Origin of the sequence: Saccharopolyspora rhizosphaerae, from assembly GCF_003931915.1 — a bacterium.
Classification (GTDB): Bacteria; Actinomycetota; Actinomycetes; order Mycobacteriales; family Pseudonocardiaceae; genus Saccharopolyspora; species Saccharopolyspora rhizosphaerae.
The window spans coordinates 115,344-170,732 of record NZ_RSAA01000002.1; the positions used below are offsets into that span (position 1 = coordinate 115,344).

Annotated in this window: 58 protein-coding genes (2 of these 58 running past the window's edge); 26 read left to right on the forward strand and 32 right to left on the reverse strand. The window is 70.7% G+C overall.

Translation table 11 applies throughout. From position 1 onward, the window contains the following. The 6 genes in view from EIL87_RS02870 to EIL87_RS02895 are tightly spaced (at most 30 nt apart) and all read right to left on the reverse strand, a layout consistent with a single transcriptional unit that may run on beyond the window. Positions 1 to 237, reverse strand: partial view of a VOC family protein gene (locus tag EIL87_RS02870; RefSeq protein WP_125088565.1) — the 5' portion only. Its footprint begins 699 nt before the window's first position; 237 of the gene's 936 nt are visible here — the first part of the coding sequence; it begins with the start codon at positions 235 to 237; its stop codon lies beyond the left edge, outside the window. 14 nt (positions 238 to 251) lie between these two features. Next, on the reverse strand, positions 252 to 1,298 hold the full coding sequence (locus EIL87_RS02875; RefSeq protein WP_125088566.1) for an aromatic ring-hydroxylating oxygenase subunit alpha: 1,047 nt from the start codon (positions 1,296 to 1,298) through the stop codon (positions 252 to 254). A gap of 2 nt (positions 1,299 to 1,300) precedes the next feature. After that, positions 1,301 to 1,525, reverse strand: a complete 225-nt coding sequence (locus EIL87_RS02880; RefSeq protein WP_125088567.1) for a recombinase-like helix-turn-helix domain-containing protein — start codon at positions 1,523 to 1,525, stop codon at positions 1,301 to 1,303. Position 1,526: 1 nt separating this feature from the next. Next, the gene (locus tag EIL87_RS02885; RefSeq protein ID WP_125088568.1) at positions 1,527 to 1,820 is read right to left on the reverse strand and encodes a hypothetical protein; all 294 of its coding nucleotides are present in this window, start codon (positions 1,818 to 1,820) and stop codon (positions 1,527 to 1,529) included. Then, entirely contained in the window at positions 1,817 to 2,755 is a 939-nt protein-coding gene (locus EIL87_RS02890; RefSeq protein WP_125088569.1) for a PDR/VanB family oxidoreductase, read from the reverse strand. Before EIL87_RS02890 ends, EIL87_RS02885 begins: the two co-directional genes overlap by 4 nt. 30 nt (positions 2,756 to 2,785) lie before the next feature. Continuing rightward, positions 2,786 to 3,307 (reverse strand): cupin domain-containing protein, encoded by a 522-nt coding sequence (locus EIL87_RS02895; protein WP_125088570.1) that lies wholly within the window; start codon positions 3,305 to 3,307, stop codon positions 2,786 to 2,788. 218 nt (positions 3,308 to 3,525) lie between these two features. Here EIL87_RS02895 and EIL87_RS02900 point away from each other — a divergent pair, with 218 nt between their 5' ends. Then, positions 3,526 to 5,004, forward strand: a complete 1,479-nt coding sequence (locus tag EIL87_RS02900; protein ID WP_125088571.1) for an aldehyde dehydrogenase — start codon at positions 3,526 to 3,528, stop codon at positions 5,002 to 5,004. Here the strand turns inward: EIL87_RS02900 and EIL87_RS02905 are convergent. From EIL87_RS02905 to EIL87_RS02915, 3 genes are all read right to left on the reverse strand, one after another. Continuing rightward, a complete protein-coding gene (locus EIL87_RS02905) occupies positions 4,962 to 5,555 on the reverse strand; it encodes a MarR family winged helix-turn-helix transcriptional regulator (protein WP_233575977.1) in 594 nt (197 codons plus the stop codon). The two genes, EIL87_RS02900 and EIL87_RS02905, sit on opposite strands and share 43 nt — an antisense overlap. A gap of 269 nt (positions 5,556 to 5,824) precedes the next feature. Next, entirely contained in the window at positions 5,825 to 6,322 is a 498-nt protein-coding gene (locus tag EIL87_RS02910; RefSeq protein ID WP_125088572.1) for an XdhC family protein, read from the reverse strand. A 481-nt stretch (positions 6,323 to 6,803) separates the two neighbouring features. Beyond that, positions 6,804 to 7,430: a class I SAM-dependent methyltransferase gene (locus tag EIL87_RS02915; protein WP_125088573.1), complete on the reverse strand. Its 627-nt coding sequence runs from the start codon at positions 7,428 to 7,430 to the stop codon at positions 6,804 to 6,806. 210 nt (positions 7,431 to 7,640) lie between these two features. Here EIL87_RS02915 and EIL87_RS02920 point away from each other — a divergent pair, with 210 nt between their 5' ends. The 4 genes from EIL87_RS02920 (at position 7,641) to EIL87_RS02935 (ending at position 12,015) form a co-directional block, all read left to right on the forward strand. Next, entirely contained in the window at positions 7,641 to 10,130 is a 2,490-nt protein-coding gene (locus EIL87_RS02920; RefSeq protein WP_125088574.1) for an ATP-dependent Clp protease ATP-binding subunit, read from the forward strand. Positions 10,131 to 10,207: 77 nt separating this feature from the next. Beyond that, complete coding sequence (locus tag EIL87_RS02925; protein ID WP_158628571.1) at positions 10,208 to 10,555, forward strand: gamma-glutamylcyclotransferase family protein; 348 nt, start codon at positions 10,208 to 10,210, stop codon at positions 10,553 to 10,555. A 164-nt stretch (positions 10,556 to 10,719) separates the two neighbouring features. Next, the gene (locus EIL87_RS02930) at positions 10,720 to 10,986 is read left to right on the forward strand and encodes a DUF3040 domain-containing protein (RefSeq protein ID WP_125088576.1); all 267 of its coding nucleotides are present in this window, start codon (positions 10,720 to 10,722) and stop codon (positions 10,984 to 10,986) included. A gap of 165 nt (positions 10,987 to 11,151) precedes the next feature. After that, entirely contained in the window at positions 11,152 to 12,015 is an 864-nt protein-coding gene (locus EIL87_RS02935; RefSeq protein WP_125088577.1) for an NAD(P)-dependent oxidoreductase, read from the forward strand. A 1-nt stretch (position 12,016) separates the two neighbouring features. On the opposite strand, the gene EIL87_RS02940 is transcribed toward EIL87_RS02935, so the two are convergent. After that, positions 12,017 to 14,179 carry a beta-glucosidase gene (locus EIL87_RS02940; protein ID WP_199740214.1) on the reverse strand — a complete coding sequence of 721 codons (2,163 nt, stop codon included), beginning with the start codon at positions 14,177 to 14,179 and terminating at the stop codon, positions 12,017 to 12,019. A gap of 607 nt (positions 14,180 to 14,786) precedes the next feature. Between EIL87_RS02940 and EIL87_RS02945 the strand changes: the two genes are divergently transcribed. Then, positions 14,787 to 15,077 (forward strand): NINE protein, encoded by a 291-nt coding sequence (locus EIL87_RS02945; protein ID WP_125088579.1) that lies wholly within the window; start codon positions 14,787 to 14,789, stop codon positions 15,075 to 15,077. A gap of 241 nt (positions 15,078 to 15,318) precedes the next feature. On the opposite strand, the gene EIL87_RS02950 is transcribed toward EIL87_RS02945, so the two are convergent. Beyond that, entirely contained in the window at positions 15,319 to 17,151 is a 1,833-nt protein-coding gene (locus EIL87_RS02950) for a bifunctional sugar phosphate isomerase/epimerase/4-hydroxyphenylpyruvate dioxygenase family protein (RefSeq protein ID WP_125088580.1), read from the reverse strand. Further along, on the reverse strand, positions 17,144 to 17,986 hold the full coding sequence (locus EIL87_RS02955) for a shikimate dehydrogenase (protein ID WP_125088581.1): 843 nt from the start codon (positions 17,984 to 17,986) through the stop codon (positions 17,144 to 17,146). Before EIL87_RS02955 ends, EIL87_RS02950 begins: the two co-directional genes overlap by 8 nt. Positions 17,987 to 18,103: 117 nt before the next feature. Between EIL87_RS02955 and EIL87_RS02960 the strand changes: the two genes are divergently transcribed. From EIL87_RS02960 to EIL87_RS02975, 4 genes are all read left to right on the forward strand, one after another. Then, a complete protein-coding gene (locus tag EIL87_RS02960; protein ID WP_125088582.1) occupies positions 18,104 to 18,754 on the forward strand; it encodes a TetR/AcrR family transcriptional regulator in 651 nt (216 codons plus the stop codon). Positions 18,755 to 18,858: 104 nt separating this feature from the next. Then, on the forward strand, positions 18,859 to 20,175 hold the full coding sequence (locus EIL87_RS02965) for an MFS transporter (protein ID WP_125088583.1): 1,317 nt from the start codon (positions 18,859 to 18,861) through the stop codon (positions 20,173 to 20,175). Positions 20,176 to 20,567: 392 nt separating this feature from the next. After that, positions 20,568 to 21,581, forward strand: coding sequence for an ABC transporter substrate-binding protein (locus tag EIL87_RS02970; protein WP_233575978.1), 1,014 nt, complete (start codon positions 20,568 to 20,570; stop codon positions 21,579 to 21,581). 10 nt (positions 21,582 to 21,591) lie between these two features. Then, on the forward strand, positions 21,592 to 22,737 hold the full coding sequence (locus EIL87_RS02975; protein WP_125088584.1) for an LLM class flavin-dependent oxidoreductase: 1,146 nt from the start codon (positions 21,592 to 21,594) through the stop codon (positions 22,735 to 22,737). A gap of 49 nt (positions 22,738 to 22,786) precedes the next feature. Here EIL87_RS02975 and EIL87_RS02980 read toward each other — a convergent pair whose 3' ends face one another. From EIL87_RS02980 to EIL87_RS03010, 7 genes are all read right to left on the reverse strand, one after another. Continuing rightward, a complete protein-coding gene (locus tag EIL87_RS02980; protein WP_125088585.1) occupies positions 22,787 to 23,506 on the reverse strand; it encodes a hypothetical protein in 720 nt (239 codons plus the stop codon). 1,159 nt (positions 23,507 to 24,665) lie between these two features. Continuing rightward, entirely contained in the window at positions 24,666 to 25,199 is a 534-nt protein-coding gene (locus EIL87_RS02985; RefSeq protein WP_267898796.1) for a GTP-binding protein, read from the reverse strand. A 94-nt stretch (positions 25,200 to 25,293) separates the two neighbouring features. Then, positions 25,294 to 25,656, reverse strand: coding sequence for a DUF742 domain-containing protein (locus EIL87_RS02990; protein ID WP_125088586.1), 363 nt, complete (start codon positions 25,654 to 25,656; stop codon positions 25,294 to 25,296). A gap of 2 nt (positions 25,657 to 25,658) precedes the next feature. Then, positions 25,659 to 26,075, reverse strand: coding sequence for a roadblock/LC7 domain-containing protein (locus tag EIL87_RS02995; RefSeq protein WP_125088587.1), 417 nt, complete (start codon positions 26,073 to 26,075; stop codon positions 25,659 to 25,661). A 37-nt stretch (positions 26,076 to 26,112) separates the two neighbouring features. Beyond that, entirely contained in the window at positions 26,113 to 28,440 is a 2,328-nt protein-coding gene (locus EIL87_RS03000) for a sensor histidine kinase (RefSeq protein WP_125088588.1), read from the reverse strand. A gap of 429 nt (positions 28,441 to 28,869) precedes the next feature. Then, positions 28,870 to 29,991 carry a hypothetical protein gene (locus EIL87_RS03005; RefSeq protein ID WP_125088589.1) on the reverse strand — a complete coding sequence of 374 codons (1,122 nt, stop codon included), beginning with the start codon at positions 29,989 to 29,991 and terminating at the stop codon, positions 28,870 to 28,872. Then, positions 29,988 to 31,481: a sodium:solute symporter family protein gene (locus EIL87_RS03010; RefSeq protein ID WP_125088590.1), complete on the reverse strand. Its 1,494-nt coding sequence runs from the start codon at positions 31,479 to 31,481 to the stop codon at positions 29,988 to 29,990. The genes EIL87_RS03005 and EIL87_RS03010 overlap by 4 nt, the downstream gene beginning before the upstream one ends. A 286-nt stretch (positions 31,482 to 31,767) precedes the next feature. Between EIL87_RS03010 and EIL87_RS03015 the strand changes: the two genes are divergently transcribed. Then, the gene (locus EIL87_RS03015) at positions 31,768 to 32,556 is read left to right on the forward strand and encodes an NAD-dependent epimerase/dehydratase family protein (RefSeq protein ID WP_233575979.1); all 789 of its coding nucleotides are present in this window, start codon (positions 31,768 to 31,770) and stop codon (positions 32,554 to 32,556) included. Between the two features lie 169 nt (positions 32,557 to 32,725). On the opposite strand, the gene EIL87_RS27300 is transcribed toward EIL87_RS03015, so the two are convergent. The 6 genes from EIL87_RS27300 to EIL87_RS03045 all read right to left on the reverse strand — a co-directional run bounded on the left by EIL87_RS27300 (position 32,726) and on the right by EIL87_RS03045 (position 37,241). Further along, positions 32,726 to 33,184, reverse strand: coding sequence for a LapA family protein (locus tag EIL87_RS27300; protein ID WP_233575980.1), 459 nt, complete (start codon positions 33,182 to 33,184; stop codon positions 32,726 to 32,728). Positions 33,185 to 33,415: 231 nt separating this feature from the next. Further along, positions 33,416 to 33,796, reverse strand: a complete 381-nt coding sequence (locus EIL87_RS03025) for a hypothetical protein (protein WP_125088591.1) — start codon at positions 33,794 to 33,796, stop codon at positions 33,416 to 33,418. A 140-nt stretch (positions 33,797 to 33,936) separates the two neighbouring features. After that, on the reverse strand, positions 33,937 to 34,218 hold the full coding sequence (locus EIL87_RS03030) for a hypothetical protein (protein WP_125088592.1): 282 nt from the start codon (positions 34,216 to 34,218) through the stop codon (positions 33,937 to 33,939). A gap of 166 nt (positions 34,219 to 34,384) precedes the next feature. Then, the gene (locus EIL87_RS03035) at positions 34,385 to 35,164 is read right to left on the reverse strand and encodes a sugar phosphate isomerase/epimerase family protein (RefSeq protein WP_125088593.1); all 780 of its coding nucleotides are present in this window, start codon (positions 35,162 to 35,164) and stop codon (positions 34,385 to 34,387) included. Between the two features lie 26 nt (positions 35,165 to 35,190). After that, entirely contained in the window at positions 35,191 to 36,114 is a 924-nt protein-coding gene (locus EIL87_RS03040; RefSeq protein ID WP_233575981.1) for a sugar phosphate isomerase/epimerase family protein, read from the reverse strand. After that, positions 36,114 to 37,241 (reverse strand): Gfo/Idh/MocA family protein, encoded by a 1,128-nt coding sequence (locus tag EIL87_RS03045; RefSeq protein WP_233575982.1) that lies wholly within the window; start codon positions 37,239 to 37,241, stop codon positions 36,114 to 36,116. The genes EIL87_RS03040 and EIL87_RS03045 overlap by 1 nt, the downstream gene beginning before the upstream one ends. Positions 37,242 to 37,403: 162 nt before the next feature. Between EIL87_RS03045 and EIL87_RS03050 the strand changes: the two genes are divergently transcribed. The 6 genes from EIL87_RS03050 (at position 37,404) to EIL87_RS03075 (ending at position 43,562) form a co-directional block, all read left to right on the forward strand. After that, entirely contained in the window at positions 37,404 to 38,627 is a 1,224-nt protein-coding gene (locus EIL87_RS03050) for an ROK family transcriptional regulator (protein WP_125088594.1), read from the forward strand. A gap of 109 nt (positions 38,628 to 38,736) precedes the next feature. After that, positions 38,737 to 40,014, forward strand: a complete 1,278-nt coding sequence (locus EIL87_RS03055) for an ABC transporter substrate-binding protein (RefSeq protein ID WP_125088595.1) — start codon at positions 38,737 to 38,739, stop codon at positions 40,012 to 40,014. Continuing rightward, entirely contained in the window at positions 40,014 to 40,913 is a 900-nt protein-coding gene (locus EIL87_RS03060) for a carbohydrate ABC transporter permease (protein WP_125088596.1), read from the forward strand. The genes EIL87_RS03055 and EIL87_RS03060 overlap by 1 nt, the downstream gene beginning before the upstream one ends. Next, complete coding sequence (locus tag EIL87_RS03065; RefSeq protein ID WP_125088597.1) at positions 40,910 to 41,725, forward strand: carbohydrate ABC transporter permease; 816 nt, start codon at positions 40,910 to 40,912, stop codon at positions 41,723 to 41,725. Before EIL87_RS03060 ends, EIL87_RS03065 begins: the two co-directional genes overlap by 4 nt. Before the next feature lie 23 nt (positions 41,726 to 41,748). Beyond that, on the forward strand, positions 41,749 to 42,831 hold the full coding sequence (locus EIL87_RS03070; RefSeq protein ID WP_125088598.1) for a Gfo/Idh/MocA family protein: 1,083 nt from the start codon (positions 41,749 to 41,751) through the stop codon (positions 42,829 to 42,831). Next, entirely contained in the window at positions 42,828 to 43,562 is a 735-nt protein-coding gene (locus EIL87_RS03075; protein ID WP_125088599.1) for a ThuA domain-containing protein, read from the forward strand. The genes EIL87_RS03070 and EIL87_RS03075 overlap by 4 nt, the downstream gene beginning before the upstream one ends. Before the next feature lie 42 nt (positions 43,563 to 43,604). Here the strand turns inward: EIL87_RS03075 and EIL87_RS03080 are convergent, their stop codons facing one another. Beyond that, entirely contained in the window at positions 43,605 to 44,525 is a 921-nt protein-coding gene (locus EIL87_RS03080) for an oxygenase MpaB family protein (RefSeq protein ID WP_125088600.1), read from the reverse strand. A 132-nt stretch (positions 44,526 to 44,657) separates the two neighbouring features. On the opposite strand from EIL87_RS03080, the gene EIL87_RS03085 reads away from it, so the two are divergent. From EIL87_RS03085 to EIL87_RS03105, 5 genes are all read left to right on the forward strand, one after another. Next, a complete protein-coding gene (locus tag EIL87_RS03085; protein WP_125088601.1) occupies positions 44,658 to 44,879 on the forward strand; it encodes a hypothetical protein in 222 nt (73 codons plus the stop codon). Between the two features lie 64 nt (positions 44,880 to 44,943). Further along, positions 44,944 to 45,225: a metal-sensitive transcriptional regulator gene (locus EIL87_RS03090; protein WP_125088602.1), complete on the forward strand. Its 282-nt coding sequence runs from the start codon at positions 44,944 to 44,946 to the stop codon at positions 45,223 to 45,225. 814 nt (positions 45,226 to 46,039) lie between these two features. Continuing rightward, positions 46,040 to 46,273, forward strand: a complete 234-nt coding sequence (locus tag EIL87_RS03095) for a hypothetical protein (RefSeq protein WP_125088603.1) — start codon at positions 46,040 to 46,042, stop codon at positions 46,271 to 46,273. 66 nt (positions 46,274 to 46,339) lie between these two features. Next, positions 46,340 to 46,918 carry a DUF305 domain-containing protein gene (locus EIL87_RS03100; protein ID WP_125088604.1) on the forward strand — a complete coding sequence of 193 codons (579 nt, stop codon included), beginning with the start codon at positions 46,340 to 46,342 and terminating at the stop codon, positions 46,916 to 46,918. A 300-nt stretch (positions 46,919 to 47,218) separates the two neighbouring features. Beyond that, positions 47,219 to 48,016 (forward strand): SAM-dependent methyltransferase, encoded by a 798-nt coding sequence (locus tag EIL87_RS03105; RefSeq protein WP_125088605.1) that lies wholly within the window; start codon positions 47,219 to 47,221, stop codon positions 48,014 to 48,016. Here EIL87_RS03105 and EIL87_RS03110 read toward each other — a convergent pair. Then, complete coding sequence (locus EIL87_RS03110) at positions 48,011 to 48,283, reverse strand: GlsB/YeaQ/YmgE family stress response membrane protein (RefSeq protein ID WP_125088606.1); 273 nt, start codon at positions 48,281 to 48,283, stop codon at positions 48,011 to 48,013. The genes EIL87_RS03105 and EIL87_RS03110 overlap by 6 nt on opposite strands. A 210-nt stretch (positions 48,284 to 48,493) precedes the next feature. Next, complete coding sequence (locus EIL87_RS03120; protein ID WP_233575983.1) at positions 48,494 to 49,378, reverse strand: class I SAM-dependent methyltransferase; 885 nt, start codon at positions 49,376 to 49,378, stop codon at positions 48,494 to 48,496. A 377-nt stretch (positions 49,379 to 49,755) separates the two neighbouring features. On the opposite strand from EIL87_RS03120, the gene EIL87_RS03125 reads away from it, so the two are divergent. From EIL87_RS03125 to EIL87_RS03135, 3 genes are all read left to right on the forward strand, one after another. Beyond that, a complete protein-coding gene (locus tag EIL87_RS03125; RefSeq protein ID WP_125088608.1) occupies positions 49,756 to 50,058 on the forward strand; it encodes a hypothetical protein in 303 nt (100 codons plus the stop codon). Between the two features lie 108 nt (positions 50,059 to 50,166). Then, positions 50,167 to 50,346, forward strand: coding sequence for a hypothetical protein (locus EIL87_RS03130; protein WP_125088609.1), 180 nt, complete (start codon positions 50,167 to 50,169; stop codon positions 50,344 to 50,346). A gap of 87 nt (positions 50,347 to 50,433) precedes the next feature. Continuing rightward, positions 50,434 to 51,597: a DUF4153 domain-containing protein gene (locus EIL87_RS03135; RefSeq protein ID WP_233575984.1), complete on the forward strand. Its 1,164-nt coding sequence runs from the start codon at positions 50,434 to 50,436 to the stop codon at positions 51,595 to 51,597. Between the two features lie 57 nt (positions 51,598 to 51,654). On the opposite strand, the gene EIL87_RS03140 is transcribed toward EIL87_RS03135, so the two are convergent. Next, a complete protein-coding gene (locus EIL87_RS03140; protein ID WP_233575985.1) occupies positions 51,655 to 51,912 on the reverse strand; it encodes an SHOCT domain-containing protein in 258 nt (85 codons plus the stop codon). A gap of 215 nt (positions 51,913 to 52,127) precedes the next feature. On the opposite strand from EIL87_RS03140, the gene EIL87_RS03145 reads away from it, so the two are divergent. Continuing rightward, complete coding sequence (locus EIL87_RS03145; RefSeq protein ID WP_199740218.1) at positions 52,128 to 53,099, forward strand: acyl-CoA desaturase; 972 nt, start codon at positions 52,128 to 52,130, stop codon at positions 53,097 to 53,099. 554 nt (positions 53,100 to 53,653) lie between these two features. Here the strand turns inward: EIL87_RS03145 and EIL87_RS03150 are convergent. The 3 genes from EIL87_RS03150 to EIL87_RS03160 form a co-directional block, all read right to left on the reverse strand. Further along, positions 53,654 to 54,004: a TraR/DksA family transcriptional regulator gene (locus EIL87_RS03150; protein ID WP_125088611.1), complete on the reverse strand. Its 351-nt coding sequence runs from the start codon at positions 54,002 to 54,004 to the stop codon at positions 53,654 to 53,656. A 26-nt stretch (positions 54,005 to 54,030) separates the two neighbouring features. Then, the gene (locus tag EIL87_RS03155; RefSeq protein ID WP_125088612.1) at positions 54,031 to 55,032 is read right to left on the reverse strand and encodes a TerC family protein; all 1,002 of its coding nucleotides are present in this window, start codon (positions 55,030 to 55,032) and stop codon (positions 54,031 to 54,033) included. A gap of 270 nt (positions 55,033 to 55,302) precedes the next feature. Beyond that, positions 55,303 to 55,389, reverse strand: partial view of a methyltransferase domain-containing protein gene (locus tag EIL87_RS03160; RefSeq protein ID WP_233575986.1) — the 3' portion only. It continues 525 nt past the right edge of the window; the window shows 87 of its 612 coding nt (coding positions 526-612); its start codon lies beyond the right edge, outside the window; it ends in the stop codon at positions 55,303 to 55,305.

Here is a 55,389-nt window from a genome sequence, read left to right on the forward strand (position 1 = left end):
GGTGCCGACCGCGAAGGCGATCTTCCCCAGTCCGTTGGTCTCGGCCTGCCGCAACTCGACGATGTGGTGCTCCGGTCCGGTTCCGCGCAACCACGCGGCCTCCCGGTCGGTTTCGACGGGCGTGAGCCCCCAGACCTCGTGGTAGAACTCGGCGGCTTCGGTGAACCGCTCGGTGCGCAGGCTCACCGAGCGCAGCGACCGCAGCTTCACCACCGGTTCCGCGTCGGGGAATCGCATGGGGTGCACTCCAATCAGCGGGCCGCGGCCGCGCGGGTGGGTTGGCGGTCGGCGAGAGCAGCGGCCTGGCGCCGGGCTTCAGCGCGCACCACCCGTCGCAGCCGGACGAGGGCGATGTCGTGCTGGTAGAGGTTCTCCCGGGACCAGGCGTCCGACGGCATGCCCTCGGCCATCGCCCGGTCCTGCTCGAGCACCTGCCAGTGCCGTGCCTCGAGCCGCGTCTTGTAGAGGAACCGCCAGCTGTCCCGCTCCCAGCCGCTGACCTTGCGGCAGCGCCAGAAGAACCCGGCGTGCTGGTGCTCGTTGATCGCGGTGACGCAGGCGACGATCGTGAACGGCCCGCCCGGCCCGGCGGTGGGCGGGTACGGGATGTCGAGGGTCACCGACTGGAGGCCGCCGGTGTCCACCCACTCCGACCAGTCGAAGTTCACCCCGCGCTGGTCGGTCTTCTCGAAGACGAAACCCGTGTCGGTGTCACGGATCTGGAAGGCCGCCTCGCGCTTGCCGGTGTGCATGGTGTGGCTGTTGCGGTGCAGGAACGCGCCGTGCATCGGGTCGAGCAGGTTGTCCAGCGACAGCAGGTAGGAGGCGTCCCACTCGACGTAGCACAGGAAGTTCTCCCACTCGCCGCCCGCGATCGGTGCGGGCACCTGCAGCGGTGCGGGTTCGGCGTCGTCGTCGGCGCCGAACCAGGCGAAGATCGCCCCGGCGTGCTCCTGGGCCGGGAAGGTGCGCAGTGCCTTGCGGCCTTCCAGCGCGCATCCCGGGCTCCCCGGCACCGAGGCGACGACGCCGTCCCCGTCGAGCTGCACGCCGTGGTAGTTGCACGCGATCCGGTCGCCCATGTGCACGCCCATCGACAGGCGCGCCGCCCGGTGCGGGCACCGGTCCTCCTGCACGTGCACGGCACCGGAGACGTCGCGCCACAGCAGCAGTTCCTCACCGGCGCGTTCCAGGCGGGTCAGCTCACCCGGACGCACCTGGTGCGACGGGCACAGCGGGTACCAGCGGTCCCGCAAGCCGAGCAGCAGGAGCTCGTCCTCGTCGTGGAGCACGGGCATGGTCAGACCTCCTTCGCGCCGAGACGGGCGAGTTCGCTGGTGAAGCTCCGCTCGGTCCAGTCGGCACCGTCGGCGGGGCGGACACCGGTCTCGTTGAGCGCGGCGACGATGCCCGGCAGGTCGTGCACGCCCCTGCCATAGATCGCCTCGAGCTCGTCGGCGAAGGCGTCCGCGTAGCTCGTGGTGGACCCGCGCCGGGTCTGCACCGGCTCCAGGTTCAACGGCATGTCAGTTCTCCTCAGTGCTCGAGCGCGCACCAGTTCCCGGTCCCCGGCCCACGACGGCACGACCGAGCTCGGTCAGCGCCGCGGTCGTCCGGTGACCGGGGAACGAGGTCCCGGCTGGGTGCAGCAGGCCGGTGCGCACCAGTTCTCGGACGGCGCCCTGGTCGCAGCAGGGCAGTCCGTCGACGTACAGGTCGGGTTCGCGGCTGCGGGTGATCTCGGCCGTGCCGCGGGCGACCGCCCTCAGCACCGCCAGGTGGCGGTGGTGCAGCGGCGCGACGGGAGGTCGGTCGGTCACAGGTCCAGCACCAGCTCGGCGGAGCGGCAGCGGGAGACGCAGATCATCATCGTGCCGCCGGCTTCCCGCTCGGCCGGGCTGAGGACGAAGTCGCGGTGGTCCGGCTCCCCGCCGAGCACCTTGGTCTCGCAGGTGCCGCACACGCCTTCCTGGCAGGAGCTCGGCACCGGTACCCCGGCGGCGGACAGCGCGTCGAGCACCGAGACGTCGGGCCCGACCGGCACCCGCGCCCCGGAGGCGGCGCACATGACCTCGAACCCCTCGCCCGGAGCGGACTCCGGCGCCTGCGGTGCCCGGAACCGCTCGACGCGCAGGACCGACGGGTCGGGCAGCGCTGCTTCCACGGCGCCGATCAGCGGTTCGGGGCCGCAGCAGTACACGACCGTCCCCGGCGTCACCTCGGCGAGCTCGGCGCGGAGGTCGGGTGGACCGCCGTGCTCGTCGTCGGCGTGGACGCGGACCCGGTCGCCCCCGATCTCGCGCAGGTCCGGGAGGAAGGCCATGCTCTCCCGCGAACGTCCGCAGTAGAGCATCCGCCAGTCGCCGCCTCGCGCGGCGAGTTCAGCGGCCATGGCCCGCACCGGGGTCACCCCGATCCCACCCGCGATGAGGAGGTGGCGCTCGGCCGGCTCGAGCGGGAAGTTGTTGCGCGGCCCCTCGACGTCGAGCAGGGTGCCGGCGGTCAGCCGCTCGTGCACCCAGCTGCTGCCTCCGCGCGAGTTCGGCTCCCGCAGCACCGCCACCGTCCAACTGCGACGGTCGGCCGGGTCACCGCACAGCGAGTACTCCCGCGTCATGCCGTTGGCCAACCGCAACGCCAGGTGCGCCCCGGGTTCCCACGCCGGGAGGTCGGCTCCGGCCGGGTCGCGGAACTCCACCTGCACCACACCCGGTGCCAGCCACGTCGTGCTGTGCACCCGGACCGTGTGCGCCATGCCCCTCACCCCGAGTTCCCTCGACACTTCTCAGTCGCGCGTCACGCCGTGCACCGGCGAGGTCGCCGGGTAGGTGGGCAGCTGCGGCTTCTGAGCACCGATCACCACGCAGAACAGCGCGTCGGTGTCACCGACCGCCTTGAGGCTCCGCGGCACGCCCGCGGGAACCCTGATCAGATCGCGGTAGCCGAGCACGCGGGTCGCCGTCCTGGTGCCGTCCTCGGCGTCGTGCACGCTGACCTCGAGCTGGCCCTCCAGCACGAAGAACACCTCCTCCACGTCGTGGTGGGTGTGCTCCGGGCCGATCGCGCCCAGCGGCAGCCGCATGTTCGAGAAGGTGAAGTGCTCGGATTGCAGCGCGCGGCTGTCGCCGTCGTGGTTGCCGGTGGCGCCGGAACCGATGTAGCGGATCTGCGCGCGGCGGAACTCGTCCCCGGCCTTGGCCTGGAAGGCGAGGGTGTCCCAGTCCTCGTGGCGGCTCTCGCGGGAAGCGATGCAGGAGTCGATCAGCGACTCGAGCTCAGTGTGCGCCTTGGCGTCTGCCGTGGTCATCAACGACCTCCAGAATCTCTTAGAGGTAAGCAAGCGAACGCTGAACAGTATTGCCAGAACGCTGTGACCTCCGCAACCGTCTCGCGCAAATTCCCTGGTAGATCACCATGTTTTCGCAGGTCATCACGCTGCGGCACGCGCGGCGGACGAAGAGTTTGTCGCCGACTTTGCCTTAGCAGTAAGGTAAGAGCTCACGAATCCCGAGCTGGAGGTGCAGCATGGCAAGTTCCGAGGTGCCGGACGAGATCCACGTGGCGGGGCGCTGGCGCACCGGCCGCGGCCGCCCGCTGGGGTGCGTCGACCCGGCCACCGGCGAGGTCATCGCGGAGCTCACCGCGGCCTCGCCCGACGACGTCGACGAGGCCGCACGAGCCGGGGCCGCCGCAACCGCCGAGCCCGAGTGGCGGGACCTGTACCCGCACCAGCGCGCCCGGCTGCTCACGCGCGTCGGTGACCTGGTCGAGCAGCACGCCGAGGAACTCGCCCGCCTGCAAACCCGCAACACCGGCAAGGCGCTCGCCGAGACCCGGGCGCTGGTGGCCAGCGCGGCGGGGACCTTCCGGTTCTACGCCGCTGCGCTGGAGACCACCGAGACGCCGTTGACACCGCAGCGCGGCCCGTACCTGACGATGGGCGTGGCCGAGCCGATCGGCGTGGTCGGCGCGATCACGCCGTGGAACTCCCCGATCGCCAGCGACGCGCAGAAGATCGCTCCGGCACTGGCGGCCGGCAACGCCGTGCTGCTCAAACCCGCGGAAGCCACTCCGCTGGTGTCGCTGGCGCTGGCCCGACTCCTGGTGGACGCCGGTGTGCCGCCCGCGCTGGTCTCCGTGCTGCCGGGCAGGGGTTCGGTCGTCGGCGAGGCGATCGTCCGGCACCCGCTGGTGGGCAAGGTGTCCTTCACGGGCGGCACCGACACCGGACGCCTCGTCGGCCGCCTCGCCGCCGACAAGTTCATGCCGCTCACCAGCGAGCTCGGCGGCAAGTCACCGACGATCGTGCTCCCCGACGCCGACCTCGACCAGGCCGTGGCGGGGATCCTGTACGGGATCTTCTCCTCCAGCGGGCAGAGCTGCATCGCCGGCTCCCGCATCTTCGTGCCGGAGCAGCTGCACGGCGAGGTCGTCGACCGGCTGGTCACCGCTGCGCAGCGGCTCCGCGTCGGCCCGGGCACCAACCCGGCCAGCCAGGTGGGCCCGCTGGTCACGTTCTCCCACCGCGACCGCGTCGCCGCGCTGGTCGACCGCGCTCGCGAGGAAGGCGCTCGCGTGCTCTGCGGCGGTCGAGTTCCTGATGATCCCGACCTGGCCGCCGGCGCCTATTACCTCCCGACCCTGTTGGACGGGCTCACCAACGACTCCCGGACCTGCCAGGAGGAGATCTTCGGACCGGTCGGCGTGGTGCTGCCCTACCGCGACGAGGACGACCTGATCGCGCAGGCGAACGACACGGTCTTCGGGCTGGCCTGCGGGCTCTGGACCCGCGACTACCGACGGGCCTGGCGGATCGCGCGGCGCATCGACGCGGGCACGGTGTGGATCAACACCTACAAGCAGTTCAGCATCTCCACCCCGTTCAGCGGGATGAAGGCCAGCGGCGTGGGCACCGACAAGGGCCGCGACGCGATCCTGCAGCACACGCGGCAGAAGAGCATCTACTGGGGACTCGACGAGGACCCGCTGCCCTGGGCCGGGTGAGCAGCTCGCCGCAGGACATACCCCTGGGCGTGCCGAGCGGCGGCGTGGTCGAGCGAGCTCTCCAGGCGGCTCAACAGGTCCGCGAGGCGGTCGCGCTCGGTCTCGGTCAACCCGGTCAGCATGTCGCGCTCGTTGGCGAAGTGCGCCGCGGTGACCTCGTCGGTGAAGCTCAGGCCTTCCTCGGTGAGCTGCACGTGGACGGTGCGCCGGTCGTGCGGGTCACGATCGCGCCGCACCAGCCCGGCGGCTTCGAGCTTGTCGACGCGCTGGGTGATGCCGCCCGTGGTCACCAACGCGGCATCGGCCAGCTCCCCGGCGGTGCGCCGGTAGGGCGGGCCGGCACGGCGCAGCGACGCCAGGATGCTGAAGCTGGCCATCGTCAGGTCGAACGACTGGAAGATCCGGTTCAGCTGGTCCTGGTAGCGGTGGTAGGCGCGGTGCAGGCGACCGAACACCGCCATACCGGAGGCGTCGACGTCAGGGACCTCGCGCCGCCACTCCTCCAACATGAAGTCGACGGCGTCCGGTCGGGACCGGTTGCGACGTACCACCTTTTCCCCTTCCCGGGGTCCGAGGAAGCTGCGCGGCTAAGAATAGCAGGACTAAGGGATTCGCAGTCGCGAACGCGCGCGGCCGAGTCGCTCCTGGTCGAGACGGGTGGGGAAGTCGTCGCTGGAGCCGATGTCGGGCGCGCGGTCGCTACCGCGCGGAGCTCGGCGTCACCACCGTGCGGGAGGTGGCGCCGTGGACGTCGTCCGTTGGCAGCGCGGGGAGCGGCCACCCGCGCCTGGGGAGACGTGAGAACCGGGTGGCAGGCCTCTCAGAACTCGAAGCCGCCGGGCTTGCCGTTGCGGTCGGCGATGAGCCCCGCGAGCGTCGCGATGGCGATCTCCGGCGGCGTGCGGGAGCCGATGTTGAGCCCGATCGGCCGGTGGACCCGCTTGATCTGGGAGTCGTCGACGCCGAGGTCGCGCAGCGCCTGGACGTGCGGACCCTCGTGGCGGGGGTTGCCCATCACGCCGATCCAGCGAGCCTCGTGCTGCAGGGCGTCGCGCAGCACGGGTCCGAGCTCGTCGCGGTGGTGGTCGGTGACGACCACGTCGGTGCCCGGGCTCAGCTCCGGCACCTCGGCGAGCGCGTCCAAGCCCTCAGCGCGCTGCGGGTCGGGTTCGATGAGCAGCGTGGTGTAGCCGAGGTCCCGGCCGTAGCGCAGCAGGTGCTCGGCGACCGGTGAGGCGAAGACCGCCGCCAGCACTCGCTGTCCGGTTTCGACTGGCACGTCACCGTGCGCGACCGCGCACGCGGCATCCTCGGTCATGAGCCAAGCATGCCAGCCGCCCCAGACCGCGACCAGGTCGGGACGTGGATCACCGGATCACCGAGCGGACAGGGACGAACGGCTCAGCACGCGACGTCGGTCGCCGCCTCCCGCCCCTCGCCCGTTGGAAACCCGTCGTGCTCGCCCAGCGAGCAGTCCTGCCACTCGGCAGGACCGACCCGTGGAGCCCTTCGCATGCGACCCTCCCACCACGGTGGCGACGCTCGACCCTGGACGCTCCGGTGCTCGAGCGACCGACCGCGGTGGTCCGGCTAGCCACGACCGGGCCGCGCCGAAGCCCGCGACGCGGCCCGGTCGCCGAAAGCGCCGCGACCACCTCAGCGGCAACGCGCGGTCGAGAAGGGTGCGATGGCGTTGGTCCGCTCCCCACTGGTCCCGGCGGAAGGAGCCCGACCTCGGCTGCACCGGCCGCTCGGTGCGCTGTGAGCTGACCCCGAACGGCCAACGAGCATGTTCGCTCTTACGAACGCGTCATCGTGGCCAAGTAGGCGGGCACGTCGACCTGGGCCCCGTCCGCGACGCCGAAGACCTCGGCGTGTTCGCCGCGCGCGATGCCCCGGTACGTGCTCGGGCGGATCCGTTCGACACGCCAGCCGTCGGTGAACGCACGTGCGAAGGCCGACTCGGGGACGCGCGGGCCCAGGGCGGGTTCGACGTCGGCCAGCGCGAGCACGTGCACCGTCGCTCCCGACCTGCACACCCCGTGCAGGCTGCGCGCGTAGCGCTGCTGGTCCTCCTCGCCGAAGACGTGGAACAGCGCGCTGTCGACCACCGTGTCGTAGGGCCCGCCGGTGAGCGCGAGCGCGTCGGCGACCGCGAAGCGCCCGGACACGCCGCGGGCGGCGGCGCCGGCCTCGGCGAGTTCGATCGCGTGCGGCGCGGCGTCCACGCCCAGCACGTCGTAGCCGAGCTCGGTCAGCAGGATCGTGTGCTCCCCGGTGCCGCAGCCGGGGTCGAGCACCGCTCCTCCGATCTCACCACCGCGTTCGAGGTCGACCACCGCCGGTTGTGGCGCGCCGATGACCCAGGGTGCGGTCCCCATCACGTAGGCCTCGTCGAATACTGAGCGGTCCACAGACGTTCCCATGACGTGCCCCCTTCGCAAGAGCTGGTCTGACAACCCTCCAACTTCCACTTAGCTGGAGGTCAAGCAGCCGGGGCGCTGAGACCTACGACGTGACACGAACCACTCCACGATCAACTGGGAATGAGAGAGCCCTCGCTTATGTTGGTTGATAGCGACAGGCTCAAGTAGTTGGCGGCGATGCAGAGCAACACCGCCACGAGGAGGTAAGTAATGGCGACGTTCTTCGGACCGGTCGGTGGCCCGTTCGACGAGTACTTCGCGCGCTTCTTCGGGGCCGAGGACGCCACGGCCGGCTCGCGCCGCATCGACATCACGGAGCTGATGACGGAGCAGGCGCAGCAGCTGGTCGGCGAGGCCGCGAAGTTCGCCCGCGACCGCGGGCAGAGCAGCCTCGACGCCCTTCACCTGCTGTGGTCGGCCGCCAAGCAGGAGCCGACCCGGGCGCAGCTGGAGCAGCTCGGCGTGGACACCGAGTCCTTCGCCAAGCAGGTCGAGAGTCACCTGCCGGCGGTCGCCCGCCCGGTCGACGAGGAGTCCGTCTCGCTGACGCTGGCCGCGCGCACCGCGCTGGCCGACGCCCACCGGGTGGCCCGTGCCCTGGGCTCGACCTACATCGGCCCGCAGCACGTGCTGCTGGCGCTGTCGGCGAACCCCGAGACCGAGACCGGTCGGCTGCTGGGCACGGCGGGTGCCGGTCCGGAGGCGCTGCGCGCCGCCGGTCAGCAGCCCGCTTCGCAGCAGCAACCCCAGTCCAGCCCGAGCCGCGGCGAGACGCCGACGCTGGACGAGTACGGCCGTGACCTCACCGAGGCGGCCCGCGAGGGCGGCCTGGACCCGGTGATCGGTCGCGCCGACGAGATCGAGCAGACCATCGAGATCCTGTCCCGCCGCACCAAGAACAACCCGGTCCTGGTCGGTGAGGCCGGTGTCGGCAAGACCGCGATCGTCGAGGGCCTGGCCCAGCGCATCGCCTCCGGTGACGTGCCCGAGGTGCTCACCGGCAAGCGGGTCGTGCAGCTGGACCTCTCGGCGATGCTGTCCGGCACCCGCTACCGCGGTGACTTCGAGGAGCGGATGACCAAGGTCATCGACGAGATCGCCGCGCACAGCTCCGAGCTGGTCGTGTTCATCGACGAGCTGCACACCGTCGTCGGCGCCGGCGGCGCCGAGGGCGCGATGGACGCGGGCAACATGCTCAAGCCGCGGCTGGCTCGCGGTGAGCTGCACGTCGTGGGTGCCACCACGCTCGACGAGTACCGCAAGAACATCGAGAAGGACCCGGCGCTGGAGCGTCGCTTCCAGCCGGTCCAGGTGCCCGAGCCGAGCGTGGACGACACGATCACGATCCTGCGCGGGTTGCAGGAGCAGTACGAGCAGCACCACAAGGTCAGCTACACCGAGGAGGCCGTGGAGGCCGCCGCGAAGCTGTCCCACCAGTACATCAACGACCGCTTCCTGCCGGACAAGGCGATCGACCTGATCGACCAAGCCGGTGCCCGCAAGCGCCTCAGCGCCGGCGGTGTCGTCGACGACGGTGAGCTGCGGGCCAAGGTCGAGCGGCTGGAGCAGCTGAAGAACGAGGCGGTCGGGCAGGAGGACTACGAGCGCGCCTCCGCGCTGCGCGACGAGATCAACGGCGTCCAGGCGAAGCTGGACCAGGGCGTCTCGGGCGTGCTCGAGGTCGGCCCGGCCGACATCGCCGAGGTCGTCTCGCGGGCGACCGGTGTGCCGGTGTCGCGCCTGACGGCCGAGGAGAAGGTCCGCCTGCAGAGCCTCGAGTCGGAACTGCACCAGCGGGTGATCGGCCAGGACGACGCGGTGCGGGCGCTGGCCCGCGCGGTGCGCCGTTCCCGGAGCGGTCTGGGCGACCCGAACCGCCCGGTGGGCAGCTTCCTGTTCCTGGGCCCGACCGGTGTCGGCAAGACCGAGCTGGCCAAGGCGCTGGCGGAGTCGCTGTTCGGCGACGAGCAGCGGATGACCCGGCTGGACATGAGCGAGTTCCAGGAGCGGCACACGGCCAGCCGCCTGGTCGGCGCCCCTCCCGGCTACGTCGGGCACGGTGAGGCCGGTGAGCTGACCGAGGCCGTGCGGCGCAACCCGTACTCGGTCGTGCTGCTCGACGAGATCGAGAAGGCGCACCCGGACGTGTTCAACACCCTGCTGCAGGTCCTCGACGACGGCCGGATGACCGATGGACAGGGCCGCACGGTGGACTTCAGCAACACGGTGCTGATCATGACCAGCAACCTGGCTTCGGAGGTCGTCTCCAGCGCGGGCGGCAAGATCGGCTTCACGGCCGGCAGCCCGACCCAGGACCTGGAGGACCGGGTCATGCCGAAGCTCAAGGACGCGTTCCGGCCGGAGTTCCTCAACCGCATCAACGAGATCGTGGTGTTCAAGCGCCTCGACGGCGAACAGCTGCACACCATCACGCGTGCGCTGCTGGCGACCACCACGAAGCGGCTGGCCGACATGGGCATCGAGGTCGAGTTCGACGACTCGGCGGTGTCCTGGGTCGCCGACCGCGGCTACCAGCCGGAGTTCGGTGCTCGGCCGTTGCGCCGTGCCATCGAGCGCGAGGTCGACGACCGGATCAGCGACCTGATCCTGGACGGCCGGCTCACCGAGGGCACCCGGCTGCGGGTCACCACCGGCGAGGACGGCTTGGACTTCCAGGTGGACGCCCCGGTCCCGGCCTGAGTGCGCAGGTGAACCGAAGATGTGGAGGCGGGCACCTTCGGGTGCCCGCCTCTCGTCGTGCGCGGGAGGATCAGGGCGTGTCGGACCGCATCGCCGTCTACGGAACCCTGCAGCACGGCTCGGCCGCGTGGCACCTGCTGGAGCCGCTGGTCACCGGCCCGTCCGAGCGGGTCGAGCTGCCCGGAACGCTCTACGACACCGGCCGGGGCTACCCGGCACTGCGCCTCGACGGAGGTGGCCGGGTGCCCGCCCAGGTGTTCCGCCTGCGCGACCCCACCCGCGCCTGGCCGCTCCTGGACCACTACGAGGGCCCGGACTACGAACGCCACCTCATCACCGTCGCGGGCGGGTCGTGCTGGGTCTACTCCTGGCCGGGGCCGACCACCGGGTTCCGGCCGCTCCCCCGCGGCTGGCCACCCGCCTGAGCCGATCGGCCGGAGACCGGGCTGCGGCCTTCCCGCCCCGGATCTCCCACCCCAGGTCAGAGCGTTCCGGTTGCTGATCGGGTCCCACGGATTGACCCTTCACAGCACGTTCCAACGTTGCGATACTTGTTCAACCAGGCGGTACTACCCGGTGGAGGTGGGCCATGCTCCCCAGGGACGAGAGGCGCCGCCTGCGAGAGATCGAGCAGCAGCTCGTCGACGAAGATCCCCGGCTCGCGCGCAAGCTGAGCCAGACCAGCACGCTCGGTTACCTGCGTGCTCGCGTCTCGGTCCGGCTGGTGGCGGCGGCTTTCGCGGGCGTGCTGGCGATCATGTGCCTGTTCCTCGACGAGGGTGTGGCGGCGCTGACTTCGGCCGCGCTGGCGGGGCTGCTGATGATCTCCCGCACCTGGCGGGTCGAACTGCTCTGATCATCCACTGTGCCCGGTTCGCCCCGGCCGGCGAACACCCGGTGCTCGGGTGGTTCGGGCCCGCGTGGCCCGACACGTCGCTGGTGTGTCGGTGTGGTGCCCTGCCGCGCTCATGAGGAGAATCGGCGCGGACCTGCACCACTCGCTTCGCCGGGGAGTTCCACGATGACGACTGCTGCTTTCCTGGGCACCGGGACGATGGGCGCGCCGATGGTGCGCAACCTGGCCGCCGCCGGTTTCGACCTCCGGGTGTGGAACCGCACGCGCAGCCGCGCCGAGCCGCTCGCCGAGTGCGGCGCGGTCGTCACCGGTTCTCCAGCCGAGGCCGCCCGGGGCGCGGACGTGCTGATCACCATGCTGCTCGACGCCGACGCCACGATCGCCGCCGGTAGCGAGGCGGCAGCCGCGCTCAACCCGGGCGGGGTCTGGGTGCAGATGGGCACGATCGGTCTTCCCGGGACCGAGTCGGTGTGCGCCGCTGCGGCCGAGGTCGGCGGCATCGCCGTGGTGGACGCACCGGTGCTGGGCACGAAGATGCCCGCCGAGAAGGGCGAGCTGGTGGTGCTGGCCGCTGGTGCACCCGAGGTGCGCGAGCGCGTGCAGCCGCTGTTCGACGCGGTCGGCTCCCGCACCCGGTGGGTCGGCGAGAGCCCGTCGCAGGCGGCCGGGACCCGGATGAAGCTGGTGGCCAACAACTGGGTGCTGACGCTGACCAACGCCGTCGGCGAATCGATCGCGCTGGCCGAGGACCTCGGCGTGGACCCGTCGGAGTTCCTGGCCGCCATCGAGGGGACCGCTGTCGACTCCGCCTACGCCCACGTCAAGGGCAAGGCCATCATCAACGGCGAGTTCCCACCGGCGTTCGCCCTCAGCGCCGCCGCCAAGGACGCCGCTCTGGTCTCCCAAGCGGCGAGCGACGGCCTGCGGCTGGACCTGGCCGAGGCGGTCAGGGCCCGGTTCGCCCGAGCCCTGACCGCCGGTCACGGCGACGAGGACATGGCTGCGGTGTACTACGCCTCCCGGCCTTGACTCACCGCACGCGGCGTGGCGCGGGCACCGTGAAGCCGCCGTCGACGCGGATGTCGCGGGAGGATTCGCCGACCTCGACCCGGTAGTTGCCCGCGGCGACGGTCCACCTGCCGGCGAGCTGGTCCCAGTAGGCCAGCGAGCGGTCGGTGAGGGTGAACGTCACCGAAGCCGAGCGGCCCGGTTCGAGGGTGAGCTTGGTGAACCCCTTGAGCTGGCGCGGCGGCTGGGGCACGTCCTCGCGCGGCGAGGGCAGGCCCAGGTACAGCTGCGGCACCGCGTGCCCGGTGCGGGCACCGGTGTTGGTGACCACCACGCTCACCTCGGTGTCGGAGACCTCCAGGTCGGAGTAGCCGAAGGAGGTGTAGGACAGGCCGTGTCCGAACGGGAAGGCCGGTTCGACCTCGTGCGCGTCGTAGTGGCGGTAGCCGACGAAGACACCTTCGGTGAAGTGCACGTCCAGCCCCAGGCCCGGGTAGCGGGCGACGTCACCGGCGGTGGGCGTGTCGGCGTCGCTGTCGGGGAAGGTCAGCGGTAGCCGGCCTCCCGGGTCGACGTCGCCGAAGAGCACCCTGGCGAGGGCGGTTCCGGCGTTGGCGCCCGGGTACCAGGCCTCCACCAGCGCTCGCGTGCGGTAGCGCCACGGGGTGCGCACCGGACCGCCGGTCTCCAGCACGACGACGGTGTTGGCGTTGGCGTCCAGCACCGCGTCGATGATCGCGTCCTGGTCGGCCAGCGGGTTGCCCAGCGCGGGCGGCGGGAACTGGGCGACGCCGGAGTCGAGGTCGAGGTTCGGCTTGTCCAGGAACTCCGACATCATGTCGGAGACGACCACCACGGCGATGTCGGCGTTGCGCGCGGCTTCGGCCGCGGCCTGCGGCGTCCGGCCGGGCTCGTGCACGACGGTGATCCCGGCGTCGACGCCGCGCTGCTGGAGGCCCCGCAGCGGGGTGACGAAGCTGTACGGCGTGGTCGACGAGGAGCCACCGCCTTGCACGAACTCGTCGGCGGCGTCGCCGATCACCGCGATCGTGCTGCCCCGCAGCGCGTTCGCGTCCAGCGGCAGCAGGCCGTCGTTGCGCAGCAACGTCATGCCCTGCTCGGCCACGCGGCCGGCGATCTCGAGGTGCGCCGGCTTGTCGATCTGGCTCTCGTCGTCGGGGTACGCGGGACGGTCGACGATGCCGTGCGCGAACATGGTGCGCAGGATGCGGTGGGCGTGTTCGTCCACATCGGACGTCGCGGCCTGGCCGGTGGCCAGCGCGGTGCGGATCGCGGCGGGCGAGTACACCAGCGCGGGCCACGGCTCGAAGTCCATGCCGTTGGCCAGCGAGTTGCCGGTGGAGTGCATCGCGGCGTAGTCGGCGATGGTGTAGCCGGTGAAGCCCCACTCGTGCTTGAGCAGGTCGTTGAGCAGCCACTGGTGCTCGCAGGCGTACTGGCCGCCGACGCGGTTGTAGGAACCCATGACCGCGCCGACCCCGGCTTCGCGGACCGCGGCCTCGAACGGCGGGAGGTAGATCTCGCGCAGCGTGCGCTCGTCGACGACGGCGTTGTAGAGCATCCGCGACCCGACGACGCCCAGCTGGCCCTCCTGGACGTAGGCGGCGAAGTGCTTGACGCACACCAGAACGCCCTCGGAATGCGCACCCTCGGCCCAGCCGACGCCGATGCGCGAGGACAGCAGCGGGTCCTCACCGAAGCCTTCGAAGGCGCGGCCCGAGGTGGGCAGCCGCAGCACGTCAACGGTCGGCCCGAACACCACGTCGTTGCCCTTGCAGCGCACCTCGTTGGCGACGGTGGCGCCGTAGGTCGTGGCCAAGTCCGTGTCGAACGAGGCGGCCAGCGAGACGCCGGAGGGCATCGAGGTGCCGCTGCCCTGCCGGGAGCCCACCGGGCCGTCGCCGTAGTACACCGGCGGGACGCCGAGCCGGTCGACGCCGTGGCCGGTCCCGGTGTGCCCGGAGCCGGCGGCGCCGAACAAGTCGTCACCGCCGAGCAACGAGATCTTCTCGTCCCACGTCATCTCGCGGAGCACCAGCGACGCTCGTTCGTCGGGCGGCAGCCCCGGACCGCACCACGCGTGCTCACCACAGCGCCCCGGCGCGGCCGCCGCCGCACCCGTGGGCAGGACGGTGGCCAACCCGGCCAGTCCGGCGGCTGTCATCAGCGTCCGACGATTCACGTGCTGCATCTGGCGCAGGGCTCCCCTCATTCCGTACGTCGTACGATCCGCCCAGTCTCCGCCAGCGACGCGCGCAGATCATCACCCAGATGCAGTCACCTGAGCCACCAAGCCAGCCCAGGAACCGCCTGTCACGACCACGAACACCACCCCACCCGCCGCACGAGCCTCGAACCCCCGGCAACAAGCCGCTTCCCCACAACGGGAGACAGCCGCCCCCACCCAGCCTCCCTCGTGGTCTCACCCGAACCCGGTAGCCGCCTCCGGGCCGACCCTTGCGCGGGCTCACGACACTTCGCGCGACACGTCGTTCGGCTCCCGAACGACCCGGGATGGCCAGGGCCGGAGCTCGTCGGGGTGGAACACGGCGGCGAGTGGTGGGAAGGCGGCCGCGCTGATGACCCACGCACGGCCGGGTCGCCGGTGGCCGCGGCCTTGTCGGTGACGTCCCGGTTCTCGATGGCCGGTGACAGGCGCGGTCTTCGACGCGGGGGACGTCGCCCTGCGGGAGGGGCTTCAGACCCTCCCCGGCGCCTGCGGCCCGGCGGAAGGTGTACCTGTGCCGAGTTCGAGTCCCAGGGGGCCAACGATGACGATCTCGCTCGACAGCCAACAGCTGATGCGCTACCAGGCGCAGGCCCGCTCGCCCGTGGCCGCCTACCTCATGCTCGCCGTCTTCGGCGTGTTCGGCGTGCACCGGTTCTACGTCGACCGCGAGGGACCCGGCATCGCGCAGTTGGTGCTCACCCTCACGCTCGTCGGCTTGCCGGTGACGCTGGTGTGGGTCGTCGTCGACGCGTTCCTGCTGCACCGCTACGTCGTCGAGTGGAACCTCGACCTCGTTCAGCGGCTCAGCACCGACACGACGCTCACCGTCTGAGTCGCGGTGCGGAGCCGCGATGCCGGCAACGGAACCCGAGGCGAAAGCCCGGAACACGCCTCCACCGCCGACCGCACCACACCGCAACCAGCCGCCTCCGGGGTCCCATCCCGGCCCCGAAGGCCGCCTCCAGGACGACCCTTGCGCAGGCCCACGACATCACGCGCGAAATGTCGTTCGGCTCCCGAAGGACCCGGCGCGGACCGGGCGGTCCGCGAGCCGGGGCGGCAGGGCGTTCGGGTCAGGCGGGCGGGGTCGTGGGCTGGGAGGCGGCCATGCGCTGCCTGCGGTGGGCGGCCATGCGGACCGGGGCGTTGGCGACGCCGTACCCCGCGTAGTCGCCGACGCGTTGCACGAGCTCGAGGAACACCCGGGAGCCGAACAGCTCGGTGACCACGTGCAGGAACTCCCCGCCGGCGTCGCGGTCGTAGAGCACCGATCCCCGCCGAAGCGAGGCCAGCAGCTCGGGGTCGAGTGCGAAGCGGGCGTCGAGGTCGTCGTAGTAGTTGTCCGGGATCGGCAGCACAGGAGCACCGGACGCGCGCAGCCGTTCGGCCATCGCGAGCACGTCGGTGCAGGTGAAGGCGATGTGCTGCGGGTCGCGGACGGCCGGGGCCCACTCGCCGCGCCGCACCAGGGTGCCGTTGAGGGCGATGCGCACCGAGCAGGTGGCGTCGACCATGCCGCGGTTGCGGACCATCCCGAAGGGAGCCGCGTACTCGGTCACCTCCTCCGGTTCGAGGCCGAGCACCGAGCGGCAGAACAGCGCCGCCTCGTCGAAGTGGTCGAACGGCTGGGTCAGCGACACGTGGTCGATGCCGGTGATCAGCCCCTCGGGCGGAGTCGCGGAGTCGCGGAAGTCGGAGAGCCAGCCGTCGGGTGCTGAGGTGTCGCAGAAGAACACGCCGGTCCCGTCGGGCGCGGCGACCGAGGCCAGGCCTGCTTCCTGCGGACCGCGCTCGCGCGGCAGGATCGGCGAGCTCATCGCCTCGGCTCGCCGGGCCGAGCGCAGCGGGTCGGCGCTCTCCACCGCCAGTGCGCCGATCTCGGCGGTGTCCGGTTCGGAGGCGGAACTGTTGATCAGCACCCGCGCACCGCCCTGCTCCCAGCGGTGCACCGCTTTGCTGCGGTGCTCCCCGGTTTCGACGAAACCCAGCGCGGCCAGGCCGTCGGCGAGCCCGGTGGCGGTGGCGGGGTCGGCGAGGAGTTCGGCGAAGGCGTAGCCGTTGAGCTCGGGGGCGGGTTCGGCGACCGGGATCCCGAGCTGCTCCTCGAGCAACCGCAGCGAGCGCATCGCGTCCACTGCAGCGGGTTTCGGGTCCGCCTGCCGGAAGACGTCGTTGAACACCTCCAGCGACAGCGGACCGGTGTAGCCGGCCTCGAGGACGTTGCCCGCGAAGGTCGTCAGGTCGAACGAGCCCTGCCCGGGGAACAGTCGGTGGTGACGGCTCCACTGCAGCACGTCCATGTCCAGCTTCGGCGCGTCGGCGAGCTGCAGGTAGAACAACTTCTCGCCGGGGATGGTGCGGATGAGCGCGGGATCGCCGTCGCGGGAGAGCACGTGGAAGGAGTCCAGGCAGAGCCCCAGCGCGGGGTGGTCGGCGCGGCGCACGATCCGCCACGAGTGCTCGTAGGTGTTGACGAAGCGGCCCCAGGCCAGCGCCTCGTAGGCGACCCGCATGCCGCGCGCCTGGGCGTGCTCGGCGAGGGTGCGCAAATGCTCGGCGGCCAGTTCGTCGTCGTCGACGGCCTCCGGGGACACCGTCGAGCACACCAGGACCAGGTCGGTGCCCAACTGCTCCATGACGTCGAACTTGCGCTCGGCGCGGCGCAGGTTCTCCCGCAACCGCGCGGGCGGAACCGCTTCGAAGTCGCGGAAGGGCTGGTATAGGTCGACCGACAGGCCCAGCTCGCGGCAGTGCGCACCGATCTCGGCGGGCGAGGCGGCCGAAGCGATCAGGTCGTTCTCGAAGATCTCCACGCCGTCGAAACCGGCGGCAGCGGCGGCGACGAGCTTGTCCTCCACGGTGCCCGACAGGCAGACGGTGGCGATGGACCGTCGTGGCTCAGACATGCGCTCCCTCCAGTTCGGCGAAGTGCCGCAGCATCCGCTCGGCGTCCGGTTCCAGTCCGGTGAACAAGCGGAAGGCGTCCACCGCTTGGAAGACCGCCATGCCACCACCGTCGAGCACCCGGCAGCCGTTGCGACGCGCGGTCACCACGAGTTCGGTCTCCAGGGGCCGGTAGACGACGTCGGCGACCCACAGCTGCGGGCGCAGCAGCTCGACCGGCACCGGCAGGCCCGGGTGGGCTGCCATGCCTGTCGGCGTGGCGTGCACGAGACCGTCCGCCTTCTCCAGTTCCTCGGCGAGGTCGCCGCCGACCACGGCGCGCTCGGGCAGGGAGAAGGCCAGCGCGGCGGCGCGGTCGGTGTCGACGTCGACGATCCGCACTTCCCCCGCACCCAGCCGCAGCAACGCGTGCGCCACCGCTGCCCCGGCGCCGCCGGCGCCGAGCAGCAGCACCCGGTCCAGTTCGACGTCGGGCAGTCCGCGCTGGAGGCTGCGGGCGAACCCGGAGTGGTCGGTGTTGTGCCCGAGGGCGCGACCGCCGTCGAAGACGACGGTGTTGACCGCGCCCAGGGCCGCTGCGTCCTCGTCGACCTCGTCGAGGTGGTCGAGCACGAGCTGCTTGCAGGGGTGTGTGATGTTCAGCCCCCGGTAGCCCTGCGCGCGAGCGCGGGCCAGCAGGTGCCCGACGGCGCTCGGCGGCACCTCGATCTCGTCGAGGTCCCACCGCTCGTAGCGGTAGTCGAGGCCGAGCTCGGCGGCCTCCCGCTCGTGCAACGCCGGGCTCAGCGACGGGCCGATGCCCGATCCGATGAGCCCCACCAGGTAGCCGTCGTGCACTCCGCACTCCCCATCAAGTAACGAACTAGCTAGTTAATAGTAGGCACACGAAGCGCCGGGCCGGAAGAGCCCGTGCATTAGAGTGGCCGTGAAGTGCAACAACCGCAGGGGAGCATCGTGGCCGCACCGACGTCCGACACCGGAGCGATCAAGCAGCGCGACGCCGACCGGACCCGCGCCGAGATCCTGCGGGTGGCCACCGAGGAGTTCGCCGACAAGGGCTACGCAGGCGCCAGGGTGGACGAGATCGCGGCTCGCACCAGCACCACCAAGCGGATGATCTACTACTACTTCTCCGGCAAGGAACAGCTCTACCTCGCCGCGCTGGAGAACGCGTACTCGGTCATCCGCGGGCTGGAGAGCCAGGTGGACGTCGAGGCGCTCGAACCGGCCGAGGCGATCCGCAAGCTCGCCGAGCTGACCTTCGACCACCACGAGTCGCACCCGGACTTCCTGCGGCTGGTCAGCATCGAGAACATCCACCGCGCCGAGCACCTGACCAAGTCCGACCTGCTGCCCGGGCTGGCCGGGCCCGCGGTGGAGGTCCTGGAGGGCGTGCTGCGGCGCGGGCGGGAGGCCGGCCAGTTCCGCGACGACGTCGACGCGCTGGACGTGCACATGATGATCAGCTCGTTCTGCGTGTTCCGCACCGCCAACCGCTACACGTTCCAGGCGATCTTCCAGCGCGACCTGCTCGACCCGCAACGGCGTGACCACTACCGGCGCATGCTCGGCGACATGGTCCTCGACTTCCTGTCACGAACGTAGAACGCACCCTTGACACGCGTGCACGGGCGCTTCACAGTCTTGAGAACTAACTAGATGGTTCATAAGTCACCGCGCAACGGTGCACGGACTTCCCGGAGCAGACAGTGACCGACGGCCCCAGAGCCACCCAGGGCAAACCGCGCAAGGCCGCGATCGCCGCGTGGATCGGAAGCGCACTCGAGTACTACGACTTCTTCATCTACGGCACCGCCGCCGCCCTGGTCTTCAACAAGATCTTCTTCCCCACCTCCGACCCGACGACCGGCACCCTGCTGGCACTGGCCTCCTTCGGCGTCGGCTACCTGGCACGGCCGATCGGCGCGTTCGTCCTCGGCCACATCGGCGACGCCTTCGGCCGCAAGCGCGTGCTCGTCGCCACCGTCCTGCTGATGGGGATCTGCACGGTCCTGGTCGGGTGCCTGCCCACCTACGACCAGATCGGCGTGGCCGCACCGGCGCTGCTGGTCGCTCTGCGCCTGCTGCAAGGGTTCTCCGCAGCCGGTGAGCAGGCCGGCGCGAACTCGATGTCGCTGGAGCACGCCCCCGCGCACCGGCGCGCGTACTACACCAGCTTCACCCTCAGCGGCACCCAAGCCGGGCAGATCCTGGCCACCGCGGTGTTCCTGCCGGTGGCAGCGCTGCCGGAGGAGCACCTCATCACGTGGGGCTGGCGGGTGCCGTTCTGGCTCAGCGCGATCGTGGTCGTCGTCGCTCTGGTGATCCGCAGCAAGCTCGACGAAACCCCCGTGTTCGTCGAGGAGGTCGCCGAGACCAAGCGCGAGAAGACCCCGCTGCTGCCGCTGTTCCGCGACCACTGGGCCGGTGTGCTGCGGGTGGTCGTCGCCTCCGTGATCGCCGCAGTGAGCACCATCTTCACCGTCTACGCGCTCAGCTACGCGGTCAACACCGTGGGCCTGGCCAAAACGCCGATCCTGTGGGTGGGCGTGCTGGCCAACGTCGTCGCGCTGGCGGCGATCCCGATGTGGGCGGCCCTGGCGGACCGGATCGGCCGCAAGCCGGTGTTCATCGGCGGTTCGGCAGGGTGCGCCGTCCTGATGTTCGGTTACCTGTGGTCGCTGTCGACGGGCAACTGGGCGCTCATCTTCACCTCCGGCATCCTGCTGTTCGGCGTGGTCTACAGCGCCACCAACGGGATCTGGCCCGCCTTCTACGGCGAGATGTTCCCGGCGAAGGTGCGGCTGTCCGGCATGGCCGTGGGCACTCAGATCGGGTTCGCGCTGGCCGGGTTCTCCCCCACCATCGCCGAGGCCATCGGCGGTGGAGCCGACGGCTGGGTCTACGTCGCCCTGTTCACGGCCGGTCTGTGCGCGCTGAGCATCATCGCCGTCGCCTCCGGCCGCGAGACCCGCGACGTCCCGACCCCGGAGCTGGGCCTGCGCAAGACCCCGGCCGCGGTCTGACACCTCCCCTCCCCCCACCCCGGTCGCAGTGGAGACCTCATCCACCGCGGCCGGGGTTTTCCCGTTCGCACGCACCGGATCTCGCTCCGTGGGAGCACGAGGTCGAGCGTTGACCTCCGCGTGACGCGCTGCCAACATCCGTGGCGTGTTCATCAGGAACGCCTTCTCCTGGCGGCTGCACGTCGATCTGCGACGGCAGGCCAGCTCCACCTGTCCGGCTCACTGACGAGCCCTTCGCGACTCCGCGCGGTCCTCTGCGGGACCGCGGTGGTCGACGTCCTTCACACCCGGTCTTCCCCGAGACGGGGAGCTGACCGGTTCCTCGCGCGCACCCGCTGACGTCCCGTCGTGCGGGGTGATCCGTCGCGCCCCGGCAGATGGAGTGGAAAGCCTTGCACCGTCGTCAATTCCTGTCCTTGTTCGCAGCCGGCTCGGCCGCCGGGCTGCTCGCCGCGTGCTCGGGAGGCAGCGGAGGTGACGCCGAGTCCGCACCCGTGCCACCACCGGTGCCCACCGACCAGCTCGCCGGGGTGACCTTGCGGGTCGGTGACCAGAAGGGAGCGTCCCAGTCGCTGCTGCGCTCGGCCGGGCTGGACGACTTCCCGTACCGGGTCCAGTGGGCCACCTTCACCTCCGGCCCTCCGCTGCTGGAAGCGCTGTCGGCCGACGCCATCGACATCGGCGGCACCGGCAACACTCCCCCGCTGTTCGCCGCAGCCGCCAAGGCCGACATCAAGATCGTCGCCGCCTCGCAGGGCAACGTGACCAGCGACGCCCTGGTCGTGCTGCCGAACTCACCGCTGCGGTCGCGGGAGCAGTTGCGCGGCCGCACGATCGCGGTCTCCAAGGGCAGTTCCGCGCACGGCCAGATCCTGCAGACCCTCGCCGCCGTCGGTCTCACCCCCGACGACGTCGAACTCGTCTTCCTGCAGCCCGCCGACGCGCTCGGCGCGTTCAAGCAGGGATCGGTGGACGCCTGGGCGATCTGGGACCCCTACTTCTCGCAGGTCCAGCTCGAAGCCGGTGCGCGGTCCCTCGCCGACGGGCGCGGTGGCGGGGCGAACGGCTACAGCTTCCAGGTCGCGAGCACCGCGGCGCTGGCCGACGCCCACCGCAACTCGGCGATCGCCGACTACCTGACCCGGCTGGCCAAGGCCAACCGATTCGCCCACGCCCACCGCGAGGAGCGCGCCCGGGCCTGGTCGGAGGACACCGGGTTGCCGATCGAGGTCACCCGCAGGGCCACCGAACTCGGCCCGGACCTGCCGGTCCCGCTCGACGACCGGGTCATCCGGTCCGAGCAGGAACTGGCCGACGCCTTCGTCGCGGCCGAGGAGATCCCGCGCAGGTTCGACTTCGCCGAGTTCGTCGACAACCGCTTCGCGACCCAGCTCGCCACCGCCTAGAGGACGCGCCATGCCCATCACCACCCACTGGTTCCTGCCGACGCACGGTGACGGCCGGTCGGTCGTCGACCGCCCGCACACCACGCCGACGGGCGCCGACACACCACGCCGCCCCGACATCGACTACCTCGCGCAGGTCGCCCAAGCCGTCGAAGGGCTCGGCTTCACCGGGATGCTCACGCCCACCGGCAGCTGGTGCCAGGACGCCTGGATCACCACGGCAGCGCTGCTGGCGCGCACCAAGCGGATCAAGTTCTTGGTCGCCTTCCGCCCGGGCTCGCTGTCCCCGACGCTCGCGGCGCAGCTCGCGAGCACCTACCAGAAGGTTTCCGAGGGCCGTCTGCTGCTCAACATCGTCACCGGCGGGGAGTCGACCGAGCAGCAGCGCTACGGCGACTGGCTCGACCACGACGAGCGCTACGCGCGCACCGACGAGTTCCTGGCCGTCTTGCGCGGCATCTTCGCGGGCGGGCCCGTCGACTTCGACGGAGAGCACTACAGCGTGCGCGGAGCGACGTCGTTCGAGCCGCCGGACCCGGCACCGCCGCTGTACTTCGGGGGATCGTCGGACGCGGCGCTCCCGGTGGCCGCGCGCCGCGCCGACGTGCACCTGACCTGGGGCGAGCCGCCGAGCGCGGTGAGCCGCAAGGTGCAGCGACTGCGCGAGCTGGCCGCAGAGCAGGGCCGCGAGCTGCGGTTCGGCTTGCGCGCGCACGTCATCACCCGCGACACCAGCGCGGAGGCGTGGGGCACCGCGCAGCGGTTCCTGGAGCAGATGGACCCGGCCGACGTCGCCGCGTCGCAGGCCAAGATCGCCCGGACCGAAGCGGTCGGCCAGCAGAAGATGGCCGAGCTGCACGGTGGCGCGCTGCCCAGCAGCGCCCGTGACCTGGAGGTCCACCCCGGCTTGTGGGCCGGTGTCGGGTTGCTGCGCGGTGGTGCCGGAACCGCGCTGGTGGGCAGTCATTCGGAGGTCGCCGACCTCATCGAGGAGTACCACGAGGTGGGCATCGACGAGTTCGTGCTGTCGGGCTACCCGCACTTGGAGGAGGCCTACTGGTTCGGCGAGGGCGTGCACCCCGAGCTCGCCCGGCGTGGCCTGCGCGGCTCGAACCCGTCCGCGGCTGCGCGCGAGCTGACCGTCGCACCGCACTGACCTGGAGACGAGGACGGCCCCGGCCATGTGGCCGGGGCCGTCCTCGTGCTCAGTAGCGGTTGTTGCCGGGCGCCGGGCGCTGCGGCGGGCGACCGCCGGGGGCGCCTGGGCGGCCGGGGCCACCCGGAGGCTGCGCGCCCGGACGACCCGCTCCCGGTGGCGGACCCGCGGGCGGGGCGCCCTGCGGACGCCCCTGGTTCGGCCCACCGGGACGACCTTGGCCCGGAGCCGGGGGGCGCCCGCCCTGGTTCGGCGGGTTGGCCGGCGGGCGCCCCTGGTTGGGCGCTCCGGGACGGCCACCGCCGGGCGGCTGCGGGCCGGGACGCCCCTGGCCCTGACCCTGCCCCTGGCCGGCCGGACGTCCCTGCCCGGGGGCGCCGGGGCGGCCCTGCCCGGAACCGGGGCGTCCGCCCGGCCGGCCGGCGGGCGGCTGGGCGCCCCGCTCAGGCCAGGAGGTCTCCGCGCGGGAGGGCCTGCGGTCCTCGTGCTCGAAGGCCAGGTCGAAGTCGTCGTCGTCACGCCGCCTGCGGCGAGGCAGCCGCACCGGCGCCTTGCCCGCCTGCTTGCGGCTGTTGACCCAGAGGTCGAAGCCGAAGATCGCCAGGGCCATGATCAGCAGGATCAGGCCGAGCAACGGCACGTCCAGGACCAGCGCCGTCACCAGTGCGAGTACCAGCATCACGATGATCGGTACCCACGCGAACGGGTCGATCCGGTCCAGGATCGCGGAGACCCCGCCGGAATCGTCGTGGTCCGCGTCACGTGCCATCGAGACTCTCCACCTTCACTCTGCGCCCGGCCGCGGAAGTGTACCGGAGAACGACCTCCGGACCCGCGACCCGCACCCGCGCCAAGCGGGCACGATCACGCCTTGTGTACGCCATCATCGACCGGCCAAGCAGACCTGGGCGACCCAGGCCCCGCCCCGGCCGGTTCCGGCGCGGGACGCGTTCGGCGTCTCGCCGCCGCCCGCCGCGCGGACCGGTGAAGATCATACGCACAGACGGGTTTCCCCCCGTTCCCACCGGCCCCCTCACAGCGCCGATGCGGAGGACTCCACGGGGTGACCAGGTATTGCACTGGCGGATGTTCGCGGACCCGTAGGAAGGAGGCGGTTGCACGCGGCGGAAATGCTCAGTCCTCTGTGGATCGTTCGGCCGGCCCGCCGAGAATGCGCGATCAGGAGTTGATCACTCAGGGCCCATGACTCCTCTGCGGCGTCGTCACCCTTCGCCCTACAGGCGAACGGGTTTCGACCCCGCAGCAACGGCGAGGAGATCAACTGCGCACTCCGCCAGTGAGAAGATCAGAAAAGCCGCTGTGCCCGCTCGTCCTCATTTCGGTGACCGATCAGCGGATTTCGAGGTGCTGGTGATCGAAACGTGGTGAGCACGGGCTGCCGAACGCGCGGCGAGCGGACGGAAATGCGTGGGGAAAGCGTTCTGCCGAGCGTGCAGAACGGACTGTTCCGGTCCGGGTCCCAGGAAAGTGATCGGAGAGGCTCGTCACCTGACGCTGACGCGGCTTCCGCTGTAGCCGTCGACCTCGCCGACGGCACACCAGCGGTCGAACACTCCGTGCAGGTCAGCGACCGCGTCGGCTCCTCGCGCAACCCTGCCGCACGTGCCCGGCCCGCCAGGAACCTGGTCGCCGCCACACCCCGCCTCCGCCGAGCGCCCGGACCTGCCCGTGGACCGGCTGCGCGGGGCTGGGGACCTGTTCAGCCCGGGCGGGCCGCGGCGAAGGTCCTGCTGCACGCCGCCTCCTGCACCCTCGACACCGACCGGAGCCTGCACCTCCGGGTCGAGCTCCCGTGGCAGGACGCGGGCAGACGCAGAGCGGGCCGCCCACGCCCGGTAGTGCTCGTCAAGATCAACGACCGGCCGCCGCGAGCCCGAGCCAGGACGCAGTCCTATGTGGATGCGCCGTCACACGGCGGTGCGGTCCAGGGCGTGGCGGACGAGCGTGAGCAGCACCTGCTTGCACAGCTCCCGGTCGCGGGCGTCGCAGATGACGATCGGCACCTCGGACGGGACCACCAGGGCGTCGCGCACTTCCTCGGGTTCGTAGCGGTACCCGTCGTCGAAGACGTTGACCGCCACCACGAACGGGATGCTGCGCCGCTCGAAGAAGTCCACCGAGGCGAACGCTTCGTGCAGCTTGCGGGTGTCCACCAGGACCACCGCGCCGACCGCGCCCAGCGCGAGGTCGTTCCACAGCGGCCAGAACCGGTTCTGGCCCGGTGCGCCGAACAGGTACAGCACGACCTCGTCGGAGATGGTGATGCGGCCGAAGTCCAGCGCGACCGTGGTCGTCTCCTTGCGGTCGACGCCGCGGAGGTCGTCGACCCCCTCGCTGGCGACGGTCATCTCCTCTTCGGTGGTCAGCGGCGGGATCTCGCTGACCGCACCGACCATCGTCGTCTTGCCGACGCCGAACCCACCGGCCACGACGAGCTTCACCGGTACCGGCGCCCGATCGTCGCCGCCCTGCGCAGCACCTCGGGCGGACCGCGCCGGAACAGCCGGTTCCCACACGACTTTCGGATCCGCCACCCTAGAGTCTGCTGAGCCCACGGTACACCTGCTCCAAGATCTCCCTGCTGACTTCGGTACGAGGCGTGCGCACGAAGACGGCACCGTGGTCGAGCAGGTCACCGCACAGCACCCGGACCACGCCCATCGGCTGCCCCAGCGACACGGCGAGCTCGGCGAGCGACACGGGTCGGTGGCAGGCCTCCAGGATCGCGCGGTGCTCGGGCGTGAGCTCGAGCTCTGGAGCCTCGGGCTGCGGCTCGACGGTGAGCACCTGGGTCGCCGTGTCGAGCCGGTGCTTGTGCTGCCCGGGAGTGCGACCGCGCGTGATCGTGTACGGCCGGACCATGGGGCCGGCTTCGTCGTCGTACCACGCCTCCTCCACGGTCAGGTCCTCTCCGCGGCCACACCGTGCAGCTCCCGCGGCGCGGCCGACAGGAACGAGCCGACACGGGTGATCAGCCGGCCCATCTCGTAGGCGACCAGCTCGATGTCGGTGTCCGCGGCCGACAGCACCGCCAGGCAGGCGCCGCTGCCCGCCGCCGAGACGAACAGGAAGCCGTGCTCCATCTCGACGTGGGTCTGCGCGACCTGGCCGCAGCCGAAGTCCTTGCTCACGCCCTTGCCGATGCTGCGCATGCTCGACGCCGCGGCGGCCAGCTTGTCCCCCGCGTCCCGGTTCAGCCCCGCCGACTTGGCGATGACCAGGCCGTCGTTGGACAGGACCACGGCGTGGTCCGCTCCGTGCACTCCCCGCACGAAGTCGTCCAGCAGCCAACTCAGTTTCGATGCCCTCTCGGTCATGCCACCTCACCTGCACTCGCTCATCGTCCGGGTCTGCTCACGAGCCGCTGCTGTCTCGTTCGTCGACGCCGCCTCGGAACGCGCGGCGGAAGCCCGCCAGCTTGCTCGGCGAGGCGACCACCGCCTCTTCGGCGTCGGGATCGTCCTGGAGCCCGTCGGCCAGGTGCGTCTGCGGCACCCGCTTCGGCAGGGCAGGACGGTTCTGCTCCTCGCGCTGGGGTCCCTGGTCCTGCGCGGGTTCGTCGAGCGCCGCTGCGGACCCGGTGCTCGCGTCGGCCGAGGTGTCGTCCGCGCCGGTCGCGGGCTGGTCGGTCATCCTGCCATCCCAGCTCATCTCGCGCGGTTGCGGCACCGCCGTTCGTCCGGCTCGCGCACCGTTGATCGGCTGAGGCTCGTCGCTGGTCCAGTCCTCCAGGTTCCCGGCGAGGTCGTGGCGCCGCTGCACGGCGTCGACCGGCACCTGCGCGGTGTCGCCGTCGCTGCGCCGGGGGCCGGTGTCCAGGATCCGGTGCGGCAGCAGCACGGTGGCCCGCGCGCCGCCGTAGGCGGAGGCACCGAACTCCACGGAGATCTCGCGGCGCGAGGCCAGCCGGGCGGCGGTGAACAGGCCGAGCTGCTCGGCCTTGTTGTTCTCCAGCACGAGCCGGTCGAACTCGGGAGGCTCGTGCATCATCTCGTTGGCCTTCCGCCGGGTCTCGGGGTCCATGCCCAGGCCCTGGTCGGAGATGTCGATCGCGATCCCGCGCGCGACCTCGTCGACCCCCACGTGCACCTGCGTGGACGGCGGGGAGAACGCGGTGGCGTTGTCGATCAGCTCGGAGAGCAGGTGGATCGTGTCGCCCACGGCGGCGCCGTGCAGCATCACGTCCGGCACGCGGTCGATGACCACCCGCGAGTACTGGTCGATCTCGGAGATCGCCGACCGCAGCACGTCCATCAGCGCCACCGGGCGGGTCCACCGGCGACCGGGCTGCTGGTCGCCGAGGACCAGCAGGTTCTCCACCGTGCGACGGGCCCGGGTGGTGGAGTTGTCCAGCTCGAACAGCGTGGCCAGCTGCTGGGAGCTGCCCTCGTCGCGTTCCAGCTGGTCGATCGTGGTGTGCATGCTGCGCAGCAGCCGCTGGATGCGGTGCGCCATGCCGACGAAGACCACCCGCGCGCCCTGCCGGGCCCGGGCCTCGCCGACGGCGGCCTGCACCGCTTCCCGCTGGAACAGCTGGATGGCGTGGGCGACCTCGCCGACCTCGTCGCTGCCGTAGTGCTTCAGGCCGTCGACCTCAGCGTCGACGTCGACCGCCTCGCCCTCGCGGAGCCTGCGAACCACGTCGGGCAGCCGTTCGGCCATGGCCAGCGAGTCGGTGCGCAAGCCCTGCAACCGGGTCAGCAGCGCGTCGTCGACGACCACGCGGTACACGCGGCGGGCGAAGAGGAACGAGACGACCGAGATCGCCAGGGCTGCCAGGCCGCCGAGCAGCACCGTCCACAGCGTGCCGGTCGCACGGCTGACGGCACCGGCGGCGACCAGCTCGCTCTGGGTGCGGACCAGGTTCGACATCTCGGCACCGATGTCGTTGGTCATCCGGCGCCAGTCCTCGGCGCGCAGCTGCGGGCGATCGCCCGGACCGAACGGGCCGTGCGCGATGAGCTGGTCCTCGGCGAGGGCCAGCTGCTTCCAGTCCGGGTTGGCGGTCATCGCCGCGTAGCGCTGGCGCACCTCCGGCAGCAACGTGGTCGCGGTGGTCGCGACGGTGGTGCGGTGGCCGACGATGTGGCCGGTGAGCTGCCGGTGCTCGGCGGGGGTCAGTTCTTCCCTGGCCAGCGCCGTGCCGACCACCGACGATTCGCGGGAGAGCATGTCCGAGGCGCGGAACAGCGCCACCGCCGCGAGCGCTCCCTGGCGCGCTTCGGGGTCCGGCGTGATCCGCGACTGGATGTCGAAGAGCCGCGTCGCGGTGTCGAACATCGCGTCGTAGAAGGCGTTGAGCTCGTCGACGCTCACCTCGCCGGTGGCGATGCGGTGGCGCATCCCGGGCAGCCGCTCGAAGTGGCCGTTGAGCTCGTACATCGGCTCGACGACGTGGTCTGGGGCCGATCCCAGCACCGGGCCGGCCTTCTCGGCGAGCTGCTGCAGCGCGCCGTCGGTGGCGCGCTGCTGGCCGAGCAGCTCCGCGGTGGGCGTGCCGGGCCGGTTGAGGACCTCCAAGCTGCGGAGGCGTTCGCGCTGCACCTGGTCCAGGGCGTTGACCGCGGGCAACGACATCTCCTGCACGCTGGTGGCGATCTGCCGGGAGAAGATCGCGTCGAACGCGAACAGCGAGCACCCCACCGCCCACAGCACCGCCACGACGACCCACGGGACGAACACCGCCCAGGTCAGCCGCGACCGGATCGAAGCGGTTCCGGCACGTCGTCTTCCGGGACCTGGCGAGGATGAGGAGTCGTCTCGGATCGTCACTTCCACGTTCTTCCCACCGATGGTCTTCCGCCCACGCCAGGGCTCACCCCAGCGGCCCGACAATGCGTTCCCCCGATACGGCGCGCACCTTATCGGATGATCTTCGCTCAATCGTGGAGGCTGGCGGGTTCTCCACAACACAGCTGGACGGGCCACGGTTCTGCTGGGATTTTTCCCGGAGAACCGGGCTCGCGCGGAAGCCGTGGGAAATGGCGAGGCGGGTGCGCGCTCTCGATTTCCGCATTCCCCGCTAGATCACTCGAATGGAGTCCGGGAACATCACTCTCCGGAATTGTCGCCGCATTTCGCTCCTCTTCTTCTCGGCGACCGGGTGAACCGTCAGAACACGCGCCTTGCTTCGTCGGCGGCCTCGCGCAGCAGCGGCAGCCGCGCCGGGCCAGCCAGCCCGAGGTGGTACAGGTGCAGCTCGCTCGCCCCGGCCGCGCGCAACCGGCGCACGTGGTCGGCGAGGTCGCCGGCCTGCGGACCGACGGCCGTCACGTACGCGCCCACCTCGCGTGCGGCGGTGGCCCCGGCGGCGGCGACCTCCTCCGGTCCGGTCGAGCTCCAGCACGGCAAGACCACACCGTCGACCTCGCTCGCCGCGCTCGGGGTCAGACCCGGCAACGCCCCTGTGGCCCAGACATCGGCGCTGCCGTGCAGCAGCACCCGGCGGCCTGGCCCCACGGCGTCCAGCACCGCACGGCGCAGCAGGTCCGCCGCGTCGTGGCGGCCCGCCAGCAGAGCGGCGCGCAGCTCGTCGGGCAGGTCGTCGGTCGTGGCGGTCAGGTCACCGCTCGCGATGGTCCGGCGGACCTCGGTGCGCAGCAGCTCGCGCACCTCCTCGGCGTCGAAACCCGTCCAGCTGCGCGCGCACGCCGGGCAGCAGCACACCGACAGCAACCGGGCCGCGACCGGCGACCAGACCGCGTCGGTCTTCTCGTGCTGGTGCTGGTGCACCGCACCGAGCTGGCCGCACGCCTCCAGCACCACCGAGCGCACGTCGAGCCCGCCCAGCCCGACCTCGGTGAGCCGCGCTGCGTAGTCCCGCACCTCGGCGTGCGAAGGGCACAGCGCCCACGGGTAGACCTCGTCGAAGCAGTTGCGCACCGCGACGTCGGGGAAGCGCCCGCCCAGCAACGAGTTGTGCGTCAGCACCAGCCACGCGGCGGCCGCGACGCCGCAGCGGTTGAGCTCGGCGACCGCCTCACCGGCGCAGTCCGGGCCGACCCAGTCCGGCTCGGCGGGGCGCAGCCTGCCCCACCCGGCGCCCGCCGGTCGGTAGAGCGCCGCGTGCCGGGCCAGCACCGCGCTGCGGGTCTCGTCGAACGGGGTCGCCGCGCGGGCGCTGTGGTAGGCGACCGCGACGGCGACCTCGTCGACCCCGGAGTCCGCGACCCGGTCGGTGAAACCGGACCGGACGTCCCAGGGGTAGGCGTAACCGGTGACGCGGGCGCTCATCGTGCGACCGCCGCGCTCTTCTCCTTCGCGGCGCGGTCCAGCACGTCGAGCATCTCGTCGACCTCCTCGCTCCGCTCCGACGCGACCGCGCCGAGTCCGACGAACAGCACCAGTGACACCATGATCGGTGTGGCCACGGTGGCCGTCTGGGTGGCGTCCACGCCGTAGTGGAGCACCGCGTAGGTGAGCAGCCCACCGGCCCACGACACCAGCGCCGCGCGGGCGCCGCAGCGGCGGAACCACGGCAGCATGCCCAGCAGCAGCGGCACCGAGATCGGTCCCATCAGGGCCGCGACCCACGACACCACGATGGAGAGCACACCGCCGAGGCTCTCGGCCTGCGTCGCGACCAGCATGCTCAGCGCGATGAAGCCGAAGGTCGCGATCCGGCCGGCGCGCAGCCGCTGCACCTCACCGAACTCGCGGGCCTTGCGCCACAGCACCGGCAGCATGTCGCGGGTGATCACCGCCGAGATCGCGTTGGCGTCGGAGGCGACCATGGCCATGGTGTGCGAGAACATGCCCGCCAGCACCAGACCGATCATCCCGGCGGGCAGCAGCTCCTCGGTCATCGCGGCGTAGGAGGTCGTCGGGTCCTCCAGACCCGGCACGAACAGCGGAGCCGCGAACATCGGGAACATCAGCACCAGCGGCCAGACCAGGTACAGCGCGGAGGAGAGCAGCGCTCCCCGCCGGGCCGCGTGGTTGTCCGGCGCGGCCATGTAGCGCTGCGCCAGGTTCCACATCCCTCCGTTGTACTCCAGGGTTTTCACCAGCACGTACACCAGGAGGAAGACCGTCGTGTAGTCCTCGGTGACCGGTGAGAGGTGTCCCGCGGGCAGCCGGTCCCACATCGTCCACAGGCCCGAGACGCCACCGAGCGCGGACAGCACGGCCCAGATCATCACGACACCCGCCAGGCCCTGGATCACGAACTGCCCGAAGTCGGTGAGCGCGTCGGCCCACAACCCGCCGGCCGTGCAGTACAGCAGCGTGACGCCGCCGGTCACCAGGATCCCCACCAGGATCGGCACACCGGCGAAGGACTCGAGCAGGATCGACACCGCGAACCACTTCGAGGCCACGTCGAAGACCTTCAGCGAGGCACCGCTCCAGGCCAGCGCCTGCTGGGTCGGGATGTTGAAGCGCCGGGCCAGGAACTCCAGCGGCGAGGCCACGCCGAACTGCGCGCGAAGCTGGTTCCAGCGCGCGGCGAACAGCCACGCGCCGATCGCCACACCGATGCCGATGGAGGCGAAACCCCAGAAGTAGACGGTGACGCCTTGGCTGTAGGCGACTCCGGCGTAGGCGACGAACAGCACCGCGCTGTAGCCGGACATGTGGTGCGAGATCCCGGCCAGCCACCAGGGCATCCGGCCACCGGCGATGAAGAAGTCCTTGTCGTTCTTGACCTTCCGGTGCGACCACCAGCCGATGCCGACCATCAAGCCGAAGTACCCGACGACCATGACCCAGTCCAGCGCGTGCACCGGTCCACCCCTCCACATCCGATGAACTCATGAACTCCGCTGCTGTTGAGCTCGCTGCGGGATCGTCGTCGCCCCGGGCGCGTGCGCCGGATGCGTGGTGCCTCGACGCGCCTGGAGGAAAGCGCTTCCCCGACGAGCCGAGCGGTCGCGCTGGTGCTGCCGCGCGACGGTGAAACGTGTTTCGTGAAGTTCCGGAGCCGGACGCTAGTATGACGTCGATCACGTGTCAACCAGCGTTCGCACTCCCAGCACGCAACCGGAAATCCTTGCCACGGGGAGGAAAACCGTGTCAGAACGCATCCTGATCACCGGCGCGGCCGGCGGCATCGGCACCCTCGTGCGGCCACGGCTGCGCAAGCAGGGCCGGACGCTGCGGCTGCTGGACATCACCCGGCCGGCTCCGCCAGAGGCGAGCGAGGACGTCGAGATCGTCGAGGGCAGCGTGACCGACGCGGACACCATGGCGCTGGCCTGCGAGGACGTCGACGCGATCCTCCACCTCGCCGGGCACAGCCGCGAGAACAGCTGGGCCGAAACACTTTCGGTCAACATCGACGGCACCCGCACGGTCCTCGAAGCCGCGCGGAAGTCCGAGGTGCCCCGGGTCCTGCTCGCCTCCAGCAACCACGCCGCGGGGTTCCGGCCGGTTTCGGAAACCGCGACGCTGGCCGCTGATTCGGCGCCGCGCCCGGACACCTACTACGGGGTCAGCAAAGCGGCGGTGGAAGCGCTCGGCAGCCTCTACCACTCGCGGTTCGGCATGGACGTGATCTGCCTCCGCATCGGCTCGTGCTTCGAGGAGGTGCACGACGAACGCGGGCTGGGACTGTGGCTGTCCCCCGACGACGCAGCTCGGCTCTTCGAGGCCTGCCTGTCGTGCCGGTCGCCGGGCTACCGCGTCATCTGGGGAGTGTCGGCCAACACCCGGCGCCCGGTTCCGCTGGACGAGGCCGAAGCGCTCGGCTACCGCCCGCAGGACGACGCGGAGGTCTTCGCCTCCCAGGTCACCCCGGGCACCGACCACGACCTCCTCGGCGGCCCCTTCACCACCGCACCCCTGGGCGCGCCGAACTAGCTGCTCGGCCGAGCGCAGGGCTGGGCGGCTCGGTGCACGGGGGGTCAGCCGGGTGTGTCGACATGCCCGGTGTGCTCACCTCCGGGGCGTGCCGCTGGTTCCGGCCCCAGGACGACGTCCGCGCACGCTGGTGTCGCGTCCACCACGCCGCCTCCGGTCCCGTCAGCTCCTAACCCTGCTTGCTGGCCTTCTTGGCGGCCCGGCGCATCTGGACCATGCGCGCGGTGCCCGCGAGCCAGACCAGCACACCGCCGACGATGGCGGCGAACAACAGCGCCAGTCCCAAGGGCAGGCTGAACTCCAGGCCCAGGAAGGAGACGGTCACGGCCACGAAGTTCTGCGCGACGAAGATCAGCAGGAACATCAGCACGACACCGGCGACGGCCAGCGCGGCCCACAGCGTCCCGGTCCGGCTCTGCTTCGCGGCGAGCTCGTGCCGCCCGGCTCCGGGCCGGGTCTCGGTCTCGCGCGTGTCCCCGGCCTTCTCCACGGCACCCGCACCGCCGGCTCCCGCTCCGGCGCCCTCGGCGGTGCCGTTCCCGGCAGCGGCACCCTCGGCGGTCAGCTCCGAGGGGTCGGCCCTGCGCTCCGGCCCAGCTCCGACGTCCTTCGACCCGTTCTCAGACATACCAACCATCATCAACCGCACCCCACCGGCCACCCCACCCCCCACACCGCCCTGTCACCTGTTCGATACCAACCCCGGTCGTGAGCGGGGGTAACGACATGTCGCGCGAGATCAACGCTCCCGGCGTGTTGCAGGCGGTCGACGTGTCGGCGGTCAGCGCAACGCGGTGCTCGCCAGGGCGTGCCTCACCGGTCCACGACCCCTTCGGGGTTGCCTAGAGCTCGTCGCGGGTCACGACGGTCCCACCGCACTCGTCGAGGCGGCGTCGGCGGTACAGGTCGCGCTCCCGCTGCGGCTCAGCGGCGTGCCACTCACGTCGTACTCGATGGCGACCTTGCGCTGCTCGATCGCGAGGTCGACCCGCGCGACGAAGTGCCCGCACTCGTCGTGGACGTCGACCTGCGGCACACGATGCAGGCCGGCCAGGTTGAGGTGAACGCGCAGGACCGACTCGGGGATCGACTCCGCTCTGCTGTCGAGGAGTGCGAAGGCCCGCTTGGCCGTGCGCGAACCGTAGTAACGACCGTGGTGGCGGAGGAAACGCCGCAGCTCTCCCCAGCCGACCACACCGGCGCGCAGCATGGCGTCGCAGTTCGCGACGCCGAAGGTCACGGCATTGCGGGCGAGGGTGTCGTACCCGGCGCGGACGGGCTCGGCACACCGGATCCTCCCCCCGCTCCGGTGCTCCCCCGGATCGCACTTGCGGGCCCACGCGCGCACGACACGCCCGCGGTTCATGTACTTGTGCTCGCCTACGAGCACCTCGACGGGATGGTGGGCAGCGCGAGGCCGTAGAGGTTCGCTGCCGACCGGCCCGTGATGATCGCGTCCGCCGGTAGCACCACAGCCAACGCCTGGCACCACAGCTCGTGCGTCACGGCCGCGTCCCACACCGCGTAGATCCCGTGCGCCACTCGCTGGAAGTGCCTGCGGATGTGGTGGTCGGACAGGCGCTGCGCGCGAGCCTCGGCACGGGTGAAGAGCGGCACCGCGGCACGCGGCGGCACGACGATCGAGTGGTCCACGCTGGACACAGTGGCCACGGGAACGCAGCCGTGTCACTGCGAAAGCGACGATCTGCAGAGCACCTGGTGCCCTGTGGACAACTCGCCTCACCCCTGCGGGGGTGGGGTGACATCTCGCGCGAAATATCGCCTCACCCATGCTCGGGTGACGTGGCAGGCGAACCGCGGCGGTGGATCAGGTGGAGGTGGCGCCGTGGGTTCGGAGGACCGCTGCGTTGTCGGCCAGCAGGGAGTACGGGTCGAGGTCCGTCGTGTCGATCTCGGCCACGTGCCACGGGATCTCGGCGACCGCGGTGAGGACGGCGTCGACGTCGAGCGCGCCGGAGCCGAGCGGGGTTTGCGGGGCGTCGCGAAGCGCCGGGCCGTCCTTGAGGTGCACCGCGGTGACGCGGTCGCCCAAGGCGCGGAGGACTTCGCCGGGGTCGGCACCCGCCGCGACCGCCCAGTAGACGTCGAGCTCCGCGAGGAGCCCGCGGTGGGTCCGCTGCCAGAAGCGGTCGTAGGCGGGGCCGGTGGGCAGTTCGGCCCACTCGAACCAGTGGTTGTGGTAGCCGAGGGCGAGCTCGTCCGGCGCCTCGGCCACGGCCTGACCCAGGGCGTCGGCAAAGGCGTCGACCGCGGCCGCGTCGGTGAAGGTGTTCTCGCCGAAGCCCGGAACTTGGCGCGGGTGCGGGATGAAGGCCGTGTCGGCGCCGAGTTCGGCGCACTCCTCGGCGAGCTCCGCCACGCTCGGCAGCGCGGCGTGGACCGCCGAGACCGCCAGCCCGGCCGCGTCGAGGTCGGCGCGGAGCTCGCGGGTGGCGGCCAGCCGCTCCGCCTGGCTCTTGCCCAGCGAACCCAGCCCGAAGGGTTCGACGTGGCGGAAGCCGAGCTCGGCGAGGCGGGCGAGTGTTCCGGGTTGATCGGCGGCGATCTGGTCACGAACGCTGTAGAGCTGCACCGAAAGAGTCGGCAAGGACTTCTTCCTCTCGGAGAGGGGGATCAACCCACGATCAACGGCCGGAGGGTGCGCTGCGCGATGCGCAGGCCCTGGGTGATGCGCTCGTCGTCACCGCCCCAGACGGGGTCTTCGTGCTCGACCGAGAGCGTCCCGGTGAAACCGTGCTCGTAGAGCCGGTCGACGACCTTGGGCCAGTCGACCTGGCCGAGGCCGGGAACGCGGTAGCGCCACCAGCCCATGTCCCACGGGTTCTCGCCCTTGTCGACCTTGCCGAAGAAGCCGTAGCGGTTGCGGTCGGCCGGGTTGAGCTCGACGTCCTTGGCCTGGGCGTGCACGATCCGGTCGGCGTAGGGCGCGATGGTCTCCACCGGGTCGATCCCGATCCAGGTGAGGTGCGACGGGTCCCAGTTGAGGTAGAAGCCCAGCGAGAACATCCACTCCCACAGCTCCGGCGAGTAGGCCAGGTTGCCGGGGTACCCGTCGGGGTGCCAGCCCTCCATGACGCAGTTCTCGACGATGAGCTTCACTCCGCGCTCGCCCGCGTAGTCGACGAGCTCGGGCAGCACCCGCTGCCCTTCGGCGAGGTTGTCGGCCACCGACTTGGTCCAGTCGCGGCCGATGAAGGTCCCCACGTAGGGCACGCCGAGCGCCTGCGCGGCGTCGATGGAGTGCTTGAGGTGGGTGCGGATCTCCTCGCGCCGAGCCGGGTCGGGGTGCAGGTTGTTCTCGTAGTAGGCGAACGCCGACAGCTCCAGGCCGTGCCGCTCGAAGAGCTGCTTGGTCTCGTCGACCTGCTGCGGGCCGAAGTCGGCGACGGGCAGGTGCGCGGCTTCGAAGTCCCGGCCGCCGGTGCGCGGCCAGACCGCCACCTCCAACGCCTCGTAACCGTTGGCCTTGGCCCAGCCGGCGACCTCGTCGAGCGTCCACTGCGGCAGACAAGCGGTGAGCATTCCGAGTCGCATCATCACACCTTCGTCCAGGAGCGGTTTCCGGTTGCGCGCACGACGGCGTCGACCAGTCGGGCCGAGCGGAGTCCATCGGCGAAAGTGGGGAGTCCTTCGGGGTTCTCGCCATCCATGGCGGCGTAGGTGTCGGCCACGAACGCGTCGAAGCAGTCGGCGTAGCCCTGCGCGTGGCCGGCGGGCAGCTTCGAGAGCCTGCGGTGTTCGGCGGAACCGGTGCCGATGTCGCGCACGAGGACCTCGTTGCTCTCGGCACCGCCGAGCCAGACCTGCTCCGGGTTCTCCTGGTCGAACACCGCGCTGCCGCGGGAGCCGTCGAGCTCGAACCACAGCCGGTTCTTCCGGCCCGCCGCGACCTGCGAGATCGTGGCCGAGGCCAGCACGTCGCTGCCGGTGCGCAGCAGCAGGGTCGCGGTGTCCTCGGTGCGCACCTCGACCCGATCGTCGGCGTCCCCGCTGGGACCGGCGAAGCTGGCGCCGCCGGCGGCCGGCCGGGTGGGCACGGCGATGGAGAACTCGGCGAAGACCTCGGTGAAGGTCTCCCCCGACACCCATTGCACGAGGTCGCACCAGTGCGAACCGATGTCGGCGAAGGCGCGGGACACCCCGCCCTGCTCCGGGTCGACGCGCCAGCCGGAGGCGTCCGGGTCGAGCATCCAGTCCTGCAAGTAGCTGCCGTGCAGCAGGTGCCAGTCGCCGAACTCGCCCGCTTGGCGCCGGGCCCGGATCTCGCGCACCAGCGGGTGGTAGCGGTAGACGAACGGCACGGTGGCCACCAGCTCGCTGGAGTTCGCGGCGGCGGCCATCCGTTCGGCCTCGTCCAGCGTGATCCCCAGCGGTTTCTCGCAGATCACGTGCTTGCCTGCCGCGAGCGCCGCTTCGGCGAACGGAGCGTGCGTGGCGTTGGGGGTGCAGATGTGCACGACGTCGACGCTGTCGTCGGCGAGCACTTCGTCGAACGTGGCGAAGGCGCCGACGCCCCACTCACCTGCCTTCTCCAACGACCTCTGCGGTGTCGACGCGAGCACGCCGGCGATCTCGGCGCCGGCGAGCAGCGCGGACCTCCGGTGCACCTCGCCGATCATGCCGGCGCCCGCGATCGCGGCGCGCCGCGGCTTACCAGGGCTCACGCGCCCCGCCTCCCCGATGGTCGATGAGTTCTGATGACGACGGGTGTCTCACGCCCGATTTTCGTCGCCGCTCACGCTAGGACTCCTCTTTTAAACCGACAAGGTTTATGATTTATTTTCTTTCCGGTCATAAATAACGCTCGATCACCGTGAGGGGCCAGCATGGGGTGGGATCCGGTCCGGTTGACCGTGCCGAGGACGTCCGGGCGGGCGGACGCGGACCTGGTGCTCAGCGGCCTGACCAGGCTCATCGCCTCGGGGACCGCCGAGAGCCGCGCCGACCTGGTCAAGCACAGCGGGCTGTCCCGCTCCACCGTCAACAGCCACCTGGACGCGCTGATCTCGGCCGGCGTCGTGGCCGAGCGGGGCGCGCTCGGCGGCGGGGGCCGCGGCCGGCCTGCGCACCGGCTGGCGATCGCCCCGCGCGCGGGCGTCGTGCTCGGCGCCGACGTCGGCGCGCACAGCAGCCGGCTGGCCGTGGCCGACCTCGGGCAGGGGGTGCTGGCCGAGGAGCAGGTCGAACTGGACATCGAGGTCGGCCCGGAGAAGTCCCTCGACGTGCTCACCGAGAAGCTGCGGACGATGCTGCGCGACGCCGACGTCGCTCCTGCGGAGGCGAAGGCACTGGTCATGGGCCTGCCCGGACCGGTCGACTCGCACATGGGGATGCCGGTGCGGCCGCCGATCATGCCCGGCTGGGACGGCTTCCCGGTGGGCGAGACGATGGCCGAGCGCTTCGACTGCACGACCTCGGTCGACAACGACGTGAACCTGATGGCGCTCGGCGAAGCGCGGGCGCTGCCCGCCGAGGAGTCGCCGCTGCTGTTCCTCAAGATCGGCACCGGCATCGGAGGCGGCCTCGTCTCGGCGACGGGTGAGCTGCACCGAGGGTCGGACGGGGCGGCCGGCGACATCGGCCACATCCGGGTGCCCGGAGCCGACGAGGTGACCTGCCAGTGCGGCAACGTCGGCTGCGTCGAGGCGGTGGCCTCCGCCGCAGCGGTCCTGCGCGAACTCCGCACCGAGGAGGGCGGACCGGAAACCATGGAGGACCTGGCACAGCTGCTGCGCGACGGTGACGCCACCGCGATCCGCCGGATCCGCACCGCCGCGGCGACCATCGGCGAGGTGGTGGCGATGCTGGTGCACTTCTACAACCCGAAACGCATCGTCCTAGGTGGACTGATCACCTCCGTCGGTGACGAGCTGCTCGCCGGGGTCCGCAGCGTCGTCTACCGGCGCGCGCTGCCGCTGGCCACCCGACACCTGGCGCTGGCCAACAGCACCCTCGGCCGCTCGGCGGGTCTCGCGGGTGCCGTGGTCGCCGGGATCGAGGACGTGCTGTCCCCGGCGGGGATCCACCGATTGGTCCACGAAACCTCTTGACACCCCGCGTTCGCGCGGCAACGATCTCATCCGTCTCACGCCCGCCGTTTCGACCGGTGCCCGGATCCTCCCGGCGTCACCGCCGACGAACCGCGAAGCGGAGACAACCATGCCTTCACCACGGCCGTGGGCCGCCATCGCCATGGCGACGCTGGCCCTCAGCGGGTGCGCCAGCGCTCCCCCGACCGGCCCTCCGGGCGAACACGCTCCCGAGGTCGCCGCCGCCGACCCCGCGATGGCGCGGGGCGCGAAGGGTGAGGTGACGATCTGCGGTGTGCGCGACACCGGGGTCTTCGAGCACCTCACCGAGGAGTTCAACGCGCGCGGCAACGGGCTCAGCGCGCACTACGTCGAGATCGGCCAGGACACCGACTCCACCCGCGCGCAGGCGTTGCAGCGGCTGGAGGGCGGCTCGTCGGAGTGCGACATCTACATCACCGACGTGACCTGGACCAGCGAGTGGGCCACCCAGGGCTGGTTGCTCGACCACACCAAGCTCACCGAGGTGCGGCGCGGCGAGCTGCTGCCGAACCCGTTGGAGACGGTGCGCTACGACGGGCGCGACTGGGCGGTGCCGTTCTTCACCAACGCCGGGCTGCTGTTCTACCGCGACGACCGCGTTCCCGAGCCCAAGACCTGGAGCGAGGTTTACGCCCAGGCGGGCCAGGACCGCTCCCGCAGGGTCGAGATGCAGGCCAAGCGCTACGAGGGCCTCACGGTCAACTTCCTGGAACTGCTGTACTCCGCCGGTGGTTCGGTGATCGACGAGTCGGGCCGGGTCACCGTCGACTCGCCGGAGACCCGCAAGGTGCTGCGGCTGATGACCCAGGGCCTGGAGAACGGTGCGATCGACCGCGCGTGCCTGACCTACGACGAGGACTACGCGCGCCGCGCCTACGAGTCCGGTGCGGCGGGGTACCTGCGGCAGTGGCCCAGCGCCCACAAGCTGGTCAAGCAGACCGACACCGGTCCGGTCACCAAGGCCGCGCCGCTGCCGGCCTTCGACGAGCACAGCAAGCCGGCCGCGGTGCTGGGCGGCTGGAACCTCGCCATCGCGGCCGGGTCCGACAACCCCGGTGCCGCGGTCGCGCTCGTCGACTTCGCCACCAGTGCGGAGTTCCAGCGCCAGATGGTGCTGCGCTCCACGCAGGCCCCGGTCTACGCCGCGCTCTACGACGACCCGCAGGTGCGGGCCGAGCTGCCGTTCATCCCCCAGCTCAAGGAATCCCTGCTGCAGGCGAAACCGCGTCCGGTGTCCCCGGTGTACGCGCAGGTGTCGCGCGCGATCTACAACAACGTCTACGCGGTGATCTCCGGGCAGACCGACGTCGAGTCGGGCGTGCGGGAGATGGCCGCGGACGTCGAGAAGGCCCAGGAGACCTACTGATGAGCCGAGTTGACGCGCAACAGCGGCGCACAGCCGTGTGGATGGTCTCCCCCGCTCTGGTGATCATGTTCTTGGTCGCGGCGGTGCCGATCGCCTACGCGATCTGGCTGTCGCTGAACGTCTACAGCGTTCGCCGCGCCGGCCTCTCGGAGTTCGTCGGGCTGAGCAACTACTGGAACGCGCTGGTCTCCGAGGAGTGGTGGAACGCGTTCGGGCAGACGTTCTTCTTCGCGTTCACGTCGGTGTTCCTCGAAGTCGTGCTCGGCGTGGCGATGGCGCTGCTGCTGAACATGGCCTTCCGGGGCCGGGGCCTGCTGCGTTCGGTCCTGCTCGTCCCCTACTCGGTGCTCACCGTCGTCTCGGCGATCACCTGGCAGGCCATGTTCGAGTCCAACCTCGGCCTGGTCACCGGACTGCTGCGGGCCCTCGGGCTGCCCGGCGGCCAGCAGGTGTGGCTGGCCGAACCCGGTTACGCGATGGCGGTGATCATCGCGGCCGACGTGTGGAAGACAGCGCCGTTCGTGGCGCTGCTGGTGCTGGCCGGCCTGCAGGTGATCCCGGGTGAGGTCTACGAAGCCGCGGACCTGGACGGCGCGAACCGGTGGCAGACGTTCTGGCGGGTCACCCTGCCGCTGCTGCGGCCCGCGATCGCCCTGGCCGCGATCTTCCGGTTGCTCGACGCGCTGCGGATCTTCGACCTGCCGTTCGTGCTCACCAAGGGCGCCAACGGCACCGAGACGATGTCCATGATCGCCTACCAGGAGCTGCGCGAAGGACGGTTGATCGGCCCGGGTTCGGCGCTGTCGATCCTCACCTTCATCACCGTGATGGCGGTGTCGCTGGTCTACATCCGGTTCGCGGGCGGCAACATCCGCGAGGTCGCGGAGGAGAAGTCATGACGAGAGCTCTTGCCCTGCTGTTCGCGCTGGTGGTGATGCTGGCTTCGCTGGTGCCGTTCTACTGGCTGATCAACACCTCGCTCAAGACCGGTGCCGAGCTCTCCTCCGGCTCGCTCTACCCCGGTTCGGCCTCGCTGCAGAACTACGTGGAAGTGCTGCAGGACGAGGACTTCCTGACGGCGCTGGTGAACTCGCTGATCGTCGGTGTGGTGACGACCTCGCTGGCGTTGCTGCTGGCGTCGTTCGCGGCCTACGCGCTGGCGCGGCTGAAGCTGCCGCGCAAGGGGATCATCCTGGGGCTGGTGCTGTCGGTGACCACGTTCCCGGTCATCGCCATCGCCGCGCCGATGTTCAAGATCTGGAGCGACATCGGGCTCTACGACACGCTCCCCGGGCTGATCATCCCGAAGCTCACCTTCGCGCTGCCGATGGCGATCTTCGTGCTGACCTCCTTCTTCCGCGAGATTCCGTTCGAGCTGGAGGAATCCGCGCTGATCGACGGCGCGAGCCCGTTCACCGCGTTCCGCAAGGTGATCCTGCCGCTGGCGGTGCCGGGCATCGCCACCACGGCCATCCTGGTGTTCATCTCGGTGTGGAACGAGTTCCTGCTGGCCGTCACGCTGACGTCCACCCCGGAGGCCAGGACCGTGCCGGTCGCCATCGCCTACTTCTCGGGCACCAGCGATTTCGACCACCCGATCGGCACGATCAGCGCGGCCTCGGTGCTCGTCACCCTGCCGCTGCTGGTGCTCGTGCTGGTCTTCCAGAAGCGCATCGTGGCCGGCCTGACGGCCGGCGCGATCAAGGGCTGAACACACCGAAGGAGTTCTTTCGCATGAGTGACCCCACGTTCCGGGTCGGAGTCGTCGGAGTCGGCTGGGCGGGACAGCAACACCTCGCCGCGTACGACGCGCTGCCCCACGTCGAGATCGTCGCGATCGCCGGGCAGGAGGCGGACACCCTCGCCGCGCTCGGCGAGAAGTACGGCGCGCAGCACCTGTTCGAGAGCTGGGAGCAGCTGGTCGACCTCCCCGAGCTGGATGCGGTGAGCATCGCGGTGCCGAACTTCCTGCACGCGCCCATCGCCATCGCCGCGCTCGAGCGCGGCGTGCACGTGCTCAGCGAGAAGCCGTTGGCCCGCAACGGGACCGAGGGACGCCAGATGGTCGAGGCCGCCCGCTCGGCGGGCCGGGTCCTCGACGTGGCGTTCAACCACCGGCTGCGCGGTGACATCCAGAAGCTCGGCGAGATCATCCACGGCGGCGAGCTCGGCCGTCCCTACTACGCCAAGGCGTCGTGGATGCGCCGGCGCGGCATCCCGAAGATCGGCAGCTGGTTCACCAACCGCGAGATGGCCGGCGGCGGGCCGCTGGCCGACATCGGCGTGCACGTCCTGGACTACGCGCTGTTCCTGCTGGGCGAGCCGAAGGTGGAGTCGGTGAGCGCGGTGACCTACGCCGAACTGGGGCCCCGCGACATCGGTGGCATGAAGTGGGAGACGGCGCAGTCCAAGGGTGGTTTCGAGGTCGAGGACTTCGCGTCGGCGTTCCTCCGCCTGGAGGGCGGCGGGACCCTGGTGCTGGAGACCTCGTGGGCGGCGTTCCGCAACCCCACCGACCTCATCGACTTCAGCGTGCTGGGAACCGAGGGCGGCGCCGAGCTCAAGGCCATCGGCGCGACCAAGGCGCAGGTCGGTGACCTGCACGTGTACCGGGACCACGACGGCGAGATCGCCGATTACCAGCCCACCGCCGAGCCGGGGCGCGCGCACGCCGCCGTGGTGGAGAACTTCGTCCGGGTGCTGGGCACTCCGGAGGAGTGGGCGGGCAACGACGGGTCGCTGGCGCTGCGGCGCGCCGAGGTGATCGACGCCTGCTACCGCTCGGCCGCCGAGAAGCGGGAGGTGGCGGTCGCGTGACCGGGCTGCGCGTCACCATCTGGAACGAGGGCGTTCACGAGGCGCAGCAGGATCCGCCGGTGATGGCCGAGATCTACCCGGACGGCATCCACGGCGCGATCGCCGAGGGCGTCCGGGAGGCGATGCCGGACGCCTCCGTGCGCACCGCGCTGCTGGCCGATCCTGAGCACGGGCTGACGGAGGAGGTCCTGGCCGACACCGACGTGCTGCTGTGGTGGGGACACCGCGCGCACGGCGACGTCGACGACACCGTGGTCGACCGGGTGCAGCAGCACGTCCTGGGCGGCATGGGCCTGCTGGTGCTGCACTCCGGGCACTTCTCGAAGATCTTCCAGCGGATGCTGGGCACCACCTGCTCGCTGGGCTGGCGCGACGAGGCCGAACAGGAGCTGGTGTGGACGGTGGCGCCGCACCACCCGATCACCGAGGGCGTGCCGAACCCGCTGGTCATCCCCGAGCAGGAGACCTACAGCGAGTTCTTCGACATCCCCGCCCCGGACGAGCTGGTCTTCATCTCCTCGTTCGACGGCGGCGAGGTGTTCCGCTCGGGTGTGACGTTCTTCCGGGGCAACGGCCGGATCTTCTACTTCAGCCCCGGCGACCAGCGCTACCCCGTCTACCACCAGCCCGAGGTCCGCACGGTCCTCGCCAACGGCATCCGGTGGGCGGCGCAGCCGCAGCGCCCGCGCACACCCCCGGAGGTCGCCAACCTGGCCCGCCGCTGGCGCTGATCTCGCGCGGCCGCCGTCGGTGACGTCCCGCGCCCAGCCCTGTCAGGTGGCTCGGGCCGGGTAGTAGTGCTTGGGGTCGCCCCGCTTCTCCACCGGTGGGTAGTTGCGGGGCGGCGTCTCCGCGAGCGGAGCGTTGGCGGGGATCCGGCCTTGGGCCCGCAGCCAGGCGGCGCGGGCCCGGGGGTGGTAGCGCAACCGGAAGGGCACCAGGCTCCAGACCACGGCGAAGGTGCGGCCGACCACGCGCAGCAGCAGTTCGTCGCGGCGGGTCCAGCGCAGGCCGAGCTTCTCGCGGATCGGCGGGTCGTAGCAGCCCGTGGTGAACCAGTGCACAAGCCGCACCGTCGGCGGGCGCAGGAGCCGCCAGACCGGGTCGGGCAGCCAGCGGACCAGGGGTGGCTTGCCGATCCGGGAGACGTCGCGGACGTCGACGGTGGCCTTGTTGACCTCCAGCACCTCCCGGCACATGTGGTCCCAGTAGCGCTGGAAGCTCGGCCAGTCCGGCGGGACCGGGTGCATGCTCATGCCGTAGAGCCGGTACCACTGCACCCCCTCGGCGTAGACCTGCTCCTTCTCCTGCTCGCTGAGAGGCTTGCCGAGCCGCTCGTTGATCAGGATCGGCATCACCAGGAAGGTCGCGTGGGCCCAGAAGAACGTCTCCGGGTTGAGCGCGTGGTAGGGCCTGCCGTGCTTGTCGACGCCCTTGATGCCGTTGTGGAACCCGCGCACCAGCCGCGCCGTCTCGGCCGCGCGCGGACCGTCGTAGACCACGCCACCGATCGGGTACAGCGACCGGTAGAGCCGCTCCCAGCGCTCGTCGAAGAACTCGGAGTGCTCCTCCACCCCGGCGCCCAGCTGCGGGTGCATGTTCTGCATCGACCCCGCCCACAGCGCCAGCAGCAGTCCGCGCCAGTCACCGAAGTACCGCCACATCAGCGAATCCGGACCCAGCGGTTCGGGCATGTGACGCTCCGTTCGATGTGGGGACACGTGTCATCAAAAGTAAGAACACGACCACGCAGCGTCAACACCGCACGCCCGGACGGACGCCGCGGCGAAGCCGCCTAGACTCGGCGTCGGAGGTGGTCCGGCCTGATGGACAAGAGCCGACTTGGGATCTTGCTGGTGCGCACGCTGCTGTTCTTCGCCGTGGCGGTGGTGCTCGGCGTGATCAACGGCTGGCCGGCGTACGCGCTCATCGCGGTGGCGCTGACCGGTGGTGCCGCGCTCGTGCAGTTCGGCGGCTGGCTGTGGCTGCGCCGCACCGAGCAGCGGCAACCGGTCGAGACGCCCACCGTGCGGTCCGAGTTCCTCTGACTGGCCCCGCTTACCCCCCTGGGGTATAAAGGGTGGTGGGCCACCAGCCCAGGGAGGGAATTCGATGCACGGCTACGCCCACAACAAGGACGACTACGCCAAGCGACTGCGTCGCATCGAGGGCCAGGTCCGCGGCCTGGCGCGCATGATCGAGGACGACGAGTACTGCATCGACATCCTCACGCAGGTCTCGGCCACCACCAAGGCGCTGCAAGCGGTCGCGCTGGGACTGCTCGACGAGCACCTCAAGCACTGCGTCTCCGAGGCGATGTCGGAGGGCGGCGACCAAGCGGACGCCAAGATCCGCGAAGCCAGCGACGCGATCGCCCGCCTGGTCAAGTCCTGACAACTCCGCGCTGGAACGTCCCAGCGCACAGCGGCGCCGCTCCCAGCGACCACCGGATGAACTCAGCTCGACTCCGTCGCCGCTGATGCTCGCCGGTGACGGAGTCACGCCCTCACCACGAAGCCCCAGCCCCTCAGAACCTCCGGCGACCGGGAACCACTGGCGCCCTCCCCCGCTCGAACCTCGCGAGAGGATCGAACAGGGAAAGCCGCAGCTCGAGGCGAGGCGCTTGCGCCTTCCTCGGGCCCAACGCATGCGGGCGCTCCGTGACCACCGGCGTGTCTGCGCTGCTCACAAGCTTGCCGTTCACACTTCGCGCGAGGTTCGAACGGGGCTAGCGCGCCGGTTCCGCGTCGAAGAAGCCGCCAGTCCCCCGGACCCAACACACGCGACCGTTCCGTGACCGGCGTGTCTCGGCGCGCACAGGATTCCTGTTCACATTCCGCGAGAGGTTCGAACAGGGCTAGCCCGGCGGTTCCGCTCGAGGAAGTCGCGGACCGCTGGGCCTCAACGCGCCAGGGCGCTTCGAAACCGCCGGCGTGTCTGGGCTGCGCACAAGGTTGCTGCTCAAGCCTCGCGAGAGGTTCGAACAGGGCTCGCGCGCCTGGTCCGCTCAAAGAGGGCGCGGACGCCCCGGACGAGGCACGCGGGCGCTTCGGCCACCGGCGTGCGTGGGCTGCTCACAGCGTTGCTGTTCGAACTTCGCGCGAAATCCGACGTGGGACGTCTGGCGTCGAACTTCGCGCGAAGTTTGAAGGCACCTGCTTCGAGGTTGCTGGTCGTCCTGGCACCGGGCTCGAGGCTGGAGGGCGCGGTGCGAAGTCCGGAGCGTCGTCGACGGTGGCGGGTGGCGGGCTCGACGGGCATGGGCGCCGCCGGTGCGCCTGGTGGCTCGGGTTCCCTCGGGCTGATGGTTCCGCGCCTGCGGTTGCTCACCGGGGTGGTCGTCGAGGTGTCGCTGCTGCGGCTGCGACGCACACTGGAGCGGGCGCGACCTCCGGACCCCTCACCTCGACGGCTCGCCGCACGCGGCGTGCTCCGGCGCTGATCGGCGCTGCGCACCGGCGCGACCGGTCACGCCTGCTCCAGCCAACCGACCACGAGGGAACTCCCGATGAAGCACCTCCGCAAGGGTGTCGCCGCGCTCGGCGCCGCCCTGTCCCTGGCAGTCCTGGCCGGATGCGGCCAGGCCGAGAACCCCGTTCCCGCGGCACCTCCGGGGCAGACCGCCCCGGCGCACAACGACGTCGACGTGATGTTCGCGCAAGGCATGGTGCCGCACCACGAGCAGGCCATCGAGATGTCCCGGATGGCCGCCCAGAGGGCCGGGTCGCCGCAGGTCAAGGACCTCGCGGCCAGGATCTCGGCAGCGCAGGGTCCGGAGATCGACAAGATGAGGGGCTGGCTGCGGGACTGGAACGCCCAGCAGTCCGACCACGGCGCTCACAGCGGTCACGCGATGACCGGCATGATGTCCAGCGACGAGATGATCAACCTCGGTCGCACCCAGGGCGCCGAGTTCGACCAGAAGTTCCTGATGCTGATGATCAAGCACCACGAGGGCGCGGTGGCCATGGCGCGCACCGAGGTCGAGAAGGGCAGCTTCCCCGACGCCCAGCAGATGGCTCGCGAGATCATGATCAGTCAGCAGGCCGAGATCGACTCGATGCGCACCATGCTCACCCAGCACTGAGCCGGCGTTCTGCGCAGAACCGCTTCGCCTGGCGAGGCGGGCGCAACAGCGGCTCCGCCGCGAGTTCGTCGGCACGGGAGCGCGCGGTTGTGCCCCTCTTCCGGCGAGCGACCGTCCACACCAGACGCGCGATCTCGACCCCCACCGCCCGACCTGAGCGCTCGGCCCGCGGGCCGAGCGCTCAGGTCGGGCGGTGGTACGACTCTGCGATCGAACCGTGGCCGCCGCTTTACACCACTTCGGGTCGACCGAGCACTAACATCACGGCTTGGGCGCACGCCCGCCGTGAGGAGGTTCGCGATGTCCGAGCCGGACGAGGTCGACCTGGAGAAGCCCAACGCGGCTCGGGTCTACGACTACTACCTCGGTGGCAGCCACAACTTCGCCGTGGACCGCCAGATGGGCGACGAGGCGATCGCGATGTGGCCGGAGCTGCCGCAGATCATGCAGGCCAACCGCGCGTTCCTGCGCCGTGCCGTGCACTACTGCGTCGAGCAGGGCATCCGCCAGTTCCTCGACCTCGGGTCGGGCATCCCGACCGTGGGCAACGTGCACGAAGTCGCGCAGCTGGCGGCACCCGGCAGCCGGGTGGTCTACGTCGACACCGATCCGGTCGCGGTGGCCTACAGCAAGAAGTTGCTCACCGACAACCCCGACGCCGACATCGTGCGAGCCGATGCGCGCGACCCGGAGGCTGTGCTCGACTCCGACGAGGTCGCCCAGCTGCTCGACCTGAACCAGCCGATCGCGCTGATGATGGTGGCGCTGCTGCACTTCGTCGGCGAGGACGCCCACCCGCGCGAGATCATCGCGCGCTACCGGAAGGCGATGGCTCCAGGCAGTTACCTGGCCATCTCGCACGCCACCGACGAAGGGCGCCCGGACGTCGCCGACGAGCACGCCGACCTCTACCGGCAGCGGACCGCCACTCCCATGACGTTCCGCTCCCGGTCCGAGATCGGCGCGTTCTTCGACGGTTTCGAGCTGGTCGAGCCGGGCCTGGTCTTCCTGCCGGAGTGGCGGCCGGTCTCGCCCTCGGAGGTCGGCGACAACCCGGAGCGCTTCACCGCGCTGGTGGGCGTGGGCCGCAGGCTATGAGCGGACCCGGCGCTTGCGCCCGGTGAGCTTGTTGTAGACGACCAGCACGATCACCGCGCCGACGACCGAGCCGATCCAGCCGGCGGGCTGGAAGCCGCGCAGCCCCACCGTGAGCAGGCCTACGACGAAACCGCCGACGACGGAACCGGCAACACCGACGACGATGGTCATCAGCAGGCCGATGTCGTCCTTGCCCGGCACGATGGCGCGGGCGAGGAAGCCGGCGATCAGACCGAAGACGATCCAACCGAGGATTGTGAGGAACACCGAGATCACCCGTTCACTCGCGGACGTTGTGGATCTCCAGGCTACGCCGGTAAGGCTCGCCGGGTCGCGGTGATCGTCTTCACCCGGAACCGGCTGGTGCGGCCCACTCCCGCGCCTGCGGCGGAACCGCCGCTACCCGCGCCCCGCTCAGGGCGGTCCTGAACGGGGCGCGGACGCGCTCGGGGAGGACGCCTCCCGGACCCGGGGACCTCAGCCCTTGTGGGCCTCGACGAAGCGGCTGGTGTCGGCCATCTGGACGAACGTCCCCGACAGGTCCCGGCCGTAGCGGGCGGCCTTCTCCTCCGCACCTTCGACCTCGGTGTTCCAGCCGAAGCCTCGCAGCACGCCGGGAGCTTCCGGGCGGTCGTCGGAGTGCAGCAGCTCGCGCATGTCGAGCCCCCACTCCTTCCCGGCCTCGGCCATCCTCTCGTCGTCGAAGAGGGCGCTGACGTTCTTGAAGTCCTCAACGGCGAGGCGGCTGCCAGACGCGGAGAGCTTGTCGATGGTCATCAGCAGCTGCTGCTCAGCCTCCGGGGGCAGGTACGGCAGCAGGCCTTCGGCCAGCCACGCAGTCGGCTTCTCCACGTCGAAGCCGGCTGCGAGCAGCGCCGAGGACCAGTCGTCGCGCAGGTCGATGCCCACCGGTCGGTGCTCGCACTTCGGGGTGGCGTCGAGTCCGTCGAGGACGGTCTGCTTGAACTCCAGGACCTTGGGCTGGTCGATCTCGAACACGGTCGTGCCCGACGCCCAGTCGAGGCGGTGGGGACGGGCGTCGAGGCCGGAGGCCAGGACGACGGCCTGCCGGATGCCCGCCTCGCCCGCCGCGGTGAAGAACTCGTCGAAGTAGCGCGAACGCACTCCCATGTAGTCCTCCATCTGCGCCTGGCCCCAGATGGAGTCCTCCGGCAGCTGGGCCACCTCTTCCGGCGAGGTCGGCATCGGCACCTGCGCGTCCGCGGCCTTGACCAACGGCGCCGCGTACGGGTCGGCGATCAGGCGGTCATCGCGGTGGGTCTCCAGCGCCCGTGCGGCCGCCACTCCCAGCGCCGTCAGCCCGACGCTGGTCACGATGTCCCATTGCTGGTCAGTTGTCACGCTTCGCGCCCTTCCGGCCCCGTATGCCCCGGGACCTCCCTCGTTCCGGTCATCCACGCCGAACGCGCCGAGCAGAAATCGGCACTGGCAGTGACCGTAACAAGTTAGTTGCGTGGCACAACTAAATGTGCGCCAAGGCACATCGCAGAGCGGACGAACCTCCGAAAGTAGTTCCAACCAGGCGAAATGCACACAGACCGCGGATTGAGGACGGTCGTTCGAGAGCCTTCCCACCACCATTTCGGAGTGGAATTCGGGCGGGAGAAGAATAGACGAAACGCATTCGAAGAGCCGTTGCACCACTGCAGAGACTTTTACCCGTGTGGGTGATCTACGTGGGAAAGAATTGTGCTCCACAGCGCATAGAATCCCGGCCCGTGACTGCACTACCGCACAGCACGTCCGAGGCGGCACTGCGCGACGCGGTGGACACGGCCCTCATCGACCTGCTGACCAAGCCGGACGACCCGGCCGACCGCGCCCGCGAGGAGCTCACCCGCGCGGTCGGGCTGCTCGATGAGCACCCGCAGATCGACGTCTCCGCGGACGCCGCGACCGCAGTGCGCTCCGCCGCCGAGCACCTGGTCCAGGGCGAACGGGAAGATGCGCGGACCGCCCTGGTCACTGCCCGCGGCCGGTTGTCCGCCCCCGGTTCCCGGCAAGCCGCGCGCAAGGCCTGAGCCCGCACATCTCGACTTGATCACGTTCACCCGCGGCGGCCCCGGGGCGAACAACCCGCGCCGGGGTCGCGGCGTCTCCAGCGAAGCACGGCTTCGATCTGGAGGACCATGTCCGACCGCACCGCTCCCCCACCTGTGGCGTCGCCGCCGTTCCTCGCGGGACCGCCGCTGTTCGACTCCTTCTGGCCCAGCCCCGAGGCCGGTGCACCTCGAGCGTTGCTCACAGCGCTGCTCACCGGGCTTGCAGCCGCGCTGTTCATCCCGCTCGACGAACCCGGCATCGGCTAGACCCTCTTCGGCGCGTGCACCGCAGCAGCCCTGCTGCACACCGTCCGGAACGCTGGTCCCCGTCGGCTGCTGTGGGCGGGAACCGGTGTGGTGCTGCTGTCGGTGTGCGCGCTGCGCAGCGCCGAGTGGCTGGCCGCGCTGTGCGTGCTCACCTCCGCGGTCACGGCCGCGCTGGCGATCACCGGCGCCCGCGCGGTGCGCGAGCTGGTGCTGACGGCCGTGGCGATCCCGATCGCCGCCTGCCGGGCGCTGCCGTGGGCTGCCCGGGGCACGCGCCGGGTGCGCGGACGACGGACGATGCGGATGGCGCTCTCGGTGCTCGTCGCGCTGGTGCTGGTGCTGGTGTTCGGCGCGCTGTTCGCCGGCGCCGACGAGAACTTCGCGCGGATCGCCGACGCGGTGGTGCCCGAGCTGGACTTCGAGACGTTGTTCCGCTCGACGTTCCTGTTCTTCCCCTTCGCGCTGATGGGTCTGGGCGCGGCGTTCACCGCGCTGCGGCCGCCCCGGCTCGACCCGCCCGAGGGCGAGCGGCAGACCCTGCGCGGACCAGAGTGGGCGGTGCCGATCGGGGTGCTGGTGGCGCTGTTCGCGCTGTTCATCGTCGTGCAGGCCGCCTCGCTGTTCGGCGGGCCGCAGCACGTGCGCGACAGCGCGGGCCTGACCTTCTCCGCCTACGCCCGCAGCGGCTTCTGGCAGCTGACGCTGGTGACGATCCTGACGCTGCCGGTGATCGCCGCCGCCGCGCGCTGGGCCCCGAAGCGCACACGGGCCGAGCGCAACCTGCTGCGCGGCCTGGCCGGGGCGCTGGCCGTGCTCACCCTGGTCATCGTCGGTTCCGCGCTGGCGCGGATGTCCGCCTACCAGGACGCCTACGGCTACACCGTGCTGCGCCTGCTGGTGATGACCTGCGAGATCTGGCTCGGCGTCGTCTACGCGATGATCATCGCGGCGGGAGTGCGCCTGCGGGCGTCGTGGCTGCCCACCGCTGTGCTCGCCACCACCGTGGGCGCGCTGCTCGCGCTGGCCGCGGTCAACCCGGAAGGGGTGGTCGCCGGCGCCAACGTCACCCGCTTCGAGCAGACCGGCAAGATCGACCCGGACTACCTCGTGACCCTCACCGCCGACGCGCTGCCGGAGATCCACCGGCTGCCCGACGAGATCGAGCAACCGATCGTCCTCGACATCACCGACCGCACGGGCGAGGAGGACTGGCGGAGCTGGAACCTCACCGACCACCTCACCCGCCCCTGAGCCCGGCAGGCACGTGTCCAGTGGAGATCGGGGTTCCGATCTCCACTGGAGCGTCCGTCAGCTCAGCTCGCTGAGCCGTTCCCGGTACTCCTCGCCGCTGAGCTCGCCTCGGGCGTAGCGCTCGGCGAGGATCGAACGCGCGCTCTCGGTCGCCGAGGGGCGCCGGGTCTTGCGCAGCAGCGCGTAGATCACCGTGCCGATCAGCGCCGCGATCAGCACCAACCACACCACGCCGAAGATCCAGAACGGTCCTCCGCCGTGCCCACCAGGTCCCGGGCCACCCGGGCCCCACTGCATCAGGAGTTCGGTCACCATCACTGCTCACCTTCCTCGTCGGTGAACCCAGGATCGGCCGGAACACCGCGCGGGTCGTCGGACCAGGAGCGACACCTGCACTACTGCCTGTGTCGTAGACCGACGGCGACGACGTGCGCACGCTGCGCACGCGGGGTGGGTGGGAACATCCGGCGTTCACCCCTCGGGCACGGCCCCGTTCCTTGCGATCACCTGCGGATTCGGGGTTGGGTGGGATGTGCGCGACCGCCGCGCCCGTACTCGAGGAGCTCCAGTTGGACACCGCTGAGACCGCCGGCCCGAAACCCGTCTTCGCCGGCCGCAGGCCCTGGGGCCCGCAAGTGTCGGTCTACTTCTTCATCCTGGGACCGCTGCTCGCCTTGGTGGCCGCGGTCCCGCTCGCCTGGGGATGGGGTTTGCGGTGGTGGGACCTGGCGCTCGCGGCCAGCTGGTACGCGTTGACCATCCTCGGTGTGACGGTGGGGTACCACCGCTACTTCACCCACGGCGCGTTTCGCGCCAAGCGGTGGCTGCGCATCACCCTCGCCGTGGTGGCGAGCATGGCCGTGCAGGGGCCGATCATGCACTGGGTCTCCGACCACCGCCGGCACCACGCCTTCGCCGACCGGGAAGGTGACCCGCACTCCCCCTGGGCGTACGGGACCTCGCCCGCCGCCTTGGTGCGCGGTTTCTGGCACGCGCACATGGGTTGGGTGTTCGAGCGCGACCTGACCAACCAGGAGCGCTTCGTGCCCGACCTGCTCGCCGACCCCGACATGCGGCTGGTGCACAAGCTCTTCGGGCCGCTGACCGTGGCGTCCTTCCTGCTGCCCGCGCTGATGGGCTGGCTGATCACCGGGACCGCCTGGGGCGCGCTGACGACGTTCTTCTGGGCCGGGCTGGTCCGCGTGGCGTTCCTGCACCACGTGACGTGGTCGGTGAACTCGATCTGCCACCTGGTGGGTGAGCGGCCATTCAAGAGCCGCGACAAGGCGGCGAACTTCTGGCCGCTGGCGATCCTGAGCATGGGCGAGTCCTGGCACAACCTGCACCACGCCGACCCGACCTGCGCCCGGCACGGCGTGCAGCGCGGTCAGATCGACATCTCGGCCCGGGTCATCTGGTTGTTCGAGAAGGCCGGCTGGGTCCACCACGTCCGCTGGCCCACCCCCAACCGCCTCTCCCGCCTCGCCGTCGGCAAGGACTGACCCCCACCGCAGAGGCTCCGGCAGCCCCGGCGGAGCAGGGCGAGCAAGCGCCCCGCGACCGAGCACGGAAACGCGCAGGGCTGCCCCTCACCCGGTCGCCCGCGGTGCCTACGAGCCGGTCTGCCCAGTCGAGGCCATGACCACCCGACACGGCCGAAAACTCCCACCTCCCGGCGTGTCGTACCAGGCCACGCACACCTTGTTCGAACTTCGCGCGAAGTGCGACCCGAAGTTTCGAGGTCGAACTTCGCGCGAACAGGTGCTTGTCAGCGGTGGCTGAGGCGCAGGGGAGGCAGAACGCAGACCCTTCCTTCCGCATCCGTTCGAGTGGGTGAGCCCGCGCCTCCGCAACCGAGCGCAGGAACGCGCGGCGGAATTCTCATCCACCGTGCCCGACACAGCAGAGAACCGTGCCCGACACAACAGAGAGCCTCAGGCGACATGGCAGAGAGGCACCGACCCCACACGGCCGGGAACTCTGCACCTCCCGGCGTGTCGTACCAGGTCACGCGCGCGGCCATCGAAATTCGCGCGAAGTGCGAACAGGTGCGGGGTCAGCGCCGGGCTGAGGTGCAGCGGATGCAGAGGGTGGCTGCGGGGAGCGCTTCGAGGCGTTCCTTGCTGATGCGCTTGCCGCAGCGTTGGCACAGGCCGTAGGTGCCCTCTTCGACGCGCCGTGCGGCCTCGTCGAGAGCTTCGAGCTCCGCCTTGGCGTCGACCAGCAGGCCCTGGGTCTGGGCGCGCTCGTAGGCGATGGTGACGCCTTCCGGGTCGTGCTCGTCGTCGTTGGCCGTCCACGTGGCCGACTCGACGATGGACGCGAGGTGTCGCTGCAGCGACTCGATCCGGTGCTGCACCTCGCTCCGCTGCTCGGCGAGGAGCCTCTCCGACGACTTGCGCGCCATGCCTGGTCAACGCGGTGCGGCGAGCATTATTCCGGGTCCGCACCCGTGGTCACCGGTTCGGGGGCGGCGCCCCGCCGTTCGCCGCGGGACCGGGCGAGGCTGGCGACCGCGGTGATCGCCAGGGTGAGCACGATGAAGCCCAGCGAGGCGGCGATGCCGATGCTGGGGACCGGGACGTGGATCTCCTCGACGTGCGATCCGTGCAGCGCTTCGACGATCAACTTCAGCCCGATGAAGCCGAGGATGACCGCCAGCCCGTAGGTGAGGTAGATCAGCCTGTCGAGCAGCTCGCCGATGACGAAGTAGAGCTGCCGCAGCCCCATCAGCGCGAAGGCGTTGGCGGTGAAGATGATGAAACCGTCCTGGGTCAGCCCGAAGATCGCCGGCATCGAGTCCAGCGCGAAGATGACGTTGGCCAGGCCGAGGGCAGCCACGACCAGCAGCAGGGGTGTGAAGGTCGGCTTGCCGTCGACGCGGGTGAGCATCTTGCCGCCGTCGTAGGTGTCGGTCGTGGGCACGACCTTCTGCAACGCGCCGATCATGCCGCTGCCCTCGTCGTCGGGCTCGTCGTCGCCGGCGTCGCGCGCGACCTTGATCGCGGTGTAGATCAGGAAGGCGCCGAAGAGGTAGAACACCCAGTTGAACGCGTGGAGCACGGCCACACCCGCGGCGATGCAGACCGCCCGCAGCACCAGCGAGATCAGGATGCCGATGTAGAGCACGCGGTGCTGGTGCTCCCGGGGAACCGCGAAGCGGGACATGATGATCACGAAGACGAACAGGTTGTCGACCGAGAGGCTGTACTCGGTGACGTACCCGGCGAAGAACTCCGCCCCTGCTGTGGACCCGGCGAAGGTGAACAGCAGTCCGCCGAAGACCGCCGCGAGCGCGACGTAGAAGGCCACCCACAGGCTCGCCTCCTTGACGCCGACCGCGTGCGGTCGCCGCCCCACCACCAGCAGGTCGGCCACGATCAGGCCGAGCAGCGCGACCAGCGTCACCGCCCACACCCACACCGGGAAGTCCATCCGCGTCCCCTCACCCCGAACGACTGCGCTCCTCGCCCGACCGACGAGTGCATGCAGAACACTGTTTGGAGAACCAGACCCCCGAGCGATCAGCGTGACGATCCCACCTAATTCGGACGAAATTTCAGGCCGCCCGGAGATGAATCACAACCAGCCGAGGCAGTTTGGTCACTGGCGTCCGATTCATCCTCGACGGCAATTCTTCCGCCCGTCCACACTGGACTTGTGCTCGCACGTGCGGTGAGACGCTCCTCCTCCGGTCGCCTCGGGTCAAGGCGTGCGGACCAGTGCCGCGAACCAGCGCCGGTCGACCTCGAACACCCGCGGGCGGAAACCCGCTGCCAGCGCCGCGATGGC

Excerpts from the sequence above, each read along its gene's own strand:
- EIL87_RS02950 (WP_125088580.1), bottom strand. The coding sequence starts at position 17,151 with ATGTCTGAGCCACGACGGTCCATCGCCACCGTCTGCCTGTCGGGCACC.
- EIL87_RS02935 (WP_125088577.1), top strand. The coding sequence starts at position 11,152 with ATGACGACTGCTGCTTTCCTGGGCACCGGGACGATGGGCGCGCCGATG.
- EIL87_RS03130 (WP_125088609.1), top strand. The coding sequence starts at position 50,167 with ATGTCCGACCGCACCGCTCCCCCACCTGTGGCGTCGCCGCCGTTCCTC.
- EIL87_RS02940 (WP_199740214.1), bottom strand. The coding sequence starts at position 14,179 with ATGACAGCCGCCGGACTGGCCGGGTTGGCCACCGTCCTGCCCACGGGT.
- EIL87_RS03055 (WP_125088595.1), top strand. The coding sequence starts at position 38,737 with ATGCCTTCACCACGGCCGTGGGCCGCCATCGCCATGGCGACGCTGGCC.
- EIL87_RS02920 (WP_125088574.1), top strand. The coding sequence starts at position 7,641 with ATGGCGACGTTCTTCGGACCGGTCGGTGGCCCGTTCGACGAGTACTTC.
- EIL87_RS03085 (WP_125088601.1), top strand. The coding sequence starts at position 44,658 with ATGGACAAGAGCCGACTTGGGATCTTGCTGGTGCGCACGCTGCTGTTC.
- EIL87_RS03040 (WP_233575981.1), bottom strand. The coding sequence starts at position 36,114 with ATGATGCGACTCGGAATGCTCACCGCTTGTCTGCCGCAGTGGACGCTC.
- EIL87_RS02875 (WP_125088566.1), bottom strand. The coding sequence starts at position 1,298 with ATGCCCGTGCTCCACGACGAGGACGAGCTCCTGCTGCTCGGCTTGCGG.
- EIL87_RS03140 (WP_233575985.1), bottom strand. The coding sequence starts at position 51,912 with ATGGTGACCGAACTCCTGATGCAGTGGGGCCCGGGTGGCCCGGGACCT.
- EIL87_RS03150 (WP_125088611.1), bottom strand. The coding sequence starts at position 54,004 with ATGGCGCGCAAGTCGTCGGAGAGGCTCCTCGCCGAGCAGCGGAGCGAG.
- EIL87_RS03155 (WP_125088612.1), bottom strand. The coding sequence starts at position 55,032 with ATGGACTTCCCGGTGTGGGTGTGGGCGGTGACGCTGGTCGCGCTGCTC.
- EIL87_RS03100 (WP_125088604.1), top strand. The coding sequence starts at position 46,340 with ATGAAGCACCTCCGCAAGGGTGTCGCCGCGCTCGGCGCCGCCCTGTCC.
- EIL87_RS03080 (WP_125088600.1), bottom strand. The coding sequence starts at position 44,525 with ATGCCCGAACCGCTGGGTCCGGATTCGCTGATGTGGCGGTACTTCGGT.
- EIL87_RS02895 (WP_125088570.1), bottom strand. The coding sequence starts at position 3,307 with ATGACCACGGCAGACGCCAAGGCGCACACTGAGCTCGAGTCGCTGATC.
- EIL87_RS03005 (WP_125088589.1), bottom strand. The coding sequence starts at position 29,991 with ATGAGCGCCCGCGTCACCGGTTACGCCTACCCCTGGGACGTCCGGTCC.
- EIL87_RS03060 (WP_125088596.1), top strand. The coding sequence starts at position 40,014 with ATGAGCCGAGTTGACGCGCAACAGCGGCGCACAGCCGTGTGGATGGTC.
- EIL87_RS03070 (WP_125088598.1), top strand. The coding sequence starts at position 41,749 with ATGAGTGACCCCACGTTCCGGGTCGGAGTCGTCGGAGTCGGCTGGGCG.
- EIL87_RS02980 (WP_125088585.1), bottom strand. The coding sequence starts at position 23,506 with ATGGCACGTGACGCGGACCACGACGATTCCGGCGGGGTCTCCGCGATC.
- EIL87_RS03105 (WP_125088605.1), top strand. The coding sequence starts at position 47,219 with ATGTCCGAGCCGGACGAGGTCGACCTGGAGAAGCCCAACGCGGCTCGG.
- EIL87_RS27300 (WP_233575980.1), bottom strand. The coding sequence starts at position 33,184 with ATGTCTGAGAACGGGTCGAAGGACGTCGGAGCTGGGCCGGAGCGCAGG.
- EIL87_RS02890 (WP_125088569.1), bottom strand. The coding sequence starts at position 2,755 with ATGGCGCACACGGTCCGGGTGCACAGCACGACGTGGCTGGCACCGGGT.
- EIL87_RS02900 (WP_125088571.1), top strand. The coding sequence starts at position 3,526 with ATGGCAAGTTCCGAGGTGCCGGACGAGATCCACGTGGCGGGGCGCTGG.
- EIL87_RS02930 (WP_125088576.1), top strand. The coding sequence starts at position 10,720 with ATGCTCCCCAGGGACGAGAGGCGCCGCCTGCGAGAGATCGAGCAGCAG.
- EIL87_RS03090 (WP_125088602.1), top strand. The coding sequence starts at position 44,944 with ATGCACGGCTACGCCCACAACAAGGACGACTACGCCAAGCGACTGCGT.
- EIL87_RS02880 (WP_125088567.1), bottom strand. The coding sequence starts at position 1,525 with ATGCCGTTGAACCTGGAGCCGGTGCAGACCCGGCGCGGGTCCACCACG.
- EIL87_RS02945 (WP_125088579.1), top strand. The coding sequence starts at position 14,787 with ATGACGATCTCGCTCGACAGCCAACAGCTGATGCGCTACCAGGCGCAG.
- EIL87_RS03050 (WP_125088594.1), top strand. The coding sequence starts at position 37,404 with ATGGGGTGGGATCCGGTCCGGTTGACCGTGCCGAGGACGTCCGGGCGG.
- EIL87_RS02910 (WP_125088572.1), bottom strand. The coding sequence starts at position 6,322 with ATGACCGAGGATGCCGCGTGCGCGGTCGCGCACGGTGACGTGCCAGTC.
- EIL87_RS03065 (WP_125088597.1), top strand. The coding sequence starts at position 40,910 with ATGACGAGAGCTCTTGCCCTGCTGTTCGCGCTGGTGGTGATGCTGGCT.
- EIL87_RS03145 (WP_199740218.1), top strand. The coding sequence starts at position 52,128 with ATGTGCGCGACCGCCGCGCCCGTACTCGAGGAGCTCCAGTTGGACACC.
- EIL87_RS02915 (WP_125088573.1), bottom strand. The coding sequence starts at position 7,430 with ATGGGAACGTCTGTGGACCGCTCAGTATTCGACGAGGCCTACGTGATG.
- EIL87_RS02995 (WP_125088587.1), bottom strand. The coding sequence starts at position 26,075 with ATGACCGAGAGGGCATCGAAACTGAGTTGGCTGCTGGACGACTTCGTG.
- EIL87_RS02975 (WP_125088584.1), top strand. The coding sequence starts at position 21,592 with ATGCCCATCACCACCCACTGGTTCCTGCCGACGCACGGTGACGGCCGG.